This is a genomic window from Pseudofrankia coriaricola (assembly GCF_001854805.1).
Classification (GTDB): domain Bacteria; phylum Actinomycetota; class Actinomycetes; order Frankiales; family Frankiaceae; genus Pseudofrankia.
In genome coordinates this window covers 1-57,481 of sequence record NZ_MBLO01000236.1, presented here as the reverse complement: position 1 = coordinate 57,481, position 57,481 = coordinate 1, and the positions used below count along the sequence as shown (strand labels likewise).

46 protein-coding genes and 1 pseudogene (1 of these 47 cut by a window edge) are annotated in these 57,481 nt (G+C 73.6%); 25 read left to right on the top strand and 22 right to left on the bottom strand.

Annotated elements, in window-relative coordinates:
- Positions 1-581, bottom strand: the 5' portion of a protein-coding gene (locus tag BCD48_RS31395; RefSeq protein WP_083419499.1) for a glycoside hydrolase family 3 protein. It extends 1,348 nt beyond the left edge of the window; 581 of the gene's 1,929 nt are visible here — the first part of the coding sequence; its start codon is at positions 579-581; its stop codon lies beyond the left edge, outside the window.
- Positions 582-1,104: 523 nt separating this feature from the next.
- On the opposite strand from BCD48_RS31395, the gene BCD48_RS31390 reads away from it, so the two are divergent.
- A complete protein-coding gene (locus BCD48_RS31390; RefSeq protein WP_241842142.1) occupies positions 1,105-2,406 on the top strand; it encodes an MFS transporter in 1,302 nt (433 codons plus the stop codon).
- Here BCD48_RS31390 and BCD48_RS31385 read toward each other — a convergent pair whose 3' ends face one another.
- Positions 2,407-3,498 (bottom strand): AraC family transcriptional regulator, encoded by a 1,092-nt coding sequence (locus BCD48_RS31385; RefSeq protein ID WP_241842141.1) that lies wholly within the window; start codon positions 3,496-3,498, stop codon positions 2,407-2,409.
- Between the two features lie 105 nt (positions 3,499-3,603).
- Between BCD48_RS31385 and BCD48_RS31380 the strand changes: the two genes are divergently transcribed.
- Complete coding sequence (locus BCD48_RS31380; protein ID WP_071051999.1) at positions 3,604-4,866, top strand: amidohydrolase family protein; 1,263 nt, start codon at positions 3,604-3,606, stop codon at positions 4,864-4,866.
- 60 nt (positions 4,867-4,926) lie between these two features.
- On the opposite strand, the gene BCD48_RS31375 is transcribed toward BCD48_RS31380, so the two are convergent.
- Entirely contained in the window at positions 4,927-6,018 is a 1,092-nt protein-coding gene (locus BCD48_RS31375; protein ID WP_071051998.1) for an SDR family NAD(P)-dependent oxidoreductase, read from the bottom strand.
- A 223-nt stretch (positions 6,019-6,241) separates the two neighbouring features.
- A complete protein-coding gene (locus BCD48_RS54280; protein ID WP_241842140.1) occupies positions 6,242-7,474 on the bottom strand; it encodes a methyltransferase in 1,233 nt (410 codons plus the stop codon).
- A 234-nt stretch (positions 7,475-7,708) separates the two neighbouring features.
- Between BCD48_RS54280 and BCD48_RS54275 the strand changes: the two are divergent.
- From BCD48_RS54275 to BCD48_RS31360, 3 genes and pseudogenes are all read left to right on the top strand, one after another.
- Positions 7,709-8,035 (top strand): annotated as a pseudogene (locus tag BCD48_RS54275) (ATP-binding cassette domain-containing protein); the annotation flags it as partial.
- A gap of 181 nt (positions 8,036-8,216) precedes the next feature.
- Complete coding sequence (locus BCD48_RS31365; protein WP_491677184.1) at positions 8,217-8,705, top strand: LuxR C-terminal-related transcriptional regulator; 489 nt, start codon at positions 8,217-8,219, stop codon at positions 8,703-8,705.
- A 251-nt stretch (positions 8,706-8,956) separates the two neighbouring features.
- Positions 8,957-9,406: a peroxiredoxin gene (locus BCD48_RS31360; protein ID WP_071051997.1), complete on the top strand. Its 450-nt coding sequence runs from the start codon at positions 8,957-8,959 to the stop codon at positions 9,404-9,406.
- 246 nt (positions 9,407-9,652) lie between these two features.
- Here BCD48_RS31360 and BCD48_RS31355 read toward each other — a convergent pair whose 3' ends face one another.
- Complete coding sequence (locus BCD48_RS31355; RefSeq protein ID WP_071051996.1) at positions 9,653-9,928, bottom strand: hypothetical protein; 276 nt, start codon at positions 9,926-9,928, stop codon at positions 9,653-9,655.
- A 514-nt stretch (positions 9,929-10,442) separates the two neighbouring features.
- Positions 10,443-11,129 (bottom strand): DJ-1/PfpI family protein, encoded by a 687-nt coding sequence (locus BCD48_RS31350; protein WP_083419484.1) that lies wholly within the window; start codon positions 11,127-11,129, stop codon positions 10,443-10,445.
- Positions 11,130-11,386: 257 nt separating this feature from the next.
- On the opposite strand from BCD48_RS31350, the gene BCD48_RS31345 reads away from it, so the two are divergent.
- Both BCD48_RS31345 and BCD48_RS31340 read left to right on the top strand, forming a co-directional pair.
- The gene (locus BCD48_RS31345) at positions 11,387-11,695 is read left to right on the top strand and encodes a DUF1272 domain-containing protein (protein ID WP_071051995.1); all 309 of its coding nucleotides are present in this window, start codon (positions 11,387-11,389) and stop codon (positions 11,693-11,695) included.
- 292 nt (positions 11,696-11,987) lie between these two features.
- A complete protein-coding gene (locus tag BCD48_RS31340; protein ID WP_083419483.1) occupies positions 11,988-13,082 on the top strand; it encodes a serine/threonine-protein kinase in 1,095 nt (364 codons plus the stop codon).
- A 63-nt stretch (positions 13,083-13,145) separates the two neighbouring features.
- On the opposite strand, the gene BCD48_RS31335 is transcribed toward BCD48_RS31340, so the two are convergent.
- Complete coding sequence (locus tag BCD48_RS31335; protein ID WP_071051993.1) at positions 13,146-13,913, bottom strand: SDR family NAD(P)-dependent oxidoreductase; 768 nt, start codon at positions 13,911-13,913, stop codon at positions 13,146-13,148.
- Positions 13,914-13,922: 9 nt separating this feature from the next.
- Entirely contained in the window at positions 13,923-14,609 is a 687-nt protein-coding gene (locus BCD48_RS31330; protein ID WP_241842139.1) for a MarR family winged helix-turn-helix transcriptional regulator, read from the bottom strand.
- 360 nt (positions 14,610-14,969) lie between these two features.
- On the opposite strand from BCD48_RS31330, the gene BCD48_RS31325 reads away from it, so the two are divergent.
- Positions 14,970-16,562 carry an MFS transporter gene (locus BCD48_RS31325; RefSeq protein ID WP_083419482.1) on the top strand — a complete coding sequence of 531 codons (1,593 nt, stop codon included), beginning with the start codon at positions 14,970-14,972 and terminating at the stop codon, positions 16,560-16,562.
- A gap of 56 nt (positions 16,563-16,618) precedes the next feature.
- Here the strand turns inward: BCD48_RS31325 and BCD48_RS31320 are convergent, their stop codons facing one another.
- The gene (locus tag BCD48_RS31320; protein ID WP_241842138.1) at positions 16,619-17,704 is read right to left on the bottom strand and encodes an oxygenase MpaB family protein; all 1,086 of its coding nucleotides are present in this window, start codon (positions 17,702-17,704) and stop codon (positions 16,619-16,621) included.
- A gap of 294 nt (positions 17,705-17,998) precedes the next feature.
- Between BCD48_RS31320 and mptB the strand changes: the two genes are divergently transcribed.
- The 9 genes from mptB to BCD48_RS31275 all read left to right on the top strand — a co-directional run bounded on the left by mptB (position 17,999) and on the right by BCD48_RS31275 (position 29,838).
- Positions 17,999-20,035 (top strand): polyprenol phosphomannose-dependent alpha 1,6 mannosyltransferase MptB, encoded by a 2,037-nt coding sequence (gene mptB, locus BCD48_RS31315; RefSeq protein WP_241842137.1) that lies wholly within the window; start codon positions 17,999-18,001, stop codon positions 20,033-20,035.
- Positions 20,036-20,072: 37 nt separating this feature from the next.
- Positions 20,073-21,230 (top strand): galactose-1-phosphate uridylyltransferase, encoded by a 1,158-nt coding sequence (gene galT / locus BCD48_RS31310; RefSeq protein ID WP_071051991.1) that lies wholly within the window; start codon positions 20,073-20,075, stop codon positions 21,228-21,230.
- A 180-nt stretch (positions 21,231-21,410) separates the two neighbouring features.
- Positions 21,411-22,733 (top strand): galactokinase, encoded by a 1,323-nt coding sequence (locus BCD48_RS31305; protein WP_083419481.1) that lies wholly within the window; start codon positions 21,411-21,413, stop codon positions 22,731-22,733.
- A gap of 995 nt (positions 22,734-23,728) precedes the next feature.
- Positions 23,729-25,333, top strand: a complete 1,605-nt coding sequence (locus BCD48_RS47550) for an ATP-binding protein (protein ID WP_083419494.1) — start codon at positions 23,729-23,731, stop codon at positions 25,331-25,333.
- A gap of 210 nt (positions 25,334-25,543) precedes the next feature.
- Positions 25,544-25,963 carry a roadblock/LC7 domain-containing protein gene (locus BCD48_RS31295; RefSeq protein WP_198543478.1) on the top strand — a complete coding sequence of 140 codons (420 nt, stop codon included), beginning with the start codon at positions 25,544-25,546 and terminating at the stop codon, positions 25,961-25,963.
- Positions 25,960-26,334: a DUF742 domain-containing protein gene (locus BCD48_RS31290; protein WP_071051988.1), complete on the top strand. Its 375-nt coding sequence runs from the start codon at positions 25,960-25,962 to the stop codon at positions 26,332-26,334. The genes BCD48_RS31295 and BCD48_RS31290 overlap by 4 nt, the downstream gene beginning before the upstream one ends.
- Positions 26,315-26,998 (top strand): GTP-binding protein, encoded by a 684-nt coding sequence (locus tag BCD48_RS31285; protein ID WP_491677183.1) that lies wholly within the window; start codon positions 26,315-26,317, stop codon positions 26,996-26,998. Before BCD48_RS31290 ends, BCD48_RS31285 begins: the two co-directional genes overlap by 20 nt.
- Before the next feature lie 63 nt (positions 26,999-27,061).
- A complete protein-coding gene (locus tag BCD48_RS31280; RefSeq protein ID WP_071051987.1) occupies positions 27,062-28,321 on the top strand; it encodes a cytochrome P450 family protein in 1,260 nt (419 codons plus the stop codon).
- 269 nt (positions 28,322-28,590) lie between these two features.
- Positions 28,591-29,838: a cytochrome P450 family protein gene (locus tag BCD48_RS31275; RefSeq protein WP_071051986.1), complete on the top strand. Its 1,248-nt coding sequence runs from the start codon at positions 28,591-28,593 to the stop codon at positions 29,836-29,838.
- Between the two features lie 115 nt (positions 29,839-29,953).
- Here BCD48_RS31275 and BCD48_RS31270 read toward each other — a convergent pair whose 3' ends face one another.
- Positions 29,954-31,189: a hypothetical protein gene (locus BCD48_RS31270; RefSeq protein ID WP_071051985.1), complete on the bottom strand. Its 1,236-nt coding sequence runs from the start codon at positions 31,187-31,189 to the stop codon at positions 29,954-29,956.
- Between the two features lie 129 nt (positions 31,190-31,318).
- On the opposite strand from BCD48_RS31270, the gene BCD48_RS31265 reads away from it, so the two are divergent.
- Positions 31,319-33,058: a DNA polymerase ligase N-terminal domain-containing protein gene (locus BCD48_RS31265; RefSeq protein ID WP_071051984.1), complete on the top strand. Its 1,740-nt coding sequence runs from the start codon at positions 31,319-31,321 to the stop codon at positions 33,056-33,058.
- Between the two features lie 66 nt (positions 33,059-33,124).
- Here the strand turns inward: BCD48_RS31265 and BCD48_RS31260 are convergent, their stop codons facing one another.
- Positions 33,125-34,468, bottom strand: a complete 1,344-nt coding sequence (locus tag BCD48_RS31260; protein ID WP_071051983.1) for an FAD-dependent oxidoreductase — start codon at positions 34,466-34,468, stop codon at positions 33,125-33,127.
- Entirely contained in the window at positions 34,465-34,821 is a 357-nt protein-coding gene (locus BCD48_RS31255) for a hypothetical protein (RefSeq protein WP_071051982.1), read from the bottom strand. The genes BCD48_RS31260 and BCD48_RS31255 overlap by 4 nt, the downstream gene beginning before the upstream one ends.
- A gap of 231 nt (positions 34,822-35,052) precedes the next feature.
- Between BCD48_RS31255 and BCD48_RS31250 the strand changes: the two genes are divergently transcribed.
- Positions 35,053-35,427 carry a YccF domain-containing protein gene (locus tag BCD48_RS31250; RefSeq protein ID WP_071051981.1) on the top strand — a complete coding sequence of 125 codons (375 nt, stop codon included), beginning with the start codon at positions 35,053-35,055 and terminating at the stop codon, positions 35,425-35,427.
- Positions 35,428-35,483: 56 nt separating this feature from the next.
- Here the strand turns inward: BCD48_RS31250 and BCD48_RS31245 are convergent, their stop codons facing one another.
- The 5 genes from BCD48_RS31245 to tyrS form a co-directional block, all read right to left on the bottom strand.
- A complete protein-coding gene (locus BCD48_RS31245) occupies positions 35,484-36,209 on the bottom strand; it encodes a TetR/AcrR family transcriptional regulator (RefSeq protein WP_083419479.1) in 726 nt (241 codons plus the stop codon).
- Positions 36,210-36,236: 27 nt separating this feature from the next.
- Positions 36,237-37,784 carry an MFS transporter gene (locus BCD48_RS31240; RefSeq protein WP_083419478.1) on the bottom strand — a complete coding sequence of 516 codons (1,548 nt, stop codon included), beginning with the start codon at positions 37,782-37,784 and terminating at the stop codon, positions 36,237-36,239.
- A gap of 196 nt (positions 37,785-37,980) precedes the next feature.
- On the bottom strand, positions 37,981-39,951 hold the full coding sequence (locus BCD48_RS31235; protein WP_071051980.1) for a rhodanese-like domain-containing protein: 1,971 nt from the start codon (positions 39,949-39,951) through the stop codon (positions 37,981-37,983).
- Between the two features lie 254 nt (positions 39,952-40,205).
- A complete protein-coding gene (locus tag BCD48_RS31230; RefSeq protein WP_071051979.1) occupies positions 40,206-41,669 on the bottom strand; it encodes a carboxylesterase/lipase family protein in 1,464 nt (487 codons plus the stop codon).
- A gap of 462 nt (positions 41,670-42,131) precedes the next feature.
- Positions 42,132-43,442 carry a tyrosine--tRNA ligase gene (tyrS, locus tag BCD48_RS31225; protein ID WP_157910591.1) on the bottom strand — a complete coding sequence of 437 codons (1,311 nt, stop codon included), beginning with the start codon at positions 43,440-43,442 and terminating at the stop codon, positions 42,132-42,134.
- Between the two features lie 350 nt (positions 43,443-43,792).
- Here tyrS and BCD48_RS31220 point away from each other — a divergent pair, with 350 nt between their 5' ends.
- The 3 genes from BCD48_RS31220 to BCD48_RS31210 are packed head-to-tail and all read left to right on the top strand — an operon-like array spanning position 43,793 to position 47,409.
- Positions 43,793-44,221, top strand: a complete 429-nt coding sequence (locus BCD48_RS31220; protein ID WP_071051978.1) for a hypothetical protein — start codon at positions 43,793-43,795, stop codon at positions 44,219-44,221.
- 49 nt (positions 44,222-44,270) lie between these two features.
- On the top strand, positions 44,271-45,065 hold the full coding sequence (locus tag BCD48_RS31215) for a copper resistance CopC family protein (RefSeq protein ID WP_083419476.1): 795 nt from the start codon (positions 44,271-44,273) through the stop codon (positions 45,063-45,065).
- The gene (locus BCD48_RS31210) at positions 45,055-47,409 is read left to right on the top strand and encodes a bifunctional copper resistance protein CopD/cytochrome c oxidase assembly protein (protein ID WP_083419475.1); all 2,355 of its coding nucleotides are present in this window, start codon (positions 45,055-45,057) and stop codon (positions 47,407-47,409) included. Before BCD48_RS31215 ends, BCD48_RS31210 begins: the two co-directional genes overlap by 11 nt.
- A gap of 44 nt (positions 47,410-47,453) precedes the next feature.
- Here BCD48_RS31210 and BCD48_RS31205 read toward each other — a convergent pair whose 3' ends face one another.
- The gene (locus tag BCD48_RS31205; RefSeq protein ID WP_083419474.1) at positions 47,454-47,813 is read right to left on the bottom strand and encodes a YkvA family protein; all 360 of its coding nucleotides are present in this window, start codon (positions 47,811-47,813) and stop codon (positions 47,454-47,456) included.
- Between the two features lie 194 nt (positions 47,814-48,007).
- Here BCD48_RS31205 and BCD48_RS31200 point away from each other — a divergent pair, with 194 nt between their 5' ends.
- Positions 48,008-48,652 (top strand): pyridoxamine 5'-phosphate oxidase family protein, encoded by a 645-nt coding sequence (locus BCD48_RS31200; RefSeq protein WP_071051977.1) that lies wholly within the window; start codon positions 48,008-48,010, stop codon positions 48,650-48,652.
- An 82-nt stretch (positions 48,653-48,734) separates the two neighbouring features.
- Entirely contained in the window at positions 48,735-49,592 is an 858-nt protein-coding gene (locus BCD48_RS31195) for a thioesterase family protein (protein WP_241842136.1), read from the top strand.
- 22 nt (positions 49,593-49,614) lie between these two features.
- Here the strand turns inward: BCD48_RS31195 and BCD48_RS31190 are convergent, their stop codons facing one another.
- From BCD48_RS31190 to BCD48_RS31180, 3 genes are all read right to left on the bottom strand, one after another.
- Entirely contained in the window at positions 49,615-51,573 is a 1,959-nt protein-coding gene (locus BCD48_RS31190) for an Hsp70 family protein (protein WP_071051976.1), read from the bottom strand.
- A gap of 79 nt (positions 51,574-51,652) precedes the next feature.
- Positions 51,653-53,233 carry an acyl-CoA synthetase gene (locus BCD48_RS31185; RefSeq protein WP_071051975.1) on the bottom strand — a complete coding sequence of 527 codons (1,581 nt, stop codon included), beginning with the start codon at positions 53,231-53,233 and terminating at the stop codon, positions 51,653-51,655.
- A 392-nt stretch (positions 53,234-53,625) separates the two neighbouring features.
- Positions 53,626-54,093, bottom strand: a complete 468-nt coding sequence (locus tag BCD48_RS31180; RefSeq protein WP_071051974.1) for a universal stress protein — start codon at positions 54,091-54,093, stop codon at positions 53,626-53,628.
- 223 nt (positions 54,094-54,316) lie between these two features.
- On the opposite strand from BCD48_RS31180, the gene purU reads away from it, so the two are divergent.
- A complete protein-coding gene (purU, locus tag BCD48_RS31175; RefSeq protein ID WP_241842135.1) occupies positions 54,317-55,273 on the top strand; it encodes a formyltetrahydrofolate deformylase in 957 nt (318 codons plus the stop codon).
- A gap of 35 nt (positions 55,274-55,308) precedes the next feature.
- On the opposite strand, the gene BCD48_RS31170 is transcribed toward purU, so the two are convergent.
- On the bottom strand, positions 55,309-56,088 hold the full coding sequence (locus BCD48_RS31170; RefSeq protein WP_071051973.1) for a class I SAM-dependent methyltransferase: 780 nt from the start codon (positions 56,086-56,088) through the stop codon (positions 55,309-55,311).
- Positions 56,089-57,481 lie beyond the last annotated feature (1,393 nt).

Below are 57,481 nucleotides of genomic sequence, written 5' to 3'. Positions count from 1 at the left end.
CGGGAGACGCACAGGCAGGGCGCGAAGACCCACTGAGGGCCGGTCGCCCTCGTCTCGGTGGCGGTGACCCGCGCCGCCTCGCGGACGAGGCCCGGGTCTCGGGTCGCGCCCATCGCGATGTTGTGCGGGAAGATCGTGGCGCCGATGAGGTTGTTGTCCCCGTGCACCGAGTCGGTGCCGTACAGCAGCGGGATCCGCAGCCTGGTGGTGAGTGCGCGTGACTGGAGGCCGTCGACCAGGTTGGCCCAGTCGGACGGGGTGTCGTGGGTGGGCACCAGGGCCGGACCGGACAGCACCGAGCCAAGCCCGAGCGACGTGATCATAGATGGGTCCTTGGCGACGGCGCCGCGGTCGGGCTGCGTCATCTGGCCGACCTTCTCCTCCAGTGTCATCCGGCCGAGCAGGTCGGAAACGCGCCGGTCGACCGGCAGCGCCGGATCGAGATAGGGAAAAGCCGCGTGCGCCTTCTCTTTCGAGCATCCCACTGCAACGGCGGGCGCGACGAGCGCGGCGACGGCGAGCGTGACCAGGCGGCGTCTGGCCCGTCTGGTCGATGGCCTTGCCGGCCCGGCTGACGGCACGAAGGAATTCAACCAGGTAACGGTCATTCTCGCCCCGAATCCAGTGTGTATTTGCCGTGGCACGCCCGCCGGCAGCGTTCCGAAAGCACGGTCAGGGGGTGGGCGTTGTGAGGCGGCCGGCCAGGCGTTCGGCGTAGCGGTAGGGCGGAAGCCGTCCCGCGTCGGCTAACTTCCGTTTTTCATGCTTGTTCCGCTCACCCCGGTTGTGCTACTCGTTCCGCGGCCTCGCGCTGATGGCGCCACGATGCCGATCCGCGTCTCCAGGCGCCCGCGGGGCCCGCGGCGCCCGCGGGCCCTCGACCCCTGGCCGGCGACGGCAACCCCCCGGTAGTTGGCTGGACGGGGACGTCCGGCTGGGCAACGTTGGTCCTGACGATGCCCATGGCCGAATCCGGCGACGTGGTCCGGCCGCGATGGTGAACTCGTTACAGGCGGGTTCCCGCGGCCGGCGACGCCAGCCGGATCCGGCCGCCGGACGCGCGAGGGGGACGTCATTTCCGCGGCTGGGGCAGAGAGGGGGACCGTGCCGGCCGCCGCGAGTGCCGCCGCCGATGACGAGCCGCCGCCGGTGGCAGCGGTGGGGCGGTGGTCGGTCGCCGTCGCGTTCGCGCTGTTCGTGGTGATCGGCGTCGCCTCCGGCGCAGGTGGTGTGCTGCTGCCGGCTCAGATCACGGACTACGGCGTCGACGAGGCGACGATCGGCATCACGTTCTTCACCAGTGCCGCGGGCTATGTCGTCGCCAGCGTCCTGTCAGGGGCGCTCGTCGGCCGGCTCGGCACCCGCCACGCGCTACTCATCGCCGGCACACTGCTTTTCGGCGCGTGGCTCGGCACCGCGGCGCGGCCGCCCTTCGCCGCGTTCGTCCTGCTCTCACTGCTGAGTGGCTTCGGGATGGGTGCGCTCGACTGCGTCCTGAACATCTACCTCGCCACCCGGCCTGGGGCGACCGCGCTGCTCAACCGGCTGCACGCCTTCTTCGGTGTCGGCGCGCTGCTCGGGCCGCTCCTGGCGGCCTGGCTGCTGACGTTCACCGGCTGGACGACGGCGATGCTGGTCCTCGGGGTCATCCTCGCGCCGACGGTCGCGGCCTGTGCCGTCACCTTCCCGGCGCGCACCGCCGACCCACTGCTGGCGGCGCCACCGGCGGCGGGCGGGCCGGCGGCGGGCGACGGCCGGCCGGCCTCCGCCCTTCCCGCGGTGCTGCGCCAGCCGGTGGTGCTGCTCTGCGCGGCCATGCTGGGCGTTTATGTCGGGCTGGAGATCGCCGTCGGCAACTGGGGCTACACCTACCTGGTCGAGGAACGGTCCGTCTCCGGCCTGCTGGCCGGCTACACGACCAGCGGGTACTGGCTCGGCCTCACCGCCGGCCGGTTCCTCATCACCCCGGTCACCGCCCGGCTGCGGCTGACCCAGACCGGCCTGATGTACGCGTGCATGGCCGGGACGGCGGTCGCGGGCGTGCTCGCATGGGCGGCGCCGAGCACGGCGGGCCTGGCGAGCGCCGCGTTCGTGCTGCTCGGGTTCTTCCTCGGCCCGATCTTCCCGACGACCATGGCGGTCTCGCCGCGCCTGACGTCCGAGCGCCTCGTCCCGACGGCGATCGGGGTGCTCACCGCGGGCGGGCTCGTCGGCGGTGCCCTGCTGCCGTGGCTTGCCGGCACGCTGCTGCAGGTCGCGGGAGCCTGGACGTTGTTCCCGTTCGCCGTCCTGCTCGCGCTTGTCCAGCTGGCCCTGTGGTGGCGGGTCGCGTGCCGGATCGCCGACACCAGCGCGCCGGCGATCGCGGACAGCCCAGGAGTCCATCTGTCCGTACCTGGCCCGTGATCAGCCTGGTCGGCCGGCCGTCCGTCGAGCGGGGGCCGGGCTGGAGATCGCGAGCCGGGTATGCGGATCGGCGTTCGCCTCGGCGTGGGCGGGTCCGGGGTAGCCGGAGTAGTCGGGGTAGTCGGCCTGGCTGGGTGCCGCCGGCCGGGTGGCCGCGTTCGGCCCGCCGGCCGCCACGCGGCGGCGATAGGCGGACGGGGTCTCGCCGCAGCGCTGGGCGAACGCGCGGGCAAAGGCGCTGACGTTGTCGAACCCGACCGCGAGCGACACGTCCAGCACTGACGGCCCCGGCTCGGCGAGCAGCGCCATCGCGCGCAGCAGCCGGGCCTGCAGCAGGTAGCCGCGCCACGGCATGCCCAGCTCGGCGGCGAACTGCCGCCGCAGCGTCCGCTCGGACACCCCGGTCGCGTGGCTGACCTCGGCCGCGGTGACCGTGTCGAGGTGCTCACGGGTGTAGGCCATCGCCGCCGCGACCACCGGGTCGGCCGAGGTCGGCAGGCTCAGCGGCTCCTCGTGCTCGAGCGACTCGGCGACCAGGTGGGCGAGCGTCCGGAAGAACCCGTCGGAGATCTCGTTGGACTCCGGCCGGGCGATCGGCCAGCGCAGGGCGTAGAGCATCATCTCCCGGATCAGCGGGGAGACGGCGAGGATACGGGCCCGGTCGCCGGGGTGCGGCACGATGCGCGGGTCGAACATCACCGACACCGTGCGCACCGCGGTGTTCATCGTCGCCTGGTGCTCCAGGCCCGCCGGGATCCAGGCGGCCTGCTGTGGTGGCAGGAGGTAGTGGCCGGCGGCGGTCTCTACCTCGACGACGCCGGAGACGCCGTACTCGATCTGGTGCAGGTCGTGCGAGTGCCAGCCGGTGACCAGCCGCTCGCCCACGTACTGGTAGCCGCCGCCGAGCGCGGCCCCGCCCTGGCGCAGGTCGACCGTGCCGCGGTTGATCCGCCCCAGGTCGGCGGTGGGCGGGGACGGCGAGGACCGCGACGGGGATCCCTCGGCCGCCCACCTCGCGTCGGTGGTCGGTGCCGTAGCCTGGTCCGTGGCCGTTTCGGTGGGATTCCTGGCCGAACGTGCGGAGACGGACATGGTGACGAAGCGTACAACTAGCAGGGGGCCGGACGCAGGCCGAAGTCGTTGGCCGCGCCCGACCGTTAGGCCCCGTCGCCCCGCGACAGAGGAGGTAAGTGCCAGATGAACATCGACGAGATGATCCTGGTCAGCATCGATGATCATGTGGTCGAGCCGCCGGACATGTTCGACGGCCGCGTGCCGGCGAAGTGGGTGGACCTCGCGCCGCACGTCATGAAGGGCGAGGACGGCATCGAGCGGTGGATCTACCGCGGCCGCCCGACCGGCGTCTCCGGTCTGAACGCCGTCGTCTCCTGGCCCGCCGAGGAGTGGGGCCGCGACCCGGCGAACTTCGCCGAGATGCGCCCCGGCGTCTACGACATCCACGACCGCGTCCGCGACATGGACCGCAACGGCATCCTCGCCTCGATGTGTTTCCCGACGTTCACGGGCTTCTCCGCCGGTCATCTCACCCATTACAAGGACGAGATCACCGTCGCGATGATCGAGGCGTACAACGACTGGCACATCGACGGCTGGGCGGGCGTCTATCCGGGCCGGTTCATCCCGATCGCGCTGCTGCCGACCTGGGACCCCCAGCTGATGGTGAACGAGATCCGCCGGGTCGCGGCCAGGGGCGTCAAGGCCGTCACGATGCCCGAGCAGCCGCACCTGGAAGGCCTGCCGAGCTACCACGACATCGACTACTGGGGCCCGGTGTTCCAGGCGATGTCCGACAACGGCCTGGTCTGGTGCCTGCATATCGGCCAGGGATTCGGCGCCATCAAGGGCGCGCCGGACGCGCCGATCGACAACCTGATCATCCTGGCCTGCCAGATCTCGGCGCTGGCCGCACAGGACGTCCTGTGGGGCCCGGCGATGCGCTCCTACCCGGACCTGAAGTTCGCCTTCTCCGAGGGCGGGATCGGCTGGATCCCGTTCTACCTGGACCGCTGCGACCGCCACTACACGAACCAGCGCTGGCTGCGCCGTGACTTCGGCGGAAAGCTGCCGAGCGAGGTCTTCCGCGAGCACACGCTGGCCTGCTACGTCACCGACCCGACGACGCTGAAGCTGCGTCACGAGATCGGCATCGACAACATCGCCTGGGAGTGCGACTACCCGCACTCCGACTCGATCTGGCCGAACGCTCCCGAGTTCGTCCTGAACGAGCTGAACAACGTCGGCGCCGACGACGCGGACATCAACAAGATCACCTGGGAGAACGCCTCCCGTTTCTTCAACTGGGACCCGTTCGCGCAGATCCCGAGGGAGAAGACCACGGTCGGCGCCCTGCGCGCCACCGCCACGGACGTGGAGACGGACGTCGTCCCCCGCGCCGAGTGGGCCCGTCGCTACGCCGAGAAGCACGCCGCGGCCGCGTAGCCAGCGAAGCGGACGAGACGGGGGCCCGGGGGCGGGCGGAAGCCGCCCCCGGGCCCTTCGTCATCCTCGGAGAGCTCCCGCGGTGAGCGAAGCGGGCTCGCCGGCTCGCTGCCGAACGGCGGCCAGCGCCGCGCATACGGCCTCCAGCCGAGCGGCCTCCAGCCGGGCGGCGTCCACCCGGACGGCCTCCAACCGGGTGGCCTCCAACCGGGTGGCCTCCAACCGGGCCGCATCGGTCAGCGACGCGGCCGCCGGCATGGCGTTGACCGGCACGGCGTTGAGCTGCGTGGTGTTGGCCGGCGCGGCCTCGACCATCGGCGCGTGCAGCCCAGGCGCGTTCACCAGCTCGGATGTGCGCCGCCACAGGGTGCGCCGGAACCGGGCATCGTACACGAGCGGGTTCGGTCGGGCCGGGCGGCGGTCGAAGTAGTAGGCGCCGTCGATGAGCCGCGTGCCGTCGACGGTGGCGAGCCACACCAGCGTGTCGGCGGCCTGCTCGGGCGAGCGCAGGAACGCGCGGAACGGGGAGCGCATGAACGTCCGCACGAACATCGGGCCCTCGGCCCCGAAGTTCGTGCGCACGATGCCCGGGTGAAACGACACAGCCCTGACCGCGCCGATTCGGGCGGGCATCTCGGCGGCGAACGCGATGTTCGCCAGCTTTGAGGCGGCATAGGCGTCAAGCGCCCGGTAACGGCGGCCGTTGCTCAGCCGCTCGGGGTCGAAACGGGCGAGCCTGCTGCTGCTCATCAGGCTCGCCGTGACGACCACGCGGCCATCCCACTCGGCCAGGCGCGGGGCGAGCAGCTGGGTCAGGAGGAACGGCGCGAGGTGGTTGACCTGCAGCGTCCACTCGTTGCCGTCCTCGGTGACCGCGTGCCGCGTGCCGCTCATCATCCCGGCGTTGTTCACCAGGACGTCGATGCGCGGCAGGTCGGCCAGCAGCCGCCGGCCCAGCTCGCGCACCTGCGCGAATGAGGAGAAATCCGCGGTATAGGCCGTCGCCCCGAGCTCGGCGGCAATCCGCTCGGTGTCCGCCCGCTCGAGTCCGACCAGTGCCAGTCGGTGCCCTTGCCGCGCCAGCTCGCGCGCCGCCGCTGCACCGATGCCGCCGTTCGCCCCGGTGATCACGATGACCTTCTGCTGCTCCACAACGCCGACCGTAAGGCGTTGTCCGCTGCCCGGAGTCGCATTGTCACCATGCTGATATCGACGTGTCGACCGGCTGGGAACCGCTACCGACGGCTTCATGCCGTTCCCCGCGCCGCCGCTCCGGCCGGCGGCATGTGCTGGTTCGGGGCCTCGGGCACCAGCCTCGGACACCAGCCTCGGGCACCACGGCTTGGGCGGGCCGGCCGCCGGCGCGGTCTCCCTGTCAGGGCCGGCGGCGGTGGACCAGGTGGACCAGGCGCGCGACCTGCCGGTAGGGGTCGCGGGTGCCCGCGACCCATTCGGCCTCGACGATGTCGTCGAGGTCAGCGGTGGTGGGCTCGTCGGCGAGATGGTCGGTGAAGGTCCGGATTCCGTACCAGGCGAGCGGCTCGGCTCCCTGGGCGACCAGCACGGCCCTGACGAGGGAGGGGTCGTCGGCGCTGTTGGCCGGAGCCGGGCCGAGGACGACGGGCTCGGGCGGCGTTCCGTCCGCACGGCTCCGGCCACTGTCCGCCAGCTGGGTCAGCACGTCGCGCCAGCGGCCCTGCAGCCCGGCGCGCAGCGCGAGGGCGGGCCCGTTCTTGCCGACGACCGAGATGGTGCCGCCGGGGCGGGTCAGGTGCACGAGGGCGCGAAGGAGCGCCTCCGGCTCGGGGACGAACATGATGACGCCGTGGCAGAGGGTGGCGTCAAAGCCGGTGCCCACCCGGCCGGCCACGTCGAACGCGCCGCACTGGACGAGCCGGATCCGGTCCCGGATGTCCTCGGGTGCGGTGGCGAACGCCTGCGTCGCCTCGTCCACCATGCGTTCGTCCGGTTCGCAGACCGTCACGTCGTAGCCGAGCCTGGCCAGCGCGAGCGCCTGGACGCCGGTCCCGCCGCCGATGTCGACGATCCGGGCGGGCGCGGGCGGCAGATGTTCACGCAGCGCCCTGGTGACGAGACGTTGCCGTACGACACCCCGCAGCGTCGCCGTGTGGGCGACGTAGTCGTAGTCGGGGACGCCGTCGATCATCGCGAGAAGCTGGCCGCCGTCGCGCCCGCCAGCGGCCCGGCGGCCCGCTCGGCCTCGGCCCGGGTCCCGGTCCAAATCCCGGTTCACGGCGCGGTCGTCGACGCCGACTGTGTCGACTGTGTCGACTGTGTCGACTGTGTCGACTGTGTCGACTGTGTCGACGGTGTCGACGGTGTCGACTGTGTCGACTGTGTCGACTGTGTCGACTGTGTCGACTGTGTCGACTGTGTCGACGGTGTCGACGGTGCTCAGGGTGGCGGCGGCATCGACTCCGGCCGCGCCGGCCCCGGGACCAGTCCGGGGGCTCACCTGGGGGCGGGCCGGGACGCGGCCGGCGATGGGCGCCAGGCGGGCCGGGCCGCCGGCGGCGGGGCCACGGCGAGGCTCCTCGAGAGGTGTCAGGTCCGGCCGGGCCCGACCATCGTCCAGGTGTCGCCGCATAGGGCAGTGCTCCTTTTGTCGTCCGCGTCGTCCCGCGGCAATTCGTTTACCTTCTCTTCTCCTATCCTTGAGCGTCCAATCCCGCAAACTGCCACAGGTGTGTAGATTTTGACAGCGCGGGTGAGGTGAGAACGGTTCGCCCCGGCCGCGCCGCGCCGGCGGGCCGTCTCCGTCCCTGGGCGGACGGGCGCCCGCCCGGCCTCCGACCACGGTCGAGTCCAGAGATTGGTCCGCATGCCGATGACCGCGAGATCGGCCGGCCGGATTCTTCCGGCCATGGGAATTTCACGAACGGAGGAGGTGGCCGCGGCCACCCGAGGCACCAGAGCCACGGCCACCGCAGGCACCGCAGGCACCACGACGGCCGGCATCGCGATCGCCGCCGAAGGGCTGACGAAACGTTACGGCGGGCGGGCTGTGATCGAGGATGTGTCCTTCGGTGTGCGCAGTGGGGCCATCACCGGCTTTTTCGGGCCCAACGGCGCCGGCAAGACCACGGCGCTCAAGGTGATCAGTGGACTGGCCACGGCGAGCACCGGGCGGGTGCTGCTGCACGGCCGCGCGGGGCGGGCGCGGGACGCGCGCACGCTGGGGGTCCTCACCGAGCCCTGCGGCGCCCATCCGGGCCGCACGGCGCGCGCGCACCTGCGCTCGCTGGCGGCCATGGCCGGGCTGCCCCGGACGCGGGTGCGCGCAGGAGCTGCGTCCGGACGTCGTCCTGCTCGACATCCGCATGCCGCGCATGGACGGTGTGGAGACCACCGCCCACCTGACCGCCCGCGGGATCACCCCACCGCCGCGCGTGCTCATCCTGACCACCTTCGACCTGGACGAATACGTGTTCGGCGCGCTGCGCGCGGGCGCGGCCGGCTTCCTGCTCAAGGACGCCTCCCGCGAGCGCCTGATCGAGGCGATCCGCGTCCTGCACGCTGGCGACGCGCTGCTGTCGCCCGCCATCACCCGGCGGCTGGTCGAGACGTTCGCCGCGCGTACCCGGCCGCCGACGCCGCCCGGCCTGCTCGACGACCTGACACCACGTGAGCGCGAGGTCCTGGTGCTGGTCGCCCGCGGGCTGTCGAACACCGAGATCGCCGGGCGCCTGGTCGTGACCGAGGCGACGGTGAAGAGCCACGTGGGCGCCATCCTCACCAAGCTCAATCTGCGCGACCGGGTCCAGGCCGTGGTGCTCGCCTACGAGAACGGCGTCGTCGTCGCGGGCGAACCTGCCTGAGGCGGCTCGGGAACATCGCCGGCACCTTGGTGCTTACCTGATAGGCCGTGAGCTAACGGATACGTTCCCGCCGCCTGATTCGTGGGCACTGGGAGCCGTGCCGGGCCGCGCCGGCGCGTGGCGGGGACCGCATCTGGCGGTGGAGGATATCGACCGGTGGCTCGGCCTGGACCCGGCGACTGGCGCACAGGTACGGAGTGCGCGTCCCGCGGCCTGCGCCGCCGGTCACATGAGGAGAGGAACGGCCGGAAATGAACGTCGGCGACCGCATCGAGGATCTGTCCGGGGTGGACGAGACGGGTGCGACCCTGCGCCTGTCCGACCTGTTGGCCAAGGGACCGTTGGTGGTCTTCTTCTACCCGGCGGCGATGACCTACGGATGCACCAAGGAGAGCTGTCACTTCCGTGACCTGGCCGACGAGTTCGCCGGCGTCGGCGCGGGCCTTGTCGGGATCAGCGCCGACGACGTCGAGAAGCAGGCGGCCTTCAGCGCGAAGCACTCGCTCGGTTTCCCGCTCATCGCCGACACGGATCGGATGATCGCCGACGCGTTCGGCGTCCGCCGTAAGCGGGGCCCGAACAAGCGCGCCACCTTCGTCCTCGGTGCGGACGGGGTGGTGCTGGCACGTATCGAGTCCGAGTTCGCCATGAACCGGCATGCGGACGAGGCGCTGGAGGCGCTCCGGTCGGCCGCGAAGTAGCGAGCGCCTCGACCACGCCCGACGGTTTCTCGAACTGGGCCGTCTGGACGTGAGTGCCTCCGGCCCGGTACGCACACGGCTGACGTGCATCCTGACGGGCGCGTAACCAGCGGACAACCGGCCGGCCGTTCGGCTTCCGCCCGGCCGGGAGCCTCGGCTGGCGGGAGTGACGTTCACTCCTGCTGGGAGTCGCCCGGCCGGGCTGGCGGGACCGTGCGCCCGTGGCCGTCGACCTCAGTCACGCGGTCACGGGTGGTCCCCTTCGTCGCCAGCGCGGTGCAGGTAGTCCTCGAAGGTTGGGCGTCGGTCTCTCCGGCGCCCCGCCAGGACTGCGCCCACCAGCGCGATGGGCGTCATGGCGAGCCTGAACGCCTGGCGGACCAGGTGACGGGCCACCGTGAGCAGCTCCCTGAGCGCCTGCCACGGGTGAGCGAGGGCCACAACCGTCAGGACAAGGACCGCTCCGCCGCGGCTGACCCCCGTGAAGTCGTCGGCGTCGTTTCGCTCCTTCTCCCCGGTCACGGCACGAGACCCGAGGCGTGGGGTGGGAGATCGCCGCCGCGGGCCATGGAGTCCTCCGGAGTGAGCACGGTGCGCCGCGCGTCGTTCAGCTGCCTGGGAATGCGTAGCTCGGAGCCAGCGCCGCGGGCAAGTCGATCCCTCGGCGCTCGGCGCAGCACGCTAGGCGTCGCCCGACAGAACCGCAACGAGATCCGGATCTGAGCTGTTCTTCTCTTCCACGCAATCACGGAAGTCTGGGCGGGCTCGCGGAGCCGGCCGCCCGCGTCCCAGCCGCTCGGTCGAGGGTGAGCGTCGCTCCTGCTCCGCTGGTCCGCTCTATGGTCCGCCTGGCCACCACGCAGCCCTGCGCACCTGCTGGCCGGGCCGGCCGGCCGGCCAGTACCCGTGCTTCGCCCGGGGGGCGTCCGGCCGGGCATCCGCGGTGGTCTCACGCTGGCTGGTGGGGCTGGCGGAGTAGGCGTGGGAGAGATGAGGACGCTGGTAGCCGGGCCGTCTCTCGCACGGTCTTCGCTGGTCAGCCGAGACGGTCGCGCTGATCGCGAGGGCCTTTGCCGTGGGTCGTCACCGCCCGGGTACGGCGATACTCCATCCGCTCGGCGGCGGCGTCCGCGTAGTGGGCGCCGAAGAAGCGTTCGACGAGCCAGAGAGCCAGGTCGATGCCGCTGGTGACGCCACCGGCGGTCACGAGATCGCCGTCGTCGACGACCCGGGCGTCGGTCACGGCGGCACCGTAGCCGGCCAGGTCCGCCACGGCGGCGTGATGCGTGGCCGCCGGCCGGCCGCCGACGAGGCCGGCCGCCGCGAGGATGAGGGTGCCCGTGCAGACGCCCGCCGTCACCGACGCCCGCTCGGCCGCGGCGCGCAGCGGCCCAAGGAGCTCGCCACCGCGGACCTCCGCCCAGGCTCCAGTCTCGCCCCGGGCGATCCAGTTCCCACCCGGGACGACCAGGACGTCGCAGCCAGGCTCGAGGACGGCGTCCGGCCGGAACCGGAGCCCATAGCTCCCGACCACCTCGGCGACCGGCCTACGGGTAACGAGCCGACTGGTCAGCCGGCAGTCCATGCGCTCGGCGTTGCGGAAGACCTCCAGTGGGCCGACGACGTCCAGTTCGTCAACCCCGTCGAACACGACGATGTCGACGCGCAGCGGCTTGGAAGGCGCTGATGGCGCTGATGGCGTCGGCTGCGTTGCGGGCGGCATGTCTCCAGCGTCGTCGCCCGGCCGGGGGGTGACAGTCGGGATCGCGACGGTCTCCGGCGGAATTTCCGTTGTCCCGTGCCCTTATGTGTGCACGGGCGCGGCTGGCCGGCGGCGGCGCGGCCGGCTGTCAGGGCTGGTGCTGGCGGTGGTGGCTGGCGCTGGCGGCGGCGATGGTGGGAGCGAGGACGAGGAGGGCGTCCACGTCGAGTGGGTCTGGCGGCTTTGGCGACCGTCAGGGTGTCGGTGAGAATTGGTTGATGGCACTCGAACTGCGCCCGAACTGCGAGTACTGCGACAAGGACCTGCCGGCTGGCGCCCAGGACGCGATGATCTGCAGCTACGAGTGCACGTTCTGCGCGGACTGCGTCGGCAGGCTGTGCGACGTGTGCCCGAACTGCGGTGGCGGTTTCACGCCGCGCCCGATCCGGCCGGTCGGCGAGTGGCGCCCAGGCCTGTCGCTGGCCACACGTCCGGCGTCCACGACCAGGGTCCACCTGTCGTACTCCGCCGAGGAGATCGCGGCCCTGTCAGACCGGCTTGCGCACATCCGGCCGGCGCACCGCTAGCGCCGTCCCGGCACACTGTGCCGTCCTGGCACGTTGCGCGCCGTGTCGTCCCGGCACGTTGACCGTCGCCAACGTGTCGTCGTGGCCGTGGATTCGGCGATGTCACAACCGCCAGGACACGTTCGCGGTGATCACGGGTGATCATGGGTGGTCGACATTGGTGGGTGTGGCGTTGGCCGGGATTGGGATGTGCCGGTAGTTGGCGGGCGGCGGTGGTGGTGCGGGCGGCGAGGTCGGGTAATCATGGGCGTCTTTGGCACCCTTTTTGCGGCTTCGTCCGGGGGTCCGTGGCATGGTGGGGGGCGCAGATCATTGGCATGGCGGTCCGGCGGTCCGGTGGGCCGCGGTGGCGGAGGAGATGGTGGCGCAGCCGCTGCTGCCGTCCGACCCGGAGACGGTTGGCCGGTATCGGCTCGACGCGCGGCTTGGCGTCGGCGGGACGGGGCGGGTCTATCTCGCCAGGTCGGCGTCCGGGAAGCGTGTCGCGCTCAGGGTGATCAACCAGGCCCTGCTGGCGAGCGACGACGCCCGCTGGCGGCTGGCCGGCGAGGTCCGGGCGCTCTACCGGGTCACGGGCCCGCGTGCCGCCCGGCTCGACAACGCGGACCTGCACGGCGACCCGCCCTGGCTCGCGACTGAGTACGTCCCGGGGCGCACGCTGGGTGAGCACGTGCTGCGCGAGGGCCCACTGGACGCGCCGCTGACCGCCGCCCTCGGAGTCATGCTGGCGGACGCGCTGAGCGAGCTCCATGAAGCCGGATCGCTGCACCGCGACCTCAAGCCGCGCAACGTCATCCTCGGTCCGGACGGGCCGAAGGCCGTCGACGCCGGGCTCGCCGTGCTGGCCGAGCCGTTCGGGCCGGCCTACCGGGCGCCCGAGCAGGTGGCCGGCCGGGACGACACGACGGCGGCTGACGTCTACGCGCTGGGCGCGACGCTGGTGTACGCGGCCAGCGGGCACATCCTCTACCCGGACCGGGCCGCGTCCGCGCTGCTCGCGGCCATCGTCGACCCCTACAACCCGCCGAACCTGTCCGGCGTCCCGGAGGAGCTGGTCAAGGCCCTCGCGGCGATGATCGCCGTCGACCCGGACGCGCGACCGAGCGTCGACGACCTGCGTCGCCGCCTCGTCCGCCTCGCTGGCGGGCAGGAGGCCGTCGACGACCTGACGCTCAGGCTGGTCCAGGAAGGCTACGCCCACCCCGCCAACCCCGAGTCCGACGGCTCCGACCCTGACGACCTCGACTCTGATGGCCTCGGGCCCGACGGCGACGTCGACGCGGCCGGTGACGACGAGCCGGCGCCGTTCGACCCCGAGACGACGAGGGACATCGGCCCACCGGTCGATCCCCCGAGCCACCACTCGATTCCCCGGGCGACCACCTGATCCCACGGGCCACCACGTGATCTGTCGACCTACCCATGCCTTTACCGCCGGGCTCGGGGCGTGTCAGGGGCCGGGCTGGTTGGTGGGGCGGATGAGGATCTCGTTGACGGCGACGCGGCGCGGGCTGGTGACGATGTAGGCGATCGCGTCGGCGATGTCCTGGGCGTGCAGCATCTCGACGTCCGCGAACCGCTGTCGGGCGGTCTCGCGGATCTCCGGGCGGAGATGGTCGGTGAGCTCGGTCCCGACGGCGCCCGGCTCGACGACCGACACCCGCACGTGCCGTTCGGTGACCTCCTGGCGTAGTGCCTCGGTGAAGGCGTTCACGCCATGTTTGGTCAGGTTGTAGACCCCCGAGAACGCCGTGGCGCGGCGGCCCGCGACCGAGCTGATGTTGACCAGGTCGGCGACCCGCCGCGGCTCGCTCTCGGCCGCCTCGATCAGGTGCGGCAGCGCGGCGTGGGCGACGTAGAGCAGGCCCTGCACGTTCAGCCGGACCATCCGGTCCCACTCCTCGACGGGCGCGCCGACGGCGGGGCCGAGCAGCATCACGCCGGCGTTGTTGACCACCGTGTCGAGCCGGCCGAGCTCGGAGACGGTCCGTTCGACGGCGGCGATCGCCCGTGCCTGGTCGGTGATGTCGGTCACCAGCGCGAGCGCGCTGCCGCCGGCGTCGGCGATCTCGGCGGCGAGGGCGTCCAGCCGGTCCCCGCGGCGGGCCACGAGCGCCACGGCCGCGCCCTGGCGGGCGAGCTCGCGCGCCGCCGCCTCGCCGATGCCGCTGCTCGCGCCGGTCACGAGCGCCACCGTGCCGTCCAGCCGTTCCGCCATCGCCCGAACCTACGGGAAGGCGCGTAGCAGCGCCCGCAGGGCCTCGTCGAGGCTGGCGCGCTGGTCGGGGGAGAGCACCGCGTCCAACCGGTTGACGAGCTGGGCGTGTTCGGTGACCGCCGCGTCGATGACGGCGCGGCCCTTGTCGGTGAGCCGGACCCGGAAGCTGCGCCGGTCGGCGGGGTCCAGGGCCCGCTCGACCAGGCCCGCCGCCTCCAGCCGGTCCAGCCGGTTGGTCATGCCGGCGCGTGACATCATCAGCAGCGCCGACAACTGCGACGGGATGAGCGTGCACCGCGGTCCGGAACGGCGCAGCGCCGCGAGCACGTCGAACTCGCCGGCGTTCAGCCCGTGCCGGCGCATGACCTGCTCGGCCATCGCCGCGAGGTTCTTGGTCAGCCACTTCATCCGGGCGAAGCAGCCGAGGGCGCCGAGGGTGCCGAGGTCGAGGTCCGGGCGTTCCAGGCGCCAGGCTTCGATGAATTCGTCGACCTGGTCCGGTCCAACCTCTGGTGCGGCGCCTTCCGGGGCGATGCAGAAGTCCTCGGGCTCCGGCACGTCGTCCAGGGAGGCCATGTCGGTGCTGGCCATGGCGCTGGTGTCCGGGCCGTAGCCGGTGAGCGGGGCGTCGTCGGTGCGCGTGCCCGCGTCGGCGCCGTGGGTGCGGGCCTTCATGACGTGAGTGTAGTTGATCACGATAGTTTGATGCCAGCTCTGTTCGATGCCGTACTATCTGGAAGCGAACTACCGTCGGTCTGACCCACTGGCGGCCCGTAGCCGGGCGTTCGCTCCGACCACTGCCAACCACCGACGTCCACGGCGGCATTCCAGTCCCCTGCCGCGCGCCGAACGCCCGGCCACCCAGGCCGACGCGGGCGGCGTGTTCACGGGAGGGCCGCGCGACCGCGGACCTCGCTCGAGACGGCCCCACCCGGGCAGCCCCGCGTGCCGGAGACACCCCGGTCCGCAGGAGAAGACCTTCGCCCCCGGCCGAGAAGACGCGACGATGCTCTCCCTCGCGCCTCCGGAGCCCTCTCCAGAAGACACGGAGACACAGTGACCACAACCACCGACGTCACATCGTCGGGCGACGGCGGCGATCAGAGGACCGGCGCGCCGGTGATCCCGGCCCAGCCCGCCGCTGCGGCCGCGGCGGTCACCGCCGCCGCGGCGCCGGTCGCCGAGGCGTCCGCCCATGGGGCGGCCGGCGAGCCCGACCCACGCCGCTGGATCGCGCTCGCCGTCATCGCCGTCGCCCAGCTCATGGTCGTGCTCGACGGCTCGATCGTGACGCTCGCGCTCCCGCACGCGCAGGCCGCGCTGGACATCTCCACCGCCAACCGGCAGTGGGTCATGACCGCCTACACGCTCGCCTTCGGCGGCCTGCTGCTGCTCGGCGGGCGGATCGCCGACTTCGCCGGGCGCAAGCGGGCCTTCATCTGGGGCCTGTTCGGCTTCGCCGCCGCCTCCGCGCTCGGCGGGTTCGCCCCGAACGCGGCGATGCTGTTCGCCGCCCGCGCCCTGCAGGGCGCCTGCGCAGCGGTGCTCGCGCCGGCCGCGCTCTCGCTCATCACGGTGACGTTCACCGACGGCAAGGAGCGCGCCCGCGCGTTCGGCGTCTACGGCGGCATCTCCGGCGGCGGCGCCGCGATCGGCCTGATCGTCGGCGGCCTGCTCACCGAGTACACCTCCTGGCGCTGGTGCCTGTTCGTCAACGTCCCGATCGCGGTGGTCACGGCCGTCGCCGCGATCTCGGTCGTGCGCGAGAGCCGCGCCGAGGGCAAGCCGAGCTACGACATCCCGGGCGCGACGACGATCACCCTCGGCCTGGTCGCCCTGGTGTACGGGTTCACCAAGGCGGCCGACGACGGCTGGGGCTCGGCGGTGACCGTCTCCCTGCTGGTGGCGGCGGTCGTGCTGTGCGCGGCGTTCGTCGTGATCGAGCTGCGCACGGCGAAGCCGCTGCTGCCGATGCGGGTCGTGCTCGAGCGCAACCGCGGCGGCTCCTTCCTCGCGTCGCTGTTCTTCGGCGCGGCGCTGCTGGCGATGTTCCTGTTCATGACGTTCTACTTCCAGCAGACGCTCGGCTACAGCGCGCTGCGCAGCGGGTTCGCCTTCCTGCCGTTCAGCGGTGGGATCATCTTCGGGGCGGCCATCGCGAGCCAGCTGCTGCCGCGCGTCGGCCCGAAGTCGCCCATGGTCGTGGGCGGCGTGATGGCGGTGGTCGGCCTGCTGCTGCTCACCCAGGTCGGGCTGCACACCGGCTACGCCTCCCACGTCCTGCCGGCGGAGCTCCTGATCAGCCTCGGCATGGGCATGGCGTTCGTCCCGATGTCGAGCCTGTCGCTGATCGGCGTGGCGGACCACGACGCCGGCGTCGCGAGCGCCCTGGTCAACACGACCCAGCAGGTCGGTGGCTCGCTCGGCATCGCGCTGCTCAACACCGTCTACGCGACCGTCGTGACGAACTACCTGGGCAGCCACGGCATCGGCCCGGCCGCGCAGGCGCAGTCCCAGATCGAGGGCTACACCACGGCATTCCTCTGGAGCGCCGTGCTGATGGCGGCCGCGCTGGTCACCGTCGTGATCCTGGTCAAGGCGCGGAAGTCGGACGTGGCCGCCGCCGGCGCCCCCGTCCACGCGGGCTGAGCGGCTCCGCGGCGTAGCTGAACGGCCATGCGGCGAACGGCCAGCGGCTGGGGCAGTCAGACCAGCCGCTGGCCAAGCCGGCGGCGCAGGCGCATGTCCAGGAGCAGCACGTTGTAGGGGAAGAGGCGGGCGAACCGGGGCAGGCGGCGCTGGACGGCGCCTAGCCGGCGCAGCGTCCGGTCGAACCTGGCCTGGTCGGCCGCCGACCAGGCCAGCCCCATCTCCTCGCGGAACCTGGGCGGCAGGAAACCGGTCGTCACGAACACCACGAGGCGCCGCGGGCCCAGGCTGAACGGCCAGCGCATCCCACGGCCGGTCACCAGGCCGTGCAGGTAGGCGCGGACGGTCGGGTCCATCGCGACCCGGCCGAGCGCCTCCTCCCAGTACAGGTCGAACGCGACCCGGTCGGTGGGCCACATCGGCTGGCGCACCTGCAGGGTCGTGCCGAAGCGGGCGGCGTGCCGGTAGAACGCGTCCGCCGCCGGCGGCTCGATCGGGCCGTGCAGCCGGGTGTGGACGTCGACCGCGCCCTGGTACATGCACGCCGCGACCCAGAGCTGCAGTTCCGGCCACAGCGCGTTGTAGCGGACGGAGCTCGCCGAGGTGGAGCGGACCTGCCGGTGCGCCGCGTTGACCGCGTCCCGGTAGCGGGCCCGCTCCTCGTCGCTGCCGAGCATGGAGACGGCGACGTAGGTCAGCGTGGTGCGGAAGCGCTTCACCGGGTGGTGGGTCAGCCGGCCGCCGGCCACCCGGCTCTCCACCACGCCGTGGCCGACGGGCGCCCAGCTCAGCTGCATGACGACGTTCGCGACACCGGCGAGGAACGCACCGAGGCCGTCGAGGTACTCACGCACGTCGAAACCGGCCGGATCGGGACCGAGCACGCGGGGACGGGCCGCGTCGGCGTCGGCGTCGGCGTCGGCCGCGCCGGGACGGGCGGGGCCGGGGATGGCCGGGTCGAGGACAGCCGGGTCGAGGACCGCCGGGTCGAGGACGTCCACCGTGGGGCTCGCCGCGCCGACGGCCGTGGCGGCGGCGAGTGCGGCGGCGGACGCGGATGACACGTCGCCGGGCGGGATGACGGTGGCGGGCGCCGCCCTGGGGGCCGGGATGTCCCCCGCGGCAGCCGGGGCCCTCGTCACGTGGCGTCTCCTTTCGCCCTGCGCGCAGGCGGGCGCGTCGACCAGTTCTCGACGTCCATCACCGAGTCTCGACGTCCATCACCGAGGTTAGAGGAGGGACTGGGCGTCGATATCGCGCTCCGTGTCGCTGGCTTCACCCGTGCGGCGAGATTCGCGCGATCCGTGGTCGAGCTGTGACCCGATGCTCGTGGCCTCGCGGTCAAGGTGACGGGTATCACGTCGACGATGGTGGTGACCTCTCCGGTTCCGGTCTGTTCATTCCGGGTCCGCTCCGGCGCCGTCTGGGCGTGCGGCATGGCTGGCAGCGTTCTCGTCGCGATGGGAGATACCAGGCCGGACAGGCAGACCAGGGGTCGCGACGTCCGTGACGTGGCGAACGCCGGCGGAACCGGGGCCGACGGCGCGTGGCCTGTCACCGGCGACGCGCCGATCGGCTCCGGCAGCGCGCCAACGGTCACCGGCAGCGCGCCGACCGACAGCGCACCGACCCACAGCGTGCCGACCGACAGCGCGCCGACCGACAGCGCGCCGACCGACAGCGCGCCGACCCACAGCGCGCGGGGCGACGGCGCGCCGACCGGCGGGGCGCGGGGCGACGGGGCGAGCGCGCGTGGGCGCCGGGCGCGGCACCTCGGTGCGCTCGTGCTCGCCGGGGCGGTCGGCGCCCTGGGTGCCACCCTCGTCGTCATCACCGGCGGGCGCCTCGCGCTCGGCCCCGTGGTGCGCCCGCCGACGGCCTGGTTCGGGCTGCTCGACCCCGTCGCGACTGACAAGCCGTCGCTGCTGCCGGTGGTGCTGCTCCTTGGCGCGACCCTGCTCGTCGGCGCCTGGTGGTGGGCGTGCCGGCGCAGCCAGCGCGGCGAGTTGTCCCTGCGCGGCGTCGCGGCGCTGATCTGCTGCTGGTCGGCCGCGCCGCTGTTCGGCCCGCCGATCCTCAGCCTCGACGTCTACAGCTACGTGGCCCAGGGGGCGATGCTTTCCGCCGGGCTCGACCCCTATGCGGCGGGGCCCGCGCTGCTCGGCAGCCACCCGGCGGCGCTGGCCGCCGACCCGATCTGGCAGGACACCCCGTCGCCGTATGGCCCCGTCGGCCTGGGGCTCTTCCACGCGGTCACCGCGCTGACGGGTGGCCGGGTCGTCCGGTCGGTCATCCTGCTGCGGGTCGTGACCACCGTCGCGGTCGCGGCGCTGGCCTGGTGCCTGGTCCGCGCGGTGCCCGCGCACCGCCGCCCGTGGGCGCTCGCCGCCGGCGTCGGCGGGCCGGTCGTGCTGCTGGAACTGCTCGGCGCCGTCCACCTCGAGGCGGTGATGATGGCGCTGGCCGCGGCCGGGCTGCTGGCCGCGCTGCGCGGGCGGGTCGGGCTCGGCCTCGCCCTGCTCACCGCCGCCGCCCTGACCAAGTGGCCGGCCGCAATGATCATGGTCGTGCTGCTGGCCCGCCGCTGGGCCGATCTCGCGGTCGGCCCGGCCGCCGCGGCGGAGCCGGAGCCAGAGCCGGAATCGGCGCCGAACCCCGCGGATGGGCCATCGCCGGGTGCCCCCGTCAGGACACGGACGGCGACCGGGAGCCTGGCCGGGCGCGGGCTCGCCCTCGGCCGGCGGCTCGCCGCGGCGATCACCGCCTCGGCGCCGGTGCGCTGGGTCGGCGGCGGCGGTACGGACCGGCGCTGGGCCCTGCCCGGCCCGTCGACGAGGGGACCCGTGGCGCGGGTGCTCACGGCCATGATCCGTGACCTCGCCGTGATCGCCGCGACGGCGACCGTGCTGTCGCTGCTGCTCGTGCCCGACGGGCTGGGCTGGGTACGTGCCACGTCGACACCGTCGCACGGGCTGAGTCTCTACTCGCCCGTGTCTGCGCTCGCCAACCTGCTCGCCATCGTGACCGACACACCGGGCCCCGCGCTGCCGGGCAGCGACCTTCTCGGCCTCGCCCGCGCCGCCGGGATGGCCGGGGCCGCGCTGCTGATCGGCTGGCTGCTCATCACGGTTCGCCGCCGGGACGTCCCGGCCACCTGCGGCCTCGCGCTGCTCAGCCTCGCCCTGCTCGGGCCGGTGCTCTACCCGTGGTACCTCGTCTGGGGCATGGTCCCGCTGGTCATGGCCAGAGGCGTGCCGCGCCGCCGGGTGCTCATGGCTGTCGGCGCCGCCGGGGCGTTTCTGTCGGTGCCGCATCCCGAGGTGCTCTTCGTCGGCGAGCCGGAGGTGACGTCGTGGTTCGCGCGGGAAGGCCCGGTAGTCCTGATTGTCCTGCTGGTGTGCGCGGGCGTCGGGCTGATCGCCCGGCGCAGGCTGGTCAGCGGTACCCGCGCCGAGGTCTACCGGTCGATGTGATCGGGCGTCCCGGTAGCGTCTAGCCCGTGACGACGGCGTGACGGCGGCTGACGCGGCCGCGCCCGGCGCGACCCGGACGGCGGTGCTGCTGTCCGACGGCCGGGAGCTCATCTACTTCGACGACGAGCCGGGCCGCCGCCGCGGAGAGCCCGACAGGCGCGGCCTCGCGCCGGTGGCCCGGCCGCCGTCCCAGCTGCGCCACGACCGGCTGACCGACGAGTGGGTGGTCATCGCCGCGCACCGCCAGGGGCGGACCCATCTGCCGGCGGTCGCCGACTGCCCGCTGTGCCCCAGCGGGCCGGCCCGGGAGACCGAGGTCCCCGAGGACTACGACGTCGCCGTCTTCGAGAACCGTTTCCCCGCCCTCGGCGTGCCGGCGGTCGGCCTTCCGGCGGTGGGCCTGACCGGCCCCGGCGAGGGCGGCCCGTCCGCGTCGGGGCAGGCCCGGCGGGGGGACCGGGCCGGACCGTTCGCCGGCCAGCCCGGTGACGGGCGCTGCGAGGTCGTCTGCTTCACCGCCGACCACGACGCCTCGTTCGCGGCGCTCACGCCACGCCGGGCCGCCACGGTGCTCGCGGCCTGGACCGACCGCACCGCGGTACTGGGCCGCCTGCCCGCCGTGGCGAGCGTGTTCGTCTTCGAGAACCGCGGCGAGGAGATCGGGGTGACGCTCGGCCACCCGCACGGCCAGATCTACGCCTACCCGTTCGTCCCGACGCCGCTGTCCGCGATGATCCGCGTCGCGCGTCGCCTCGGCCGCTGCCAGCACTGCGAGGCCGTCGCCGCCGAGGAGGCGGCCGGTGCCCGCCTCGTCGCCTCGACGGACGCCTGGGTCGCGTTCGTGCCATACGCCGCCCGCTGGCCGTTCGAGGTGTCGATCTACCCGCGCCGGCACGTGCCCGACCTGCCCGCGCTCGACGAGGACGAGCGGGCCGAGTTCCCGTCGCTCTACCTGGACGTCCTGCGCCGCTTCGACCGGGTGCTCGGCGTGAAGATGCCCTACATCGCCGCCTGGGAGCAGGCCCCCGTCCGGGCCGGCCGGCGCTGGGCGCACCTGCGCCTGCGCGTGTTCTCCAACCGGCGTGCCCCGGACAGACTCAAGTACCTCGCCGGCAGCGAGTCCGCGATGGGGGTCTACGTCAACGACATCGAGCCCGAGCACGCCGCGTCCCTGCTGCGCGCCGCCGCGTGCTGAGCCTAACCTCCCAGATCGGCTTCCGGACCTCCCAGATCGACTCCGCAAGCTCCGTCGATCCGGCAGGAACCCCGGATCCGGCAGGGACCCTGCTCTGCACCTGGTTCCGGGTCGGGGCGCGGCGGGGTGCCCACAGGTGGGGGTGTGGATCGTCCCGCCAACGTCGGGCGTTGCGTAGACATGACGGACGGCCAGGCCGCCGGGGGTGGTGGCGCCAGGAGTGCGGAGGTCGCGCTGGACAGTTCCGTCCCGCCCCGTCCCGGAGAGCCTGGCGAGCCGGCGGGCGGGCCACGCCGTTCCAGGATGCGTCGCGGCCGGCCCGCCGGACGGGGGCCGGTTACGGCGGTCGCCTTCGGGCCGGGGCGGGTCAACCTCGTCGGGGAGCACACCGACTACAACGACGGCCTGTGCCTGCCGTTCGCGATCGAGCTCGGTGTCACGGTACGGGCGCGGCCCTCGCTGGACGGCCTGATGCGGATGCACGCCGTCGACATCGGCTCGCACGACGTGTTCCCCGCCGTCGCGCCCCCGCGCGTCGAGGGCTGGCGCTCGTTCGCCCGCGGGGTGGTCGCCTTGCTTACCGAGGCCGGGTACTCCATCCGTCCCGCGCGCCTGACGATCACCGGCACACTGCCCCGGGGCGCGGGCCTGTCGTCGTCGGCGGCGCTCGAGGTCGCGCTGGCGCTCGCGCTGCTGGCGCACAGCGGGCACGGCGAGCCGGACCGTCGCCAGCTCGCCGGGCTGCTGTCCCGGGTGGAGAACGAGTGGGTCGGCGCGCGTACCGGCCTGCTGGACCAGACCGCCTCGCTGTTCGGCCGTCCCGGCCACGCGCTGTGTCTGGACGTCCGGGCCCTCGGCGCCATCCCCGCCCCCGGCCAGGCGCCCGGCGGCGTTCCCGCTCCCGGCCCGCTGCCCGCGCCGCCCGCGTCGGCCGCCCGGGCGAGCGGCGCGGACGGCGGGCGGGCGACTCCGGGTGCCGAGCCGGCGGCGACGGGCATCGAGCCGGTGCGTCTCGACCTGGGCCGGTGGCGGCTGGTGACGGTTGACTCCGGGGTCCGGCACGCCATCGCGGCGTCCGGCTACAACACCCGCCGGGCCGAGTGCGCCCGCGCCTGCGAGCTGCTCGGGATCGGTTCGCTGCGCGACGCCGACCAGGACGCGCCCGGCCGGCTGCCCGAGCCGCTGGGCCGCCGGGTGCGCCACGTGCTGGCGGAGAACGAGCGGGTCCGCCTCGCGGTGGCGGCGCTGCGGGCCGGCGACCTGCCCGAGCTCGGCCGGGTGCTCGACGCGTCGCACGCCAGCCTGCGCGACCTCTACGAGGTGTCGGTGCCCGAGGTGGAGGCGACGGCGGCGCGCCTGCGGGCCCTCGGCGCTGCCGGCGCGCGCATGGTCGGCGGCGGGTTCGGCGGGTCGGTCCTCGCGCTCTTCCCTCCGGGCAGGCGCCTACCAGCCGAGGCCATGCGCGTCGCCCCAGGTGGCCCCGGCCGCCTGCTGCCCCGCTGACGCCGGACGCCGTCGCCGGTCCCTGACCGCCGGCCCGCCGCGGGTGCTCGGCCCGCCGCGCCCGCTCGCCCCGCCGGTGCCGCTCGGACGGCTCGAACCGCTCGCGAGCTCACCGCCTCCGAACTCACCGTCACCGAGGTCGCGTGGCGCGCCCGCTCGTCCGGGCAGGTGCCCGCGAGGCATCTCGGGCGCCCGGCCGCGCCGGGGAACGCCCCGGCACGACGGTTGGCCGCCGACGCAACGACGAGAAAACGTCGACACTCCGGACGTGTCTCCACTGTAGGCATCCGTGTTGTGGCGCGGGCCGTGCCCGTTCGCGCGCAGCCATGGGCCGCGCCGCCGGCGGTCGCGGCCTGTGACGAATGTGCCGAGGCGGCGCGGGTCAGCGCGGCCGATGCAGGGGGACGCCCCTCAAGGCTGAAGATCCCGATTTGTCCAGTTCTAAGTGCCGGCGCACCGCGTCGGTTCCGTCGAAATGTCCGGATGCGTGAGAGGGCCTGTCTCTGACAGCGATTCCGGAACAGTTTGGCTCTGATGTTCAGAGTGACCACCCGATTATCACCGGTGGCCAATCCGGGCCGCCCAACGGGTGCGCGCCAATACCCAGTGTCCATCGGCGTGACAACGTGAACACATGTCACTCACTCGGCCGTGGCCGGGTGGCCGGTGGCGGCGCCAGCTGCATGCGGCCGGTGCGCGTGGTCTCCCTAGCATCGGGTGACGGCCGGCATATGGGCGACGCCCACGCGGCCGGCCGGCTCCATCGCGTGGCCGGCGGATGGCCGAGGAGTGGTCGCGGTGTGGGGGAAGCCTGCGAGGCACGGCGCGCCTTTGCCGCGCATTCAGCGCCGGCCCGCGCGGCCACCGCGCCCGCCGGCGAATCCTGAGCTTTTGTTGGACGGTTTCTTTGCCGCGCCGGCCCGGTCCCGCGCCGTCGGCGTGGCCGCGGCCGCCCGGGCTGCCGTGACGACGAGTTGGACGAGGAACTGATCGCGATGCCACGTGTACTCGAGCCCGCTCGCGGGCGGGCCGACACCTTCCCGGCCGGCACGTCCACCCCGGCCGGCACGTCCACGCGCCGCCAGCCCGTCCTCGGCGCGAACCGCACCGTGTTGCTGTCCGCGCTGCTGGTCGTCGCCGTCGCCGCGCTGTGCGCGGTCGCGACGGCCCCGTCGTCCGCGCGGGTCTCCGTCGGAGTCGCGGTGCTCGTGGGCCTGGCCGCCGCGGCCGTGATCGTGGTCCTCGCGATCCGCCAGGCGGACGGCACGGCGCGGCTCGTCGAGCGGTTGGCGGCCCTCGACGCCCTGACGGAGCGGCGGGCCGCCGGCCTTGCCCAGCTGGCTGACGACACCCTGCCGAAGATCGTCGCCCAGCTCCGCGACGGTGTCTCGGCCGAGGAGGCCATGGCGGGCGGGCCACCGCCGGCCGACCCCGCCGAGCAGCGAATCCTGCGCACCCTCGCCGAGGAGGTCGGCCGCGGCGAGCGCATGCGCGCCGCCGCGATGGCCGCCTGCGCGAACGCCGCCGGCCGGGTCCAGGCACTGGCCACCAGCATGCTCGCCGACCTGCGCGACATGGAGGACCGGCACAGCGAGGAGGTCCTCGGCGACCTGCTGCGCCTCGACCACAGCGTCTCCCAGGCCGGCCGGCTCGCCGACTCCATCGCGGTGCTCACCGGGGCCCGCTCCGGCCGGCGCTGGACCAAGCCGATCGTGATGGAGAGCATCCTGCGCGGCGCGCTCGGCCGGATCAGCGCCTACCAGCGGGTCCGGCTGCACTCGACCAGCACGGCCGCCGTCGCCGGCTACGCGGCCGAGGGCGTCATGCACGCGCTGGCCGAGCTGATGGACAACGCCACCAGCTTCTCCCCGCCGTCGGAGGAGGTGCACGTCTACGTCGAGGAGGTCCAGGCCGGCCTCGTCGTCACCGTCGAGGACGGCGGGCTCGTCATGGGCCCGGCGGCGCTGCGCCGGGCGGAACGGGCCGTCTCGGCCGAGGCGCTCGACCTGACCACGCTGTCCGGCACACGCCTCGGCCTGGCCGTCGTCGGCGTGCTCGCCCGCAAGTACGGGCTCACCGTCTCCTTCCGCCCCTCCTCCCGGGGCGGCACCGGCGTGATCGTCATCATCCCCCGCCAGCTCATCACCCAGCCGCGGCCGGACGGTGCGCCGCTGCCCGGGGCACATGTCACGGCGGCACCGGGCGTGCCGGCCGGCGGGCGCGGCGGCCGGCAGGCAGTGGCGGAGCGGCCCGGTGAGCCCGCGCCGGCGGCACCTCCGTCGCGGGACGCGGCGCACCCGGCGGGTACGCCCGAGCCGCTGCCCAAGCGGGGCCGGGGCGAGACGCTCGCGGGCGCCGCGCGGGCGGCGGCGCTCGCGACGTCCCCTGGCGGCCCGCCTGCGGGTCAGGACGGCCGCCCGGCCGCTCCCGCGGTGTCACCAGGCGAGCGGTTCGGCGCGTTCCAGCAATCGCGCGCGCGTGCCCGGTCCGGCGAGACCGGGCCGACCGGCAGCGCCGGCCAGCAGCCGGCGGGCGACACCGACGCCGCTGGTGCCGCTGACGCCATCAACGCCACCGACTCCCGTGAAGCGGCGCCATGACGTCCGGGAGACCGGCGGGCCGGGTCAGGCAAGGCCCATGGCCACCAGGCGGGCGCTGACGCGGCGCCCGGCTCGCCAGACGCCCACGCCCCGCCCGTCGCCAGCCAGGAGGCGAACCGGGCCTTCGAGTTCCCGGACCAGACAGCCAGATAGGAGGCAGGGGCCGACCGGCCGCGGGCAGCGGTCCCGCGGCGGCCCTTACACCCGATGATGAAGACCAACGAGCGCGACCTCGACTGGCTGCTCGAGAGCCTCCTCGAGCGCACCCCGGGTGCCCGGCACGCGCTGGTGCTGTCGCGGGACGGTCTGAGGATGTGCCGCACGTCCGGGCTCACCGTCGACCAGGCAGACCAGTTGGCGGCCATCGCGTCGGGCATCCAGAGCCTCGCGCACGGCGCGTCCGTCGAGTTCGGTGACGGCAACGGCGGGGTCCGTCAGTCCATGACCGAGTTCCACGGGGGCCTGCTGTTCATCGTCGAGGCCGGCGAGGGCGCCCACCTCGCCGTCATCGCCACCGAGGACGCGGACGCGGGCGTGATCGGCCACAACATGAACGAGCTGGTCGAGCAGATCGGCGAGTATCTCAGCGCGCCAGCGCGTGACCTGAGGGCCACGGCGGCTCCGGCGTGACCCGCGGCCACATCGACCGGGAGAACCCGGACCGGCTCTACACGATCACCGGTGGGCGCAGCCGCGCCGACGCCGACGTCTTCGACCTGGTCACGCTCGTCGTCGCGGAGTGCGACCCCAGCCCGGGGATGCAGTCGGAGCACGTCGGGATCCTGCGGTTCTGCCGCTCCGCGCGCGCCGTCGTGGAGATCGCCGCCCACCTGCGCCTGCCGATCAGCGTCACCCGGATCCTGCTGTGCGACCTGCTGGACGCCGGCCGCATCGTCGTCCGCCAGCCGGCCAGGTCCGCGCCGCGCCGCTCGGCGGTCGAACTCCCTTACGCCCACCCAGAGCTGCTGAGAGAGGTGCTCGTTGGACTCCGCCGGCTCTAGGATCGCCGCGCCGCCGCTGGCCGGGCTGGCCCGCCTCTCGGGGCGCGTCGACCCTGGCATGCCGCAGATGCTCGCCCCGCTGCGCGACACCGTCCGCGAAGGCATGAAGATCGTCGTCGTCGGTGGGTTCGGCGTCGGCAAGACCACGATGGTGCGCGCGGTCAGCGAGATCCGCCCGCTGTCCACCGAGGAGGTCATGACCGAGGCGGGGGTCGGCATCGACGACACCGCCGGGCTGCGCGGGAAGAGCACGACGACGGTCGCCTTCGACTTCGGCCGGATCAGCCTCGACGACCACCTGGTGCTCTACCTGTTCGGCGCGCCCGGCCAGGAGCGGTTCTGGTTCCTGTGGGACCGGCTGTTCGCCGGCACGCTCGGCGCCGTCGTGCTGGTCGACACCCGCCGGGTCCAGGACTCCTGGTACGCGATCGACCGGCTGGAGCACCAGAAGGTGCCGTTCGTCGTCGCCCGCAACAACTTCGGCCCGCCGACGCACTCGCTCGACGAGGTGCGCGACGCGCTGTCGCTCAGTCCCGAGGTGCCGCTACTCGACTGCGACGCCCGCGCCCGCGAGTCGAGCAAGACGGTGCTGATCGAGCTGGTCAACCACGTGCTGACGCTGTCCACCGCCGCCTACGGCGCGATGGCGGGGCACCCCCAGTGAATCGAGGTCGCCCGGCGAGAGCGGCCGTCATCACCACTGCTACGACCCAGACTGGAGACCGCGATGACCGAGGCGAACGTCGCCCTTGAGACTGCGGGCTCAGCTGCGTCGCCGAACCGTTACCCGGCGCACGTCGGCGCGGCCCGGCTCTACGGCGACGAGTTCCACCGCGACCCGGCGGCGGTGTACGACCAGCTGCGGGCGCGCCACGGCGCGGTGGCCCCCGTGCTGATGGACGGTGACATCCCGGCGTGGATCGTGCTCGGCTACCGGGAGTTCGCCTACGTCCTGGAGAACCCCGAGCTGTACACCCGGGACTCGACGCTGTGGAACGCCTGGGACCTCGTCCCGTCGGACTGGCCGGCGCTGCCGATCGTCGTCGGCCGCGACACCGCGGTGTGGCTCGGCGGCCTCGCGCACGAGCGCCGGTCCACCGTGCTGCACGACGGGCTGACCGTGGACCCCTTCGAGCTGCGGGCCCGGTGCGAGCGGATCGCCGACGAGCTGATCGACACGTTTGCCCCGACGGGCGAGGCCGACCTGATCAGCCAGTACGCGGAGCTCCTGCCGGTGCACGCCTTGGGCGCGGTGCTCGGGATCCCGCCAGCCGACTGCCGCGTGTTCACCCGGGACGTCATCACCGTGGTGAACGGCGCCCCCGACGCCCAGGAGGCCTTCGTCCGGTGGCGCGCCGGCCTGCAGCGGCAGGTGGTGGCACGCCGGGAGAACCTGGGGTTCGACGTGCTCTCGCGCCTGTTGACGCACCCGGCGTCCCTGACCGACGGCGAGCTTCTCGAGGAAATGGTGACCGTGTTCTCGCTCGCGCACGAGATGGTCTCGTCGTGGATCGGGAACTCGCTGCGGCTCATGCTCGGCGACCCGAGGTTCGCGGCCACGATGTTCGGCGGGCGGCGCAGCGTCGGCGACGCGATGGCGCAGGTGCTGTGGGAGGACACGCCCGCGCAGAGCCTGACCGGCCGCTGGCTGTCCCGGCCGAGCCAGCTCGGGAGCTACCAGATGGCGGCCGGTGACATGGTGATCCCCAGCGTCACGGCCGCCAACGCCGACCCAAGGGTCCGCCCGAGATCGGGGATCGTCGAGACCGCCGGCAACCAGGCCCACCTGTCCTACGGTCACGGCGAGCACCGCTGCCCGCTGCCAGCCCAGGAGATCGGCGAGGTCATCGCCGAGACAGCCGTCCGGGTGCTGCTGGATCGGCTGCCCGACGTGACCCTGGCGGTCCCCCTCGAAGACCTGGTGTGGCGGCCGACGATCTGGATCCGCGGCCTCACGGCCCTTCCGGTGGTCTTCGGGCTGGCCTGACCGCCGCCGCTGACAGCGTGCTGGCGGGCCACCGGGGTGATCCCGGGGCCGCCCGCCGGCCGTGGCCACCGACCGGGCGCTGTGGCGTCGGGCGCGTCCCGACGTCCGTCGGCCCCGCCCGACGGACATCACCCGTTTGTGACACCCGCGAGGTGGCGCGCCCACAGGCCCGTCCGCGCCACCGTGACGTCCGCGCACGGCCGTCCGCCCGCCCAGAGGCGGCTGGTGAACTCGGTTGATGACAGGTTGTGGATGGTGGGGGAGACCCGATGACTGATCTGACCACCGCCCCGGACCGGGCGGCCGCCTTGGCCAGCCGCTACCCGGCGCACGTGGGCGCGGCCCGGCTCTACGGCGAGGAGTTCCACCGGGACGCGGCCGGGCTCTACCGGGCGCTGCGGGCGCGGCACGGCGCCGTGGCCCCGGCCCTTCTGGAGGCCGACCTCCCGGTCTGGCTCGTGCTCAGCTACCGGGAGATGCACTACGTGCTCACCCGCCCGGAGCTGTTCGACCGGCAGACGCCGTGGAACGCGCTCGACCTCGTCCCGGCGGACTGGCCGCAGCGGTGGGTCCTCGGCACCGAGTCGGTCATGCGGTCGAGCGGCCGGGAGCACGAGCACCGCTCGACCGTGCTCCACGACGCGCTGGCCGCCGTCGACCAGCTCGAGCTTCGGTCGCGCTGCGAGCGGATCGCCGACGCGCTGATCGACGAGTTCGCCGCCGACGGCCGGGCGGAGCTGATGAGCCAGTTCGCCCTGCAGATACCCGTGCGCGTGGTGTCCTGGATGCTGGGCATCCCGCTGGCGGAGGCGCCGGCCGTGGTGCGAGACCTCATCGTCCTGATGGACTACACGGCCGAGGCGCCGGCCGCCTACGGGCGGCTGCTCGCCCGTATGCGCGACCTGATCCGGCAGCGGCGCGAGCGGCCCACGTTCGACGTCACCTCCCGGATGGTCCACCACCCGCTGGCGGCATCGGACGACCTGCTGGTCGAGGACGTGCAGTACGTGGTCAGCGGCGGGCAGCAGCCGACGGCGTACTGGATCGGCAACACGCTGCGGCTGCTGCTCACCGACACCCGGTTCGCCACGACGCTCGTCGGCGGGCGGCGCAGCGTCGGCCAGGCGATGGGCGAGGTCCTCTGGGAGGAGCCGCCGCTGGCGAACCTGAGCGCGTACTGGGCCGCCCGTGCCTGCCAGCTGGGCAACCACCAGATCCGGGCCGGCGACATGCTGGTCCTCGGCATCGCGGCCGCGCACGCCGACCCGCACATCCGCCCGGACCAGACCGCCGGCGTCGGCGGCAACCAGGCGCACCTGGCGTTCGGCCACGGCCCGCACCGCTGCCCGTTCCCGGCACAGGAACTGTCCGAGGTCATCGCCGAGACCGCCCTCGAGGTGCTGCTCGACCGGCTCCCCGACCTGAGCCTGTCCGTGCCCGCCGACGAGCTGCGCTGGGAGGAGTCGATCTGGTTCCGGGGCCTGACGAGCCTGCCCGTCGTCTTCACCCCGGCCTGACCGGCGTCGCGGAGCCACGCGCCCCGTCCCAGCGGAGCCGGCGCGGCGGCGCGGGCTTCCCGTGAGCTTCACCGCCTCCTGAGGGGCGCGGCGCCGCTCGCCACTACGACCGCTACTACTGCGCGGCGGCGGGCTTCGGCTTGGGGCCTGTCGAGCGCATGTTGACGAGGCGGCCGAGCAGGTCGAACCAGAACGGCGCCCCGGCGGTCAGGGCCGCGACGGTGACCAGCCATCCGAGCGCCTTCAGCGCCCAGTCCCCGACGCCGTCGGGGACCGCCCTGGGGTCGGTGGCCGCGCCGGCGCGGGTCCAGCCGAACGGGAGCTGCAACGCGCCGATGTCGCGCACCGCCGACACCTTCGTCTCGTCGGGGCGCTCCCCGGCCGAACCGTCCGCGTCGGCGGGAGTGGAGGTCTGCGCGCGGGTCTCGGCGGACGCGACGGCGACCGCGCGCAGCGCGCTGTCCTGCCAGAGCGCCCGCGTCAGGCCGATCGCGTCCAGGTTGAACGCGACGGTCAGGACGACGGCGTAGACGAGCAGGAACTTGCCGACCCGGCGTTTGTACCAGCCGGAGAGCCGGTCCATCGCGGCGTCGTACCACTGGGCAAGCTCCGCGACCAGCTTGTCCCGGTCGGCGCCCACGCGGGCCGCGGCCGCGGTCAGCGCGGTCTTGAGCGGCGACTCCGGCAACAGGGCGATCTCCGCTCCCAGCGGCAGTATCGCCGTGTCCGGCGACTGGGCGAGGAGCGCCACGATCGCGGTGGTGACCGCGCGGCCGGACTCGCAGCTGGCGGGCATCGCCGTGTGCAGCGCCTGGGCGGTCGCCGGGGTCAGGCCGTCGTAGGCGGCGCGGTAGGCGGCGGCGTACGCCGCACGCTGCTCGTCGGTGACGTCGGTCGGGAAGACCCCGGCGAGCTCGGCTGGGCTGGCGCGGTGCAGCAGGGCCCGCGCCGGCGGCTCGACCATCTCGAGCACGGCGCGCGCGAACGCCGTCGACGAGACATAGGTCGGCAGCCGCAGGTCGCGGGCCCGCCGGACGGCGCCCAGCCAGCCGCGGGCCGGCGGCACCGCGGCGACGGCGGGGACACCGGAGCCCCCGCCGGTCCGCATGGCCCGCAGCGGCCCGTCCATCAGCTCGGCGGTGATGTCCCGCGGCGGCGCGGCGCCGTCCTGGGAGGGCGCCGCGGGATGGGCGGCCTCCGAGGCGAGGCGGCGCAGCTCGGCCTCCAGCTGGCGTCCCCGATAGTTGAAAAAGCCGAGCACGGCCTCGTTCACCCGTGAGACGGCGACACTGAAGACGGCGAACACCAGGGCAAGCCCGATGAGCACCTGCAGAACGGCGGAGTCCGGCATGACACACCTCGTTCGCATACGCCGCAAGGAAGAGCGGCCTGCGCATTTCTACCGGAACCGCCACGCGCGCCGATCAGGTGGCGGGCGTTCACCCGCGGGCGCCCCGCCGCGGCGGGGTAGGCAGGAGAGATGACGGGGGAGGAGCCGAGCCCGCTGGACGCCTATCGCGCCCGGCGCGACCAGGCGCGCACCCCCGAGCCGGTGCCCGCCGCGCACCCGGAGAACGCGTCCGGACCGGCGGCGACGCCGGGGGAAACACCGGAGAAGGCGCCGGGTGATACGCCGGGTGAGACGCCGGGCGGCGGGGACCGCGAAAGCGGGGTGGTCGACCACACCGGTGACGACCAGGCGGGGCGGGGCGACACCTTCGTCATCCAGGAGCACCACGCGCGGGCGCTGCACTGGGATGTCCGGCTGGAACGCGACGGGGTGCTCGTCTCCTGGGCGGTGCCGAAGGGGCTGCCGGTGGACCCGCATACCAACCACCTGGCGAAACAGACCGAGGACCACCCGCTCGAGTACGCGGGCTTCGCGGGCGACATTCCGCGCGGTGAGTACGGCGGTGGGTCCGTGAAACTCTGGGATCGCGGCACCTACGAGCTGGAGAGCTGGACCGCGGACAAGGTGAAGGTCGTGCTGCACGGCGAGCGGGTGCGCGGCCGTTACGTCTTCTTCCGCGCGGGTGGCCGGCCGGGGCGGGAGACCGGTGCGACCGGCGCGGCGGGCCGGCGCCGCGGCGCGCCGTACGGGCCGGACGACTGGATGGTGCACCGGATGGACCCGCCCCAGGACCCGACCCGCGAGCCGATGCCGGCGGCGCTGGAGCCGATGTACGCCGTCGCCGGTCCGCTGCCGTCGGGGCCCGAGTGGGTGTACGAGGTCAAGTGGGACGGGATGCGGGTGCTCGCGTTCATCGAGGGCGGCCGGGTGCGCGCCCGCAGCCGGGCGGGGCGCGACGTGACGGCCGCGTTCCCTGAGCTGAGGCCGGTCGGCGCCGCGCTCGGAGCGACGCAGGCTGTGCTCGACGGCGAGATCGTCGCCTTCGGCCCCGATGGCCGGCCCGACTTCTCCCTGCTGGCGCACCGGATCCACGTCGCCGACGCGGGCGCTGCCCGCCGGCTGGCCCGCCAGATCCCGGTGAGTTACCTCGTCTTCGACCTGCTCTTCCTCGAGGGGCACGCCACGACCGGCCTGTCGTTCGACGAGCGGCGCGACCTGCTCGCCCAGTTCCCGGGGCTGACGCTGTCGGACACGCTGCCGGGCGACGGGCCGGAGGTGCTGCGCGCGAGCGCCGCCGCGGGCCTGGAGGGCGTCATCGCGAAGCGCCGCTCGTCGGTCTACCAGCCCGGCCGGCGTGCCGCCGACTGGGTGAAGACGAAGAACATCCGCACCCAGACCGTGGTGATCGGCGGCTGGGAACCGGGTGCCGGCCGGCGGGAGGGCCGCATCGGCTCGCTGCTTGTCGGCATCGCGGACCCCGGCGTCGCGGACCCCGGCGGGCCGCGTCTCGGTGGGGCGCGTCTCGGTGGAGCGGAGGGTGGCGAGACCGGTGGCGACGTCGGCGGCGGGATCGCGTTCCGGTACGCCGGGCACGTCGGGACGGGCTTCTCCGATGCCACCCTCGACCTGCTCGCCAGCCTGCTGGAGCCGCTGCGGCAGGACACCCCGCCGTTCCCGGACGTGCCGGCCCAGCGTGCCCGCAAGGCCGTCTGGGTGCGCCCCGAACTGGTCGCCGAGGTCGAGTACGCCCACTGGACCCCCGACGCCCGGATGCGCCACCCGTCCTTCAAGGGCCTGCGCGATGACCTGACTCCCGCCGACACCGCCCGGGATCCTTCCCCGATCGGCGAAGCCGGACCGATGGCGTGACCCGGGGTCGATGGCGGTGCCCATACCGATGTATGGCCAGGCCGGGCCTCTGACCGCGTTCCTGGCCTAGCGCGGCGAGGCTGGCACGGATGTCGGCAGGTGACGCGTCACCGGCATGTCCACGTGCTCGGGGCGCAGGCCGACGCCGACCAGGCGGCCGGCGAGGCCCCGCAGGGCGGGCTGGCGGTCAAGCAGCCGGACGGACAGGGGTGCCCGCACCGGCGTGTCGGCCGCGAGCGCCGGGCCGATCAGGCCGCGGCCGAGCCCGCGCTGCAGCAGCTGGGTGCCGGCGGTCGGGAACCACCGGCGGCGCTGGAACGCGCGGAGCACCCTCGTCACCTCGGCCGTCCCGGCACCGGAACGCAGCGGGCCGGCGAGCATCCGCGCCGCGGCGACCGCGTCCTGTACCGCCAGGTTGATCCCGACCCCGCCGACCGGCGACATCGCGTGCGCCGCGTCGCCGATGAGCAGCACGCCGGGGGCGTGCCAGCGGCGCAGCCGGTCGACCCGCACGGGCAGGAAGGCGATGTCGTCGACGTCGGCGAGCGCGCCGACCCGGCCCGCGAGCCAGGGCGCGAGCGCGGCGATACCGGCGCGCAGCGCGCCCATCCCGGCCGCGAGCGTCTCCTCCCTGCCGTCCTTCGGAATGAGGTATGCCGTCTGCCAGTAGTGGCCGCGGTCGAGGAGCACCAGCAGCCGGCCGGCACCGACCTGCGCCGCGATCCCTTCCGGGTCGTCGGGCCAGCGCGGCAGCCGGAACCACAGCACGTCCATGGGCGCGCCGAACTCCTGGCGGGTGAGCGCGCGCCCGGCGGCGCCCAGAGCCGCGCACACCGTCGAATGCCGCCCGTCCGCCCCGATGACCAGCCGGGCGCGGATCTCGACCCGGCGGGGTGCGGCCCCCGGCATGCCCGACGGCGCGGCGGGAGCGGCCGCCACGACCCCGCGGGCCGGGCCGCCCGGCGTGTCGAAGACCAGGCCGGTGGCCTCGTGGTTCCGCAGCAGCAGGAAGGTCGGATACTCCGCGGCCGCCGCGGCGAGCATCTCCAGCAGGTCCCACTGCGGCAGGAAGAGCACGTACGGGTGCGCGATGCGCAGCCGGGAGAAGTCGGCGACCCGGAAGGTGCCGTCGGCGAAGGTCGCGGTTAGCGCGTGTACATGCCGGCCCGGCAGGGCGTCGACCCGGTCGCCCAGCCCCAGCTCGTCGAGCACGTCCAGGGTGGACGGGTGGACCGTGTCGCCGCGGAAGTCGCGCAGGAAGTCGGCATGCTTCTCCAGCACCGTCACCCGCACTCCCGCGCGGGCGAGCAGCAGCCCGACCAGCAGCCCGGCGGGCCCGGCGCCGACGACGCAGACATCGCAGGAGCCGGGGTTGTCGGCGCCTCGGCGGGTGAAGCCGTCGGCGCTCACCGGGCGGCCCTCGTCCCGTGCGACCGGGTGTGGGCCGACCGGGTGCCACCACGGCGCCGACATGCGGGCCGGAAGTGCGGCGGCTCCGGCGGCGTAGGGTCGGGTGGCAGGTGGGGGCCCGGCTCGGGGTGCGGGCCCGGCTCGGCCGGCGTCGGCTCGGTCACGTTGAACAGCGGTGCGTCGAGATCCTGGTCGGCGTCCTGGCGGGCGCGCGATGCCGCCGGCGAGGTCAGCCAGTCCGCGAGCCACCACGACGGGCGCGACGCGGGGCTCCGCCGCGGTCGCGTGGCCTTCTGCCGGGCGCGGCTTCTCGACTCCCGCTCGGCCGTCGGCGGGGTGAACGAGTCGCTCATGATTCCCCTGTACCCGCGTTGGCCCAGGCGTACCGGGTGACGGCGTTCCGAGGGCCCTGGCCAGGCGGGCGCACTGACGGATGCCGGACATCGGTGTGGACGTCGCGACCGGTGGCCAGAATACTGACGGCCGCGTCGGTACTGACGCCGCGTCGAGACTGACCAGAGCGTCGGGCTGACGGGAGCGCCGGGGAACGCCGGCGATGGGAACGCCGAGGAGAGGAGGACGCGATGCGCCTCGTGCTGAACCTGATCTGGCTGGTGCTCTGCGGGCTGTGGATGGCGATCGGCTACACGGTCGCCGCGTTGGTCTGCTTCATCCTGATCATCACGATCCCGTTCGGGATCGCGTCGTTGCGGATCGCGAACTACGCGCTCTGGCCGTTCGGCCGGACGGTGGTCGACGACCCGGAGGCCGGCGCGCCGTCGCTCGTCGGCAACGTGCTGTGGGTGGTCTTCGCCGGGTGGTGGCTGGCGCTCGGCCATCTCGTCACCGGGTTCCTGCTGTGCCTGACGATCATCGGCATCCCGCTGGGCCTGGCCAACTTCAAGCTGATCCCGGTGTCGCTCCTCCCGCTCGGCAAGGAGATCGTCCCCGCTCCCTGACACGGCTCGCCGGGGAGAGCGGCTGACGGAGGTTGGCTGGCTGGAGCGGCCCGGCGTCAGCCGAGGCGGAGCACGGGGCTGGCGGAGACGAGCTGCTCCCAGTCGCTCTGCGTGACGGGGCGGGTGGCGAGCGGGCGCTCGCCACCCGGGCGCAGGCCGTCGACGAGCAGGTCCAGGTAGCGGCGCCAGATCACCGGGGCGGCGTGCTGGGTCGCGTCGATCAGGCCGGTGACCGACCAGACGACCACGCCGACGTCGTACGGGCCGACGTCGGCGCGGACCCGGCCGGAGGCCCTCGCGTCGGCGAGGATCAGTTCGAGGGTGCGCACGTACTCGTCGCGCAGCGGCCGGGCGACGGCCGTGTCCCACAGCCGGCCCGAGCGGACACCGTCGGTGGCGTGCTGCTCGGCCATCGCCCGGATGAACATCTCGAGGCGCTCGGCCGGCTCCGGGTGGGCATAGGCGGCCTGGGCGGTCGTCAGCAGCTGCTCGAAGAACGGGCGGGCCAGCTCGTCGAGCAGCGCGTTCTTCGTCGGGAAGCGCCGGTAGACGGTGCCGATCCCGACGCCGGCGCGGCTCGCGACCTCCTCGACGGTGAACGCGCCGCCGTGCTCCCGGTAGAGCTCCAGCGCGGCGGCCAGCACCCGCTCCCGGTTGCGCGCCGCGTCGCAGCGCAGCCGCTCGGCGCGCGCCGGCGTCCGCGCCGGTGCGACGGACGCCGGGACCGGCCCCGCCGAAGCCGGCGCGGCCGAGACCGACGCCGCCGAGGCCACGGAGGTCATGTCACCAGCCTAGGCCAGAGAACCTGATCAGCTCGCCGCCGGAGCGGCCACGGCCTCGCCGGCCGCCGCGGCGGCCGGCGCCGACGAAGCCGTCTCGCCGGTCCGACCCGACCTGGCCCGCAGGGTCGGGACCAGCGCGCCGGCCAGCGCCGCGGCCAGCGTCGCCACGCCCAGCAGCACCAGGCTGGTGACGTAGCTGGACTCCTTCGGGTATCCGCTCGGCAGGGCGCCGGAGGCGAGCACGCTCGCGACGATCCCGCTGCCGATCGACCCGCCGATGGTGCGGATGTTGGCGTTCATGCCGGTGGCGGCGCCGGTCGTCTCGATCGGCACGGACTGGATGATCAGGTTGGCCATCGAGGAGAACGCCAGGCCGATGCCGATGCCCTGCACGCCCGACATCACGATGAAGTCCCACGGCGAGCCGTGGTCGACGACCAGCAGGGCACAGGCCGCCGCCGCCACCACGGAGCCGACCACCAGCGGCAGTTTCGAGCCGAACCGTTCGGTGATCCGGCCGATCAGGACGCCGACGACGAGCATCGCGACGGTGCCCGGCAGCATGTACAGGCCCGAGAGCGTCACCGACGCGCCGAGGCCGTAGCCGACGCTCTTCGGTGTCTGCATCATCGGCGGCACGACGATGAACGTCGCGTACATCCCGATGCCGAGCAGCAGCGCGGCGGCGTTCGTCCACCACACCGCCGGGATCCGCATCACCTGCAGGTCGATCAGCGGCACCGCCGAGCGGCTCTCCACCAGCACCCACACGGCGAACAGCGCGACCGCGGCGACGAACAGACCGATCGTGCCGGCCGAGGCCCAGCCCCAGGTGGAGCCCTTGGACAGGCCGAGCAGCAGCGCCACCAGCCACGCGGCGAGCGCGCCCGCCGCCGGCAGGTTCACCGAGCCGGTCGCCCGCACTGGCGACTCGGGGATGAAGAAGATCGTCGCGACCAGCGAGAGCCCGGACACCATCAGCGGGAACCAGAACAGCCAGTGCCACCCCAGCGACTCGACGATCGGTCCGGCGAGCACGACGCCCAGGCCGCTGCCGATGCCGAGCATGCCGGACATCAGGCCGATCGCGGCGGGGACCTTGGCAGCCGGGAACTCGTCGCGGATGATGCCGAACGACAGCGGGAAGATCGCGCCGGCCATTCCCTGGATGACCCGGGCGAGGATGAGCAGACCGATCGAGTCGCTCAGCCCCGAGATCAGCGAGCCGACGCTGAGCGCGGCGAAGACGACCATCAGCATCAGCCGCTTGCCGAACAGGTCGCCGATGCGGCCCAGGATCGGCGTGGCGATCGACGCGGAGAGCAGGAACGCGGTCAGCAGCCACGAGACCGTCACCTGCGAGGTGTGCAGGTCGTGCTGGATCACGGGCAGCGCCGGCAGGACCAGCGACTGCAGCACCGTGTACGCGGATGCGCCGAGCGCGAGCGTGACGAAGATCACCGTCGTGTTGCCCCGCCCCGGCGTGTGCGGATTCGGGTGCGCACCGATGGCCGGGCGGTCGCCGGTGGCGGCGCCGGGGCTTGATGACGCGGCGCTGCCGGGTTCGGCGGACATGGGGCTCCGTTCGCGGGCGGACGAGAAGGGGGCGACAAACGGAATCGCGCTCCGGATAATACGACAACCGGAATCGTCTTCCGCTTCCGTCGCCCACGTTCCTTCCGTCACCCGCGACCGGGCATGGTGACCGGGCCGGCCAGCCATGCTCGGTCAGGCATGCCCGGCGGCCGTGCCCGGTCGGTCGGGCAGCCCGTCAGCCGGCGCCGGTCGCGACCGGGCGATCCGAGTCGGACGACCAGTCCGACCACGACCCGGGATAGAGCACGGCGTCGATGCCGGCCACGGCGAGCGCCGCGATCTCATGGGCGGCCGTGACGCCGGAGCCGCAGTAGACGCCGACCACCCCGTTGCCCTCGCCCGCGCCGAGGGCGCCGAACCGCGCGCGCAGCTCGTCCGGCGGCAGGAACCGGCCGTTCTCGTCGAGGTTGGCCGCGGTCGGCGCGCAGCGGGCCCCCGGGATGTGGCCGGCGCGCGGGTCGACGGGTTCATGCTCGCCGCGGTAGCGCTCGCCGGCGCGGGCGTCGAGCAGGATCCCCTCGACGGTGATCCGCGCCGCCCCGGCGGCGTCCACGGTCGGCAGCGCGCCGCCCCGCAGCAGCACGTCACCCGGCGCCGGGGTGACCTCTCCGTCCTCCAGCGGCAGGTCGGCCGCGCGCCAGGCGGCGAGCGCGCCGTCGAGGATGCGCACGTCGCCGACACCGGCCCAGCGCAGCAGCCACCAGGCCCGGGCGGCCGACTGGCCGCCGTTGTCGTCGTAGACGACGACCCGCCGCCCCGCGGTCAGGCCCCAGCGGCGGGCGGCGGCGGTCAACGCCGCCGCGTCGGGCAGCGGGTGACGCCCCCCGGGAACGGCCGCCGGCGCGGCGAGCTCGGTCTCCAGGTCGACGTAGACGGCGCCCGGCAGGTGGCCCGCGCGGTGGTGCTCACGCCCGCGCGCGTCGCCGAGCGCCCAGCGGACGTCGAGCAGCAGCGGCGGGTCGGCGGCGAGCAGTTCGTCGTGCAGCGGCTTGGGGTCGACCAGGACGGCCGCGGGAGCCGGGACGCCTTCAGCCGCGCCGCCGCCGCCCGCCGACGAGGCGGCGGACGAGGCGGCGGAGAAAGGGAGCGGCCGGCCGGCGGCGGTGAGCACGGCCGCCAGCTCCGCCTCGCCGAACGACGACGGGGCCGCGCCGCGGCGGGCCGCGGCGGCGATCCAGCGGGCGAGCGCCGCGTTCACCGGTGCCTCGATCCCGTTCAGGCGGGCGAGCAGCACGATCTCGCCGTTGAGGTAGTCGGACTCGACGGAGGCACCCCGCGCGAGGCTCTGCCAGGTGGAACTGCCGGAGCGTTCGTAACCGGAGATCTCCTTGATCGACCAGCCGGTCAGGTCCAGGCCAGGAGCCGTGATCGGCTCGGCGGGCTCGATGCCGGCCGCGGCGAACGCGGCCCGCGCCTCGTCGACGACGGCGGCGACGGCCGCGTCGCGCAACGGGCCGGGGCCGACGGCCGCGTCGAGGTTGTAGGCGAGGTTGCTGAGCAGCTTGCCGGCCTTGTAACGGCCGATGTCGTCGACGACGGTGGTGGCGAACCCGGCGCGCCGCAGGTCGGCCGCCACCTGCTCCGCCGCCCGGTCACCCGCGAGCGTCGAGGCGGGACCGCCGCCGCGCGGCGCGCGCCCGATGACGAACCCGCCGACCTGCGGCGTGCCGGGGGAGACGACCTCCCCTGGGCGCAGATGGATCGCCGGGATGATGACCACCGTGTCGATCACGGTGGTGAACCGGCGCAGGGCGCTGCGGACACTGTCGATGCCGTTCTGCGGCAGGACGACAGGCAGCACCTCGGCGGCCACCGCGGCCTCACCGGGAGCCGCGCCGGGGCCCGGCTCTGCCCCGTCGACTGGCTGCCAGGCCCAGGTGGCCAGCAGCGCCTCCGCGTCCTGCGACTTGGTCGCGAGCACCAGCACGTCGCCGGCGCGCAGCCGGACCTCGTCCGGGCCGGCCGCGACGTCGAACGCCACCCGCCGTTCCCCGTCCGGCCGCAGGTAGCGCAGCCCGTGCTCACGCAGCGCGGTCAGGTTCGCGCCGCGCGCGACCACCACCACCGGGATACCGGCCTCGGTCAGCTGAGCGGCGACGCTCGCGCCCACCGCACCGGCGCCGATGATCACATACCTGGAGCTCACGATCTTCCTTCCACCCGCGACCGCACCGACCCCAGCGTCAACGTCCGCTGCCCCAGCACCATTCACCCGGCCGGCAGGATTTATCGCGTCTTGAGCTACCTGTCACACACGAGCAACAACAGGCCGCCGCCCGGCGTACCCCTTGATCCCGTGACCCGGCGCATCTTCCCGCTCTCCCGCTCGCCGCTCCCGGGACCCTTCCCCTCGATGTTGCGGGGCACTGCCGTCGGCCACGGTTCGCGGCGCGGGGCTGACTAGGGCAGCGGCAGGCCGGTCCAAGCGGCGTCGCGGCGCTCGCCGGGGCGGTCGACGACCCGCGGCGAGGTGGTCAGCAGCAGGACCGGCCGGCGGTCGGGGTCGTGGCGGGGCCAGAGCGGCAGGCCCGGGGTGGCCGGGTCGCCCGCGCGGGCGAACGCCAGCAGGGCGTCCTGCCACAGCGCGGCGGCCCGCCGGGCCGGGTCGGGGCTCGCGGCGTCGGCCCGCCCCCAGGTCAGCGGAAGGTCGGCACCGTGTGGGACTCGCACGTGGTCACCGAGGTGGTCGAGGTGGTCGAAGCGCAGCATCCAGACGCGGCCGCCCGCGGCGTGCGCGGCGTCGGCGAGGCGCGCCGCCGGCATGGCGAACGCCGCGTCGGTCAGCAGCGCGGAGCGGGCGCGGGCGCCGTGGTCCTCGGCGTAGCGGGCGAGCAGGCGCCGCCACTGGTCGCCGCCGAGCGCCGCCCGTACCCGCGCCTCCTCGGCCGCCGGCACCACGTCCGGGGCGAGCGTCAGGAACAGCTCCATCTCGTCGCGGCACCACGTGACCAGCAGCGGCACGTCCCGGCACGACCCGCCCGCGATCGCCTCCATCGGCGGCTCGGGCAGCACCACGCCGTCGACGGTCTGCAGGAACGGGTCGTTCGACGTGACGAGCAGCGCCTCGCCTGCGCGGACCAGATCGGCCGTCGACGCCTCGGCCGGTGGGCGGCCGAGATGCTCGACCAGGCGGCGGCGGACGGCCTGGGCGGCGGCGAGGCCGCGGACGTGATGGGCCGCGCCGCTCTGGAGCACCGCCCGGTGGAACAGCCCGCGGGCGGCGGGCGCGGCCAGCAGCCCGCCGATGTAGATCGCCCCGGCGGACTCCCCGAAGACGGTCACCCGCCCCGGGTCGCCGCCGAACGCGCCCACCGCGTCGCGCACCCAGCGCAGCGCGGCGATCTGGTCGAGCAGCGCCAGGTTGACACCCCTCGGCTCGTTGCCCGGCGCCGGCTCGTCCGGCGCCAGGTCGAGGTGGCCCCACGGGCCGAGCCGGTAGTTGATCGTGATGACGACGGCGTCGCCGCGGGCGGCCAGGCGCGCCCCGTCGAACGAGCTGCCGGCGCCGCTGACGAAGCCGCCGCCGTGGATCCACACCAGCACTGGCCGCTGCTGCCCGCCGGGCCCGGGCTCCGGTGACCAGACGTTGAGGTAGAGGCAGTCCTCGGAGCCGCGTGGCGCCCGGGCGCGCCGTCCCGGTCCGCGAAGCCCCGGCAGCCGCAGCTGCGGGCTCGTCGGGCCGAACGCCGAGCAGTCGCGTTCGCCCGCCCACGGCTCGGGCGGCCGCGGCGGCCGGAACCGCGCCGGCCCGACCGGCGCCGCCGCATACGGCAGCCCGCGCCACACCCGCACCGCGCCCAGATCCACCCCGCGCGCGTCCCCCCACGGCGTCCGCGCCATCGTGGTCGCGGGCGGCGCGATCATCGGGCGCGCTGTCTCCTTCGGGACTGTCGTCGTTCCCACATTCGCGTGCCCGTGCATGTGTGCTCTCGTGCGGCGGAACGCTCAACAGTACTCTGCGGCAGTCCCGCTGATGGCGCTGCAGCGATCAGATCGGTGATCACGGTCTGCACCGTCGTGGCCTCAACGGCCGCAACCGTCACCGGTACACGTCCGCACCGGGACTGCCCTGCCCGATCACCGCGATACATGGCTGCGCCGACCCATCCCTGTCGCGGGAGGACGTCGTCGCCTGGCGGGAACGGACAACGGCTCGTTTTGAGATATTCGAGCTTCCCGGGGGCCACTTCCTGCCGAAAACCCATCCGGATCAGTTTTTCGGCGTTGTGCGACAGATCCTGTCCGACCAGGGAACCGGCGGCCTGGAACCCCTTTCGCGAACACTGGCCCAACCGCGAGGTCCCGGAGCGGGCGGGCTGGCCGCCGCTATTGACCGGCCTGAGCCGAGCCGGCGCCCAGCAGGCGCACCGCGCGTAGTTTGCCACGCTGGAGAATCTTCCCGTCCAACGCCTGCACGGTGAGTGGCGCGGGTTCGGGCGACACCTTGTCGCCGTCAAGCCGGATCGCCTGGGCGGCGAGCAGGCGGCGAGCCTCGCTCTTCGACGCGGCAAGGTTGGCCGCACACAGCAGATCGACGATGTCAACCTTGTCGCCGAACTGGGCGATGGAGAACTCCGGAGCGTCGACCGGCAGCCTGCGGCGGCGGAACCGCTCGTCGAAACGACGAGCGGTGTCCTGCGCGGCAGCGGCACCGTGGTACAGCTCGACGATCCTTCGGGCCAGCGCGAGCTTCGCCTCCATCGGCTTCGCGCGAGCCGACTCGGTGAACGTGTCCAGGGTGCCGGCGTCCCAGTTGCAGCACAGCTCGGCATAGTGGGTCAGAAGGTCATCGGCGATCGACATGACCTTGCCATACTGATCGTCCGGTGAATCGTTCAGCGAAATCCAGTTGCCGAGCGACTTCCCCATCTTCTCGGCACCGTCGGTCCCGCGCAGCAACGGCATTGTCAGGATCAGCTGCGGATTCTGGTTGGCTTCCTTCTGCAGGGTCCGGCCGACCAGGTTGTTGTAGGTCTGGTCGGTGCCGCCTATCTCGATGTCGGACCGGATCGCGACCGAGTCCATTCCCTGGAGCATCGGGTACATGAACTCCATGAGGCTTATCGGCAGTCCGGCCTGGTATCGCCGGGCGAAGTCGTCCCGCTCCAGCAGGCGGGCGACCGTGAGCAGCCGGCTCGTCTCCAGCACCTCGACGAGGCTCATCTTGGCGAGCCAGTCGGAGTTGTAACGAAGCTCGAGCTGGTCCTCGCGGAGGATCTTCAGAGCCTGCCGGAGGTAGGTCTGTGCGTTCGCTCTCGTCCGGTCCGCGGAGAGCGCCTTCCGGGTCTGTGTCCGGCCGGTCGGATCACCGATCTGTCCGGTGAAGTCCCCGACGATCAGAACCGCGATATGCCCATGGTCCTGGAACTGGCGAAGCTTGCGGAGCACCACGGCGTGGCCGAGGGTGAGATCCGACCCTGACGGATCGACGCCGAGTTTCACCCGCAGCGGCCGCCGTGCCGATCTTGCCTCGGCGAGCCTGGCTTCCAGGCCGCCTTCGGGAATTATCTGCGCCGTACCGCGGGCGAGCTCGGCCGCCTCCCGGGCGACATCGGCCCGACCCGCGACGTCGCCGCTCGTTGCCGACTCACGGTCGGACGCGAGGTCGTCTTCCCCGCCCGCGCTCTGCCTGGCCACACCCGTGTCTCCTCGCGACCGAGCTCGTCCGAGCGCCCGTGCCCGGCCCGTGAGCCACCCTACAAAAGACCAAGCGCGGCAATCGTTTCCGCCACCGGGACGAAATGACCGCGCCGGCTCGCCCCGGCCGGACCTCCCGCCGACGTACTCACTCATCCCCCGCGACCTTGGGCGGCCGGCGCCGACGGCGGGCATCCTGGCGTCGGTGCGGCGCTGCGGGCCATGCTCGCGGCGCTCGCGGCGCTGCTGGGCGGCCGTGACGGCCGCGCTCGCGCGGCCATCCCTGAGGGCAGCCATCCGGCGCGCGGCCGGCGTCGCTTCTACGGTGCGTAGAAGATAGCGTGACGCGCATGGAGACGGTCTGGGATCTCATCGTGGTCGTGCACCTGGTCGGGATGGCCGCTGTCGTCGGGGGGTGGCTGACGCAGCTTGGGGCCGTCCGGCCGCGAGTGCCGGCGGTGGTCGTGTACGGCGCGGTCACCCAGGTGATCAGCGGGCCGGTGCTGGTGGGGCTGGCGTCGTCGGGCGCGGTCGACCACGACGTCGACAACGCCAAGATCGGCGTGAAGCTGGTCGTCGCGCTGGCGGTCTTCGCCGTCGCCTACCTTGGACTGCGGCGCGACGACGAGGAGCGGGCGCTGCCCGCGCTTGCCAGCGCCAGCGCGAGCGCGAGCGCCGGCACCGTGCCGGCGGCGCGGGCGGTGGACCTGCGGGCGCCGGTGAACCTGGCCGGCGGCCTTGCCCTCGTCAACGTGCTGATCGCCGTCCTCTGGCGGTAGCGGAGGGCGACGACGGGCCAGGTATCTTCGACGTGACGTAGAAGCGAGCGTGGGTGTGAACGGTGGCGGTGCGGCCCTGGAGCCGAGCCCGCCGCCGCCGCGCCTGGCGGGGCTGGGGCTGGAGTCGCCGATGCGCGGAGTCGTTGCCGGACGGCGAGGGAGCCTCGCCGAGGCCCTCGGCGTGAGACCTCCCCACCGGCGACGGGCCCCTGGCACGGCCGTCCTCGCCGCCGCCCTGGTGGGTGGGCTGGCGACGCTCGCGATCCTCGCCGGGGCGTCGCCCGCGAGTGCGCACACCCAGCTGACGTCGAGCACGCCGGCCAACGGCGAGACCGTCCCGACCGCGCCCGATCATGTCGAGTTGCTGTTCGCCCAGCATCTGCTGGGCCTGGGCGCGGTCGCGGTCGAGGGGCCCGCCGGCGCCAGCGTCGCCGCGGGCGAGGCGGTCCTCGACGGCGCGACCGTCACCCAGCCGCTGGCCGCCAACCGGCCGGCGGGAACCTACCGGCTCGCCTACCGGGTGGTCTCCGCGGACGGCCACCCGGTCAGCGGCGAGATCACTTTCACCGCGACGGCCGCGACGGGCCAGCCCTCGCCGAGGCCGTCCGCCGCGAGCGCCTCCACCGGCCCGGCCTCGATACCGACGGCAACCCCGGCGGTGGCCGGTGACCCGACCAGCGGCACGACCACGCTGACGAATGCCGGGGAAGACGTGAGCGGGAACGGCGGATGGTCCACGGGCTTGATCGTGGGGGTCGCGGTCGGCGCCGGCGTGCTGGCCGCCGGCGGCGCGGTCATCGCGGTGCTGGCCAGGCGCAGGCAGGGGAGTACCGATGGGACCTGAGCAGGCGCCGGCCGCCGCGGGCACCGGCCTGGCCGACACGGACCCGACGGACGCCGGCGCGGTCGACGCTGGTCTGACGGACGCCGGTCCGGCCGACGCCGCCACGGCCATCTCCGCTGACGGTTCCGTGCCGGACCGCTCTCCCGCCGTACCCGCCGCGTACGCGGACGCCGCCGTGGCCGGGATTACCGAGACACCCACCACGGTCGCCGCTTCGGCTGGCGCCCCGCCCGTTGACCCGACTGCCGGCACGCCAGCCACGCCGCCCGCCGCCATCGGCACGCCCCGGGAGACGGGCGGAGAAGGCGAGGGCGACGGCGGCGCCGAGGGCGGCTCGGGACGGTGGCCGGCGATCGCCGGCGTGGCCGCGGGCGCCGTCGCGATGCTCGTGACGCTCGTCGTCGTGCTCAAGGCGGGCGGCGGCGCGCCGAAGCGGCTTCCGGCCGAACTCGCCGGGGCCGACCCTGGACTGTTCACCGGCTGGGGGCTGCCGATCAGCCGGCTGCTGTGCGACACGGCCGGCGTCGCCACGGTCGGGGCGCTGCTCGCCGCCGCGTTCCTCTTCCCGGCGGCCGGCGGGAAGCCGGGGGCGGCCGGCAGGAGGATGCTGCGCTGGGCGTCCGCCGCCGCCTGGGTCTGGTGCGTGGCCTCGCTCGCCCAGTTCGCGTTCACCGTCTCCGACCTGATCGGGCGCCCGCTGCCGGGCGCGCTGAGCCGCCACAACGTCGGCAACGTCATCGACGCGGTGCCGCAGCCGCGGGCGTTGCTGATCGTCGCGGGCCTCGCGTTCGCGATCGCCATCGGCGCCGGGGTGGCCCGCAGGCTGGACACGTCGGCGTGGCTCGCGGTGCTGGCGCTCGGCGCCCTGCTCCCGGTCGCGATGACTGGTCACGCGCACGGCTCCGGCGGCCATGATCTCGCGACCGTCAGCGGCGGGCTGCACGTTCTCGGGGTGTCGGCCTGGGTCGGCGGGCTCGCCGCGCTGCTCGCCGGCGGGCGCCGGCTGGGCGGGCGCGAGCTGGTCACCGCCGTCACCCGCTACAGCGGGATCGCGGGGCTCTGCCTCGTCGTCGTCGCCATCAGCGGCGTCGTCAACGCGTACGTCCGGGTGGCCAGCTGGAGCGCGCTGCTCGACAGTCGCTACGGCAACCTGGTGATCGCGAAGGCGGTCGCGCTCGTCGTGCTCGCCGGCCTCGGCGCGGCGCACCGGCGGTTCACGATCCGTCGCCTCGCCGCCTCACCCGGGCGGCGCCGGCCGTTCCTGCGGCTCGGCGCCGCCGAGGTCGCCGTGATGGGTGTCGCCATCGCGCTCGGCGCCGGCCTGTCCCGCACCCCGACGCCGGCGGGCGCCGACGGCGTGGCGACCGACGACCCGGTGGTCTCGCTCCTCGGCTACCCGATGCCGCCGCCGTTCACCGCGGGCCGGATCGTCACCGGGGCCCGTCCCGACCTGCTGTTCCTCACGGTGGTCCTGCTGGGCGCCTGGCTGTACCTGACCGGGGTCATCCGCCTGCGCCGCGCCGGCGCGTCCTGGCCTGTCGGGCGCACCGTCAGCTGGCTGATGGGGCTCGCCGTCATCGCGTTCGCGACCAGCAGCGGGCTCGGCCCCTACGGCCGGGTGCTGTTCAGCGTGCACATGGCCCAGCACCTGCTGCTGATGATGCTGGCCCCGGTGCTGCTGGTGCTCGGCGCGCCGGTGACGCTCGCGCTGCGCGCGCTGCCGACCGGGGTCACCGGTACCACCCGCAGCGCCAGGGCCTGGCTGCTGCGGATCGTGAACAGCCGCTGGCTGGCGTTCGTCTCCCACCCGGTCGTGACGTTCACCCTGTACTCGGTGTCGCTGTATGTGCTGTACCTGACGCCGCTGTACGGCTGGGTGCTTCGCAACCATCTCGCGCACCTGGCGATGATGTGCCACTTCCTCGTCGTCGGGTACCTGTTCTTCTGGCTGCTCATCGGCGTTGACCCGGGGCCGCGCCGGCCGGTGTACCCGGCGCGGATCGTGCTGCTGTTCCTCGCCTCCGCGGTGCACACGTTCTTCGGCGTGATCCTGATGATGTCCAACGAGGTGATCGGCGCGTCGTACTACCGGCTGCTCGACCGGCCGTGGGGCGGCTCGCTGCTCGACGTCCAGCAGGTCGGCGGCGGCATGGCGTGGAGCTTCGGGGAGCTGCCGTCGCTGGCGGTGCTCGCCGCCCTGTTCTTCCAGTGGGCGCGCACCGAGGAGCGCCACGGCCGCGCCAAGGACGCTCGCATGGACAGCGGCGAGGACGACGAGTTCGAGGCCTACAACCGCTACCTGGCTAGCCTCGCCAAGCCGGGCCCGCGGCCTCCCCGCCCCTGAGCCACGGCCGCCCGGTCCCTGAGGCGGAAGGACCGAAGCGGGGGTCAGCTCCCGATGCGGCGGCGGTCGCGAGGCGTCCGGCGCGTGTCGTGGACGACCTCGCCGTCGATCACCGAGTCCGGCGCCGCCGCGCGCCGGGCGGCGACCAGCCGGGCGACATACAGCGCCGCGGCGAGCAGGACACCGCCGTCGTCGACGAGCCCGAACGGGCCGAACAGTGCCTCCGGTACGGCGTCGACCGGGGACACGAGGTAGGCGAGGGCGCCGACGGCGGTGACGACGCCGCGCAACGGTACCCGGTACTTGACGAGCACGTACGCGCCTGCGCCCGCGAGGGCGAGGGCGACCAGACCAAACACGGTCAGGATGACCAGTGCCACGGTGCTGAAGGTGTCGTGGTCCACGCCGCCTGCGCCCCTTCCGAGAGCCATCCGGCCGCGCCCTGGCGCCGCGTCGGCGCCAGGTCGATCGACCATGCGACCTGACCATGCCCAACATCGCCCACCGATGAACGTCACAACGACGACAGCTCTGTCATAGGTGTCGGCGACAACGGAAATCGGGCGACGGCGCCGCTCGGCGGAGCGAGGATCGAGGCATGGGGAAGGTCTACGAGCGGATCGACGGGCGGCTGCGGGACTTCGTCGAGGCGCAGCCGGTGTTCTTCGTGGCCACGGCGCCGCTGTCCGGGGACGGGCACGTGAACCTGTCCCCGAAGGGCGGGGCGGACACGTTCGCGGTGTTCGACGAGCACACGGTGGCCTACCTGGACCTGGGCGGCAGCCACGCCGAGACGATCGCGCACCTGCGGGAGAACGGGCGGATCACGCTCATGTGGTGCGCGTTCTGGGGGCCGCCGAAGATCGTGCGGGTGCACGGGCGCGGCGACGTGGTGTTCCGCGACGACCCGCGGTTCGGCGCGCTGCTCGCCCGCTTCCCCCTGCGGGACCAGCCGTCGGTGCGCGCCGTCATCGTGGTGACGGCCGAGCAGGTCAGCGACAGCTGCGGATACAAGGTGCCACTGATGGAGCCGGTCGGGGACCGCGCGCTGCACGGCGAGTACTTCGGACGCAAGACCGACGAGGAGTTCGCCGCGTACTGCGAGGCGAAGGACTTCAACGGCCAGAGCATCGACGGCCTCCCGGCCCTCCCGTTGCCCTTGCCGCCGCTGCCCGCTCCCACCGTGGTCCCTGTCCCCGTCCCTGCCGTGGCCTCAACGGCGACCGGCATGGCTGACGAGTAGCGTCCGGGCCCGGTCGGCCAGTCGGCTGTGATGCGGATCACCCGGCTGGGCGGGTCGGACGGAAGCGGCCTAACGTCGGGCCGTGTCTGACGGCGGCGTGTCGACGACGAGCGAGCCCTCCGTGGTGCCGGGCGGTCCGCCGCCCACGGCACCGGCCGCGAGTCTGTATGTCGACCTGGGCGACGGGCGCTGGCTCGCGACCGGGCACACGGCCGGGCCCTGGGACCCGGCCGCCCAGCACGGCGGGCCGCCGAGCGCGCTGCTCGTCCGAGCAGTCGAGCGGACCGCGCCGCGGCCGGACATGATGATCGCGCGGTTCACCACCGAGCTGCTCGGGCCGGTGCCCGTCGGCGAGCTGAGCCTGCGGTCCGAGGTGGTCCGGCCGGGGCGCAGCGTCGAGCTGGTCGAGGCGGTGCTCACCGCCGGCGGCCGGGACGTCGCCCGCGCCACCGCCTGGCGGGTCAGGCGCGCCGAGGGCGCGGGCGCGCCACCGCGCCACCCGGCGCCCCCGCCGCTGCCGGAGGCGCCGCCGCCGCGCGCGCCCGGGCCGGGACGCATGCGCGGGTTCGCGAGCGCGATCGAGTGGCGCTCGGCCGGCCGGGGCCGGATGAGCGTGCCCGGGCCGGCCGCGCTGTGGGGACGGCTGAGCTACCCGCTCGTCGCCGGCGAGGAGACCAGCCCGTTGCAGCGCGTGCTGGCGCTCGCCGACAACGGCAACGGGATCTCCAGCGAGACCGACTTCCTGACGACGTACTTCATCAACCCGGAGCTCACCGTGCACCTGCACCGCGAGCCGGTCGGCGAGTGGATCTGCGTCGACGCGACGACGGCGATCAGCCCCGGCGGCGCCGGCCTGGCCACCACCGTGCTGTCCGACCTCGACGGCCCGGTCGGCGTCGGCGCCCAGGCCCTGCTCGTCGCCCCGCGCCCCGGGCGCTAGAGGCGCGAAGCCGCGCGCCGGGCTAGAACACGAGTGGGAGGTTGGTGGCCGAGCCGGTCGGGCCGAGGGTGGTCGGGTCCTGGAACGTCGTCGCGAGATCGACGCGCTCGGTGTGCTCGCTGTCGCCCGCCAGGTCCCGGGCGTGGATGGTGAGCTGGCGCCGCCGGTCGACCGCCAGGACGATCTCGACGCGGGCCGTTCGCGCCGCGGTCGCCGTGAGGTCCGTCAGCTCGAACTGCCGGACGCGCCGGAAGGTGCCCCCGGGCACGAAGTAGCCGCCGTCCTCCACGATGTGGACGGTGATGCTGTCCAGGTCGTCCGCCGCGTTCGTCACGAGGACCGTCTCGCGGACCGGTACGGACTTGTGGGCCGTGATGACCTCGCGGAACCTGCCCCCGGCGATCTCGACGCCCAGCGGGTAGGCGACGGTCGTCGTGACGATGGGCAGGTTCTCGAAGACGGGACCGCCGTCGATGCCGTTGAGGCGCCGTGCGCGGGTCGCCGCCCGGGCGCTGGCACGGTCGATGACGCGGGACTCGGCGCGCCCCGTCCCCAGGTCGGTGGCGGTCACCCGCAGCGTGCCGCCCGCGTCGACGTCGAAGGCGACGTCGATCCGGTGCGCGAACGCCGGTGCCGGGGCCAGGCCGGTGACGTCGAGCCTGGCGAGGGGAATCGCGTCGTCCCGGCCGGCCCGGTCCTCCTCGGACTCCACGACCAGCACGGTGAGCGAGGTCTGGTTGTCGACGGCGGTCGTGAGCAGCTGATGGCGCCGCGTCGGCACGGTCGTGTTGCGCTGGATGACGGGGAGATACAGCCCGCCGACCTGTTCGACGCCCACCGACGCCGGGATGACGTCGCGCAGGCGGAGGTCCTTGACCTGCCCGGTGAGGCCGGCCGCCTGAAGGGCGGCGCCCGTCACGACGCCTTCGGAGATGGTGCGGAACGGCGGTTTCCCGGCGAGCTTCTGGACGAGCCCGCCCACGGCCGGCATCCGGGCGGCGCCGCCCACCAGAATCACGTGGTCGATCTCACTGGCCCGTAACGCGCCGTCGCGCAGCACCCGTTCGAAGGGCCCGCGGCAGCGTTCCAGGGTGGACTGGGTGATGGTCTCGAGCTCGTTCCGGGTCAGGGCCACGTCGACGTGCGCGAAGCCGTCGCCGGCACGGGCGAGGTGCGGCAGGTAGACATTCGCCGTGGTCGCCGCGGACAGGTCGATCCGCGCGGTCTCCGCGGCCTCCCGCAGCCGGGCCAGCGCCGTCAGGTCCTGGCTGATGTCCAGTCCGTGCCGCTCCCGGAGCAGGGCGACGAAATGGCCGACGATGGCCTGGTCCCAGTTGTCGCCGCCGAGGTGGTTGTCCCCGGCTGTCGCCTTCACCTCGCAGACGCCGGCGCCGATCTCGACGAGCGAGACGTCGAACGTGCCGCCGCCGAGGTCGAAGACGAGGCTTCGCTCCTCCTGCGCGCGGTGCAGGCCGTGGGCGATGGCGGTGGCGGTCGGCTCGCTGACGATCCTCGCGACCTCGATGTCGGCCATCCGCGCGGCGTCCTCCAGGGCGCGGCGCTGCACGTGGCTGAAGTAGGCGGGAACGGTCAGGACGGCGGTGCCGATGCTCGTGCCGGCGTACTCCCGCACGTCCGCGTGCAGCCGCCTCAGCACGAGCGCGGCGACCTCCTCGGCGGAGTAGCGGGTGCCGTCGTGCTCGTGCGACCAGTCGCTGCCCAGCCGCAGCTTGACGGACCGGATCGTGTGCTTGGGATTGGTGACCGCCTGGCGCAGGGCGGCGGCGCCGACCAGCGGCGGCCCGTCGGCGACGAAGGCGACGACGCTGGGCGTGGTCAGCGTTCCCTCGGCGTTCGGCACGAGCCGGACCCGGCCGCGCTCGAAGATGCCGACGGCCGAGTTGGTGGTCCCGAAGTCGATGCCGACCGCCGGCTCGGCCACGGTCTTGCGTGCCTGCTGGGCCTGTCCGTCCGACGTCATTCACCATCACCCCGTCGTTGATCTCCGGTCCGGACGGCTAAACCGTAGTCGATCGACGACTTACGGGCACTTGGTTGGCTCAACCGGTGGCCGCGGTTGCGGACCGATAGTGCTCGCGGAGGAGGTTCTTGCGCAGCTTGCCGGTCGGCGTGCGCGGCAGCTCGTCGACGAAGTCGACGCCGCGCGGAGCCTTGTAGTGGGCGATCCGGTCCCGGACGCAGGCGATCAGCTCGTCGGCGAGGCCCGGGCCCGGCTCGACGCCCGGGGCCGGCTCGACGACGGCGTGCACCCGCTCGCCCAGGTCCGGGTCGGGAATGCCGATGACCGCGACGTCGAGGATCTTCGGATGCAGGGCGAGCACATTCTCGATCTCCTGTGGGTAGATGTTCACCCCGCCGGATATGATCATGAACGTCGCCCGGTCGGTGAGGTAGAGGTAGCCGTCCGCGTCGAGGTGGCCGACATCGCCGACCGTCGTCCAGGTCGGGTGCCGCGGGTGCTGCGCGGCGGCGGTCGCGGCCGGGTCGCCGTGGTACGTGAACGGCAGGGCCTCACGCTCGAAGTAGACGACGCCGTCCTCGCCCGTCGGCAGCTCCCGGCCGTCCTCGGCGCAGATGTGGACGACGCCGAGCGCGGACCGCCCGACCGTTCCCGGCCGCTCCAGCCACTCCTGGGACGAGACGAACGTGATGCCCGACGCCTCGGTGGCGGCGTAGTACTCGTGCAGGATCGGCCCCCACCAGTCGATCATCGCCCGTTTCACGTCGGGCGGGCACGGCGCGGCGGCGTGGATCGCCGCCCGGTGGGCCGACAGGCCGGAACGCTCCCGCTCGGCCGCGGGCAGCTTCAGCATGCGGACGAACATCGTCGGCACCCACTGGCTGTGCGTCACCCGGTACTTCTCCAGCGCCGTGAGCGCGGCCGCCGGCTCGAACCGTTCCATCATCACGACCGTGCCGCCGAGGGCCTGCACCGCGGCGCCGAACCGGAGCGGGGCCGCGTGGTAGGCCGGCGCCGGTGACAGGTAGACCGTGTCCGCGCCCATCCCGTACTGCATCTGCAGCATCGGCGGCAGGATCATCCCGGGCCTGTCGATGCGGTGCTGGGGGAGCGGCGGGCGGATGCCCTTGGGCCGGCCGGTGGTGCCGGACGAGTAGAGCATGTCGGCGCCGGCCCACTCGACCTCGGGGCGCTCGGCCGGCGCGCCCGCGACCGCCCGCTCGTAGTCCTCGTGGCCGTCGAGCTGGCCGCTCGGCTGGCCGGCGGCGCCGGCGGCCGGCTCGCCCGTCGAGGCGAAGATGTAGCGGTGCCGGACCCGGGGGGTCGCCCCGACGATCCGGGCCGCGAGCTCGCGGTGGTGCGAGGAGACGATCAGCGCCGCCGCCTCGCAGTCATCGACGATGTAGGCGACCTCGGACGGGGAGAGGTGCCAGTTGACGGGGGTCACGTACAGCCCGCTGCGTAAGGCGGCCCAGTAGACCTCGAAACAGTGCAGGTCGTTCTCCGCCAGCAGCGCGATCCCGTCTTCGCGCCGCAGCCCCGCCGCGGCCAGGACGTTCGCGAACCGGGCCGAGCGCTCGTCCAGCTCACGGTAGGTCAGCGTCGCCCCCGAGCCGGCCATGACGACCGCGGGCCTGCCCGGTGTGACGGCGGCGTGCATAGCGGGATTCACGGCGACCCCCTGGCATTACTGTGACGACAGTCACATTAACAGTCGGATGGGCTGGGATGCGGCGGTTGGACACAAGCGGAATACCGGCTCCGGTGGCGGGCGAGGCGCTGGACGCGCTCGCCCGTGTCGGGCGCTGGGCGCCCTCCTCGCGTGGTGCCGGGCCCCTGGCATGTGGCGGTGGTAGGGCCTGGACCGGGCTGTCGATGTGGCTGGGCTGGTGCTGCGCCGATGCGCCGTCACTTGTTGTGGCTGGGTTGCGCTTACTGGTCGCCGGAGTGGCGTCGTGGGCCGCCGCGCTGCTGGACATCGGAGCCCGTGGGATGTCTGCCAGGCGGCTGCAGGGGCCGGGGATCACGACGCTGCCCGCGGGGTTCGTCGTGTCAGTGACTGGAGCTCGCGTCGTGCTCGGGCCGCGGTCGGACGACGAGAACCGGACCGGTCGCATGGTGGATGACCGCCGTGCTGACGGATCCGAGGAGGGCGCTGACGAAGCCGCCGTGCCCGCGCGAGCCGACGACCACCAGGTCCGCGTGCTTGCCGGCCTCGACGAGGACGGACGCCGGCAGGCCGTGGCGCAGCTCGGCGCGCACCCCGTCGGGCAGCTTGTCCCCGAACACCGCGGCCAGCGCCCCATCGAGCCCCTGACGGGCACCCTCCTCCCAGACGCCCGCGTCCAGCGGCATGGCAGGCAGGTAGGGGCCGACGACCGGCAGTTGCCAGGCCATCAGCACGAGCAGCTCCGCGCCATGCAGCTCGGCCTCGCGGGCCGCCCAGCGCAGGGCCTCGAGCGAGCCCTCCGAGCCGTCGATGCCGACGACGATCTGGCTTACCGCGCCGCCAGTGGTCATGTGAATCCTCCGGGTCCGGGCCACGCTGACGTTCCGTCTACTGAGCACCTAGCCCCGCCGTGACCGCGCCAAACCGGGAACCACGGCCCGTTGGTCATGGCCCGTCTGGCCTGTGCGCGGCGGCACGTCGGCACCCGTCAGCCCTCCTTCCTCCTTCGTTTCTCCTTCGCACCGGCGGCGTGGGAACTCCCGCCGAGGCAGGCGAGAGGGCGACGATGAGGAAATGACCGGAGGGGCGACGGGCGGGGGCGGGGGCGGGGCTGTCGCGCGCGGCGGCGCGAGGCCGCTGGTGACGCCGGCGGCTGTGGCCGCCCATGCCGAGCGGTACCGGGACATCGGGCGGGTGCTGGTCACCTGCCCGGACCGGCCCGGCATCGTCGCCGCAATCTCGGGCCTGCTGTTCCGGCACGGCGCGAACATCACCGAGCTGCAGCAGTACTCCACCGACCCGTTCGGCGGCACCTTCTTCCTGCGGATCGAGTTCCACCGCGAGGACCTCGCGGGCGAACTGCCCGCGATCGAGGAGGGACTGGCGCGGCTCTCGGCGGGCGCGGCGATGCGCTGGCGGGTGGCCACGCCGGCGGTGCGCCAGCGGGTGGCGATCTTCGTGTCGAAGGCGGACCACGCGCTGCAGGAACTACTGTGGAGGACCCACTCGGGCGAGCTGGAGATGGACGTGCGGATGGTGGTCTCCAACCATCCGGACCTGGGTGATGCCGCGGCGGGCTGGGGAATCCCGTACCACCACATTCCCGTGACGCCGCAGACCCGGGGCGAGGCGGAGCGGCAGGCGCTGGCACTGCTCGCGGGCCAGGTCGACCTGGTGGTGCTCGCCCGCTACATGCAGGTCCTCACCCCGCGGTTCCTCGCGGCGCTCCCCGACCGGATCATCAACATCCACCACAGTTTCCTGCCGGCGTTCGTCGGCGCCGACCCGTACAGCGCGGCCGCCCGGCGCGGAGTGAAACTGATCGGCGCGACGGCGCACTACGTGACCGCCGAACTCGACGCCGGGCCGATCATCGAGCAGGACATCGAACGGGTCGACCATCGCCACCAAGTCGCCGACCTGCGCCGGATCGGCCGGCACGTCGAACGGGCCGTGCTCGCGCGCGCCGTCGGCTGGCACCTCCAGGACCGCGTCATCGTCCACAGCAACACAACGATCGTCTTCGCATAGGGCGCGCGGCTTGACGTCCAAGCCTGTGGGAGGTCTCAGGTGGTGGTCTTGCGGAGGCGCCAGATGCACTCCGAGGGCCAGCGGCGCGCCCACTCGTTGTCCGAGCGTTGGCGGCCACTCAGGGTCGGATCGTCCTTCGGGCGGGTTTCCAGAAGGTCCTCGACGGCCAGTCCGCAGGAGCGGAACAGCCTGATCCACTCGCCATACGGGAGGTTGGCGCTGACGAGCCCGTCGGCGTCGGCGAACATCCGCAGGTCGAAGTAGTCCCTGGCCAGTTTGCGGCCCGCGCGGTCGCTGCCCGCCTCGACGGTGATCTCGTACAGCGGGCTGATGTGGCTGAACGCCAGCAGGCCGCCGACGCGCAGAATTCGGGCAGCCTCCGGGATCGCGCGGCGCGGGTCGGCGAACGAGAACGCGCCGTGGTCGGCGAACACGATGTGGAACGAGCCGTCGGCGAACGGGACCTCCTCGGCGCTCGCCTGCACGAGCGGGAATGTCAGCCCGGTCTCGCGCTGCAGGCGCAGGCTGTGCTGCAGCTGGCGCTCGGACAGGTCCAGGCCGACGGGGCTGGCGCCGCGGCGGGCGAGCGCCGTGGACCACTGGCTGCCGCCGCAGCCCATCTCCAGTACATCGAGCCCGGCGACGTCGCCGAAGATGTTCAGCTCCGACTCGGGCAGCCCCCACAGCCCCCAGGCGACGTCCCCGGTGAATGCCTGGCCGCGGATCCGGGGGGCGTTGAAGCGCTGGTAGTCGTCGGATATCTCGTTCCAGCGCTCCCGGTTGGTGCGCACGTGTGTACCCACGACGTCGCTCATCGGCTTGTCACCGGCCGCTCGTCCGTTCGTTCGTTGCTCTGATGTTTTCTTTGACGCTCGTCGTTGACGTTCTTTTCCCGCCATTGCCCACCGTCGCCGGACTGTGTCATGGCCCGGTCGAGGCCGCCGGCCACCGGTCAGTGCCGCCGCCCGGCGCCATGGCCCTAGCGCCTAGTGCCTACCGCCCAGCGTCCTGTGCCGTGACCGCGCCCTTGATGGATGGCGACTGGGAACGGGGGTACCGGCGCAGCGCGGGCGGTTGACATCTGGCCGAGTCGGTTGCTGGAGGCGCGCCGTAGCCAGGGAGCCGACTCTAGGCGAGCGCTCCCGGGGGCCCTGCCCTGGGTCAGCCCGAAGGCCGCCGCGTCCCGGCGAGGGCATCGGGGGCCTCGCGCTGGACGGCGGGCGCAACGAATCGCGGCGGACCGACGGATCGCGGGCGGCCCATGGCGGACGTGGCGGCACGTGCCGCTGCCTGGGGGCCCGCGGTGGCCTGAAGCTGCGACCCCGCCCAGCGCGGGCGCCGCCGGCGCCCTCGCTGGGCGGCGGAGTGCTGAGGCTCCGGCGGGAATCCGCTCCAACCAGCTCCCGGACCGCGCCGAGGAAGCGCGATGACCGGCGCGCGGATCGCGCGGATGACGGACGCGCGGGAGGTCCGCACACAGGTGTGCGGGAGGCCGGGCGGCGGGAGCGTGCCGGCGCCCGACCGCCCGACCGCCCGACCGGCCGACCGCCATGGGACGGCCGTCCATGGAGCGACGGCGGAGCGTCGGCGCGTGCATGCCTCGTGCCGGGTGCGGACCGTCACATCACCCCCCCGACAAACTCCGTTTGCCGGGGTGTAACGTTGCCCTTCGCCTCACCAGCCACGGCGCGAGCCGCGGCGGCCGGGGTCGGCATCGTCGCCGGAGCACCGTGACATCGGGCCCCGATGAAGCCGACAAAACGGGGTGGGGTAAGGTGCTCCAGACCTCGAAAGTGGCGGGCAACCGGCTTTGCCGGAGTGAACCGACATCGGGGCGCCGTACCGGGTGATAGGTCAGAAAAATCCACGGGAGAGTCGCGAGACTCGCTTGATGAGACCATCTGGTAAGTTCTCGGACACGGCGAGGCGGTGCCAAATCCAGCCAGCGGCGGGATTTGACAGCCCTTAAGAAGCTCCGTAAAGTACGAAATGTTCCGCAGCCGGGAAGCCGGGTGCGGGAAGCACCTCCGGCCTTCGGGCCGGGAACTAGTGGTAGCGTGGGACCGGCTCCAACCGGTACGCGCCGGTGAAGTGCCCAGCAGGGTGTGGATCCGGTTCATGCGTCCGCTCCTTGAGAACTCAACAGCGTGCCATAGAAGTCAGTGCCATATTTTGACCCCGTTCCGCGGGTGGTGCTGGTGTCGGGCC

What these genes read in the sequence shown, in the direction of transcription:
- BCD48_RS54280 (WP_241842140.1), bottom strand. Translation starts at nt 7,474, where the DNA reads ATGCGGCGACACCTGGACGATGGTCGGGCCCGGCCGGACCTGACACCT.
- purU (WP_241842135.1), top strand. Translation starts at nt 54,317, where the DNA reads ATGACCGGAGGGGCGACGGGCGGGGGCGGGGGCGGGGCTGTCGCGCGC.
- BCD48_RS31385 (WP_241842141.1), bottom strand. Translation starts at nt 3,498, where the DNA reads ATGTCCGTCTCCGCACGTTCGGCCAGGAATCCCACCGAAACGGCCACG.
- BCD48_RS31335 (WP_071051993.1), bottom strand. Translation starts at nt 13,913, where the DNA reads ATGGCGGAACGGCTGGACGGCACGGTGGCGCTCGTGACCGGCGCGAGC.
- BCD48_RS31305 (WP_083419481.1), top strand. Translation starts at nt 21,411, where the DNA reads ATGACGGACGGCCAGGCCGCCGGGGGTGGTGGCGCCAGGAGTGCGGAG.
- BCD48_RS31350 (WP_083419484.1), bottom strand. Translation starts at nt 11,129, where the DNA reads ATGCCGCCCGCAACGCAGCCGACGCCATCAGCGCCATCAGCGCCTTCC.
- BCD48_RS31170 (WP_071051973.1), bottom strand. Translation starts at nt 56,088, where the DNA reads ATGAGCGACGTCGTGGGTACACACGTGCGCACCAACCGGGAGCGCTGG.
- BCD48_RS31360 (WP_071051997.1), top strand. Translation starts at nt 8,957, where the DNA reads ATGAACGTCGGCGACCGCATCGAGGATCTGTCCGGGGTGGACGAGACG.
- BCD48_RS31180 (WP_071051974.1), bottom strand. Translation starts at nt 54,093, where the DNA reads ATGACCACTGGCGGCGCGGTAAGCCAGATCGTCGTCGGCATCGACGGC.
- BCD48_RS31380 (WP_071051999.1), top strand. Translation starts at nt 3,604, where the DNA reads ATGAACATCGACGAGATGATCCTGGTCAGCATCGATGATCATGTGGTC.
- BCD48_RS31185 (WP_071051975.1), bottom strand. Translation starts at nt 53,233, where the DNA reads ATGCACGCCGCCGTCACACCGGGCAGGCCCGCGGTCGTCATGGCCGGC.
- BCD48_RS31230 (WP_071051979.1), bottom strand. Translation starts at nt 41,669, where the DNA reads ATGATCGCGCCGCCCGCGACCACGATGGCGCGGACGCCGTGGGGGGAC.
- BCD48_RS47550 (WP_083419494.1), top strand. Translation starts at nt 23,729, where the DNA reads ATGCCACGTGTACTCGAGCCCGCTCGCGGGCGGGCCGACACCTTCCCG.
- BCD48_RS31265 (WP_071051984.1), top strand. Translation starts at nt 31,319, where the DNA reads ATGACGGGGGAGGAGCCGAGCCCGCTGGACGCCTATCGCGCCCGGCGC.
- BCD48_RS31295 (WP_198543478.1), top strand. Translation starts at nt 25,544, where the DNA reads ATGAAGACCAACGAGCGCGACCTCGACTGGCTGCTCGAGAGCCTCCTC.
- BCD48_RS31345 (WP_071051995.1), top strand. Translation starts at nt 11,387, where the DNA reads ATGGCACTCGAACTGCGCCCGAACTGCGAGTACTGCGACAAGGACCTG.
- BCD48_RS31270 (WP_071051985.1), bottom strand. Translation starts at nt 31,189, where the DNA reads ATGCCGGACTCCGCCGTTCTGCAGGTGCTCATCGGGCTTGCCCTGGTG.
- BCD48_RS31245 (WP_083419479.1), bottom strand. Translation starts at nt 36,209, where the DNA reads ATGACCTCCGTGGCCTCGGCGGCGTCGGTCTCGGCCGCGCCGGCTTCG.
- BCD48_RS31220 (WP_071051978.1), top strand. Translation starts at nt 43,793, where the DNA reads ATGGAGACGGTCTGGGATCTCATCGTGGTCGTGCACCTGGTCGGGATG.
- BCD48_RS31340 (WP_083419483.1), top strand. Translation starts at nt 11,988, where the DNA reads ATGGTGGGGGGCGCAGATCATTGGCATGGCGGTCCGGCGGTCCGGTGG.
- BCD48_RS31275 (WP_071051986.1), top strand. Translation starts at nt 28,591, where the DNA reads ATGACTGATCTGACCACCGCCCCGGACCGGGCGGCCGCCTTGGCCAGC.
- BCD48_RS31250 (WP_071051981.1), top strand. Translation starts at nt 35,053, where the DNA reads ATGCGCCTCGTGCTGAACCTGATCTGGCTGGTGCTCTGCGGGCTGTGG.
- mptB (WP_241842137.1), top strand. Translation starts at nt 17,999, where the DNA reads ATGGCTGGCAGCGTTCTCGTCGCGATGGGAGATACCAGGCCGGACAGG.
- BCD48_RS31200 (WP_071051977.1), top strand. Translation starts at nt 48,008, where the DNA reads ATGGGGAAGGTCTACGAGCGGATCGACGGGCGGCTGCGGGACTTCGTC.
- BCD48_RS31255 (WP_071051982.1), bottom strand. Translation starts at nt 34,821, where the DNA reads ATGAGCGACTCGTTCACCCCGCCGACGGCCGAGCGGGAGTCGAGAAGC.
- BCD48_RS31240 (WP_083419478.1), bottom strand. Translation starts at nt 37,784, where the DNA reads ATGTCCGCCGAACCCGGCAGCGCCGCGTCATCAAGCCCCGGCGCCGCC.
- BCD48_RS31280 (WP_071051987.1), top strand. Translation starts at nt 27,062, where the DNA reads ATGACCGAGGCGAACGTCGCCCTTGAGACTGCGGGCTCAGCTGCGTCG.
- BCD48_RS31190 (WP_071051976.1), bottom strand. Translation starts at nt 51,573, where the DNA reads ATGACGTCGGACGGACAGGCCCAGCAGGCACGCAAGACCGTGGCCGAG.
- BCD48_RS31365 (WP_491677184.1), top strand. Translation starts at nt 8,217, where the DNA reads ATGGACGGTGTGGAGACCACCGCCCACCTGACCGCCCGCGGGATCACC.
- BCD48_RS31210 (WP_083419475.1), top strand. Translation starts at nt 45,055, where the DNA reads ATGGGACCTGAGCAGGCGCCGGCCGCCGCGGGCACCGGCCTGGCCGAC.